Raw genomic sequence first — 56,873 nt, 5'->3', positions numbered from 1 at the left:
GAGGCGCCGCCACCGGTCGAGATGTGTCCGAACGCGTTCTCGTCGAAGCCGAGGATGCGCACGGCGGCTGCGGAGTCCCCGCCGCCGACGACGGTGAAGCCCTTGGACTCGACGAGGGCCTGGGCGACCGCCCGGGTGCCCGCGGCGTAGTCGGGGTGCTCGAAGACGCCCATGGGGCCGTTCCAGAAGACGGTGGCGGCGTCGGCGAGCTTCGAGGCGTACAGCTTGCTGGTCTCCGGGCCGATGTCCAGACCCATCTGGCCGGCCGGCATGGCGTCCGCGGGGACGGTGCTGGGGTTGGTCGGGGTCTTGGCCGACAGGTCCGGGAAAGCGGGAGCGACCAGGGTGTCGACGGGCAGGACGATCTCCACGCCGGTCTTCTCGGCGCGCTCCAGGTACTCGGTGACGGTGGCGAGCTGGTCCTCCTGCAGGAGGGAGCTGCCGACCTCGTACCCCTTGGCCTTGAGGAAGGTGTAGACCATGCCGCCGCCGATGAGGATGCGGTCGGCCTTGCCGAGCAGCTGGTCGATGACGGCGAGCTTGTCGGAGACCTTGGCGCCGCCGAGCACGACGACGTAGGGCCGCTGGACGTCCTCGGTGAGCTTCTTCAGGACGCCGACCTCGGTGGCGATCAGGTAGCCGGCGTAGTGCGGCAGCCGGGCCGGGAGGTCGTAGACGGAGGCGTGCTTGCGGTGCACGGCGCCGAAGCCGTCGCCGACGTAGACGTCCGCGAGGGCGGCGAGCTGGTCGGCGAACTCGCCGCGCTCGGTGTCGTCCTTCGAGGTCTCGCCGGCGTTGAAGCGCAGGTTCTCGATGACCGCGACCTGGCCGGGCTGCAGGCCGTTGACCGCGTCGTGGGCGGCGGGGCCGACGGTGTCCTGGGCGAACGCGACCGGGGCGTCCAGTAGTTCACCGAGCCGCTCGGCGGCCTGGAGCAGGGAGAACTTCGGGTCCGGGGCACCCTTGGGGCGGCCCAGGTGCGAGGCGACGACCACCTTGGCGCCCGCGTCGGCGAGGGCCTTGACGGTGGGCAGGACGGCACGGATGCGGCCGTCGTCGGTGATGAGACCGTCCGCCATCGGCACGTTGAGGTCGGCACGGACGAAGACCCGCTTGCCGTCGACCCCTTCGGCGAGGAGTTCGTCGATCGTCTTCATGGTTGGGGACTCCTACAGGAGGGCTCTTGATCGTACGAGGACTGATCGAACCGTACGTCGTCGGGTCGATCCTTACGCGCGTCAGGGCCCGGGCGGCGCGACCGTGCGCTGCCCGAGCCCTGCTACCGCATCGTGGTGTCTGTTCGGCCGATCAGAGCTGTTCGCCGACGAAGACCGTGAGGTCGACGAGGCGGTTGGAGTAGCCCCACTCGTTGTCGTACCAGCCGAGGATCTTCACCGTGTTGCCCTCCTGGACCATGGTCAGGGAGGAGTCGAAGGTGCAGGAGGCCGGGTCGCCGACGATGTCCGAGGAGACGATCTCGTCCTCGGTGTACGCCAGGTAGCCCTTCAGGTCGCCGTCCTCGGCGGCCTTCTTGAACGCGGCGTTGACCTCGTCCTTGGTGACCTCGCGCTGCAGGGTCACGACCAGGTCGGTGGCGGAGCCGGTCGGGACCGGGACGCGCATGGCGATGCCGTCCAGCTTGCCCTTGAGCTGCGGGAGGACCAGCGCGGTGGCCTTGGCGGCACCGGTGGTGGTCGGGATGATGTTCTCCGCGGCGGCACGCGCGCGACGCAGGTCCTTGTGCGGGAAGTCCAGGATGCGCTGGTCGTTGGTGTACGCGTGCACCGTCGTCATCAGGCCCTTGACGATGCCGAAGTTCTCGTCGAGGACCTTCGCCATCGGCGCCACACAGTTGGTGGTGCAGGAGGCGTTGGAGATGACGTGGTGGTTGGCCGCGTCGTACTTGTCCTGGTTGACGCCCATGACGATGGTGATGTCCTCGTTCTTGGCCGGAGCCGAGATGAGGACCTTCTTGGCGCCGCCGGCGATGTGCTTGGCGGCGTCGTCCTTGTTGGTGAAGATGCCGGTCGACTCGATGACGATGTCGACGCCCAGGTCGCCCCACGGGATGTCGGCGGGGTTGCGCTCGGACAGCACCTTGATGGTGTGGCCGTCGACGGTGATCGTGTCGGCGGTGTGCGACACCTCGGCCTTGAGACGGCCCAGGATCGTGTCGTACTTCAGCAGGTGCGCGGTGGTCGCGGTGTCACCCAGGTCATTGACAGCCACGATCTCGATGTCAGCGCCCTGCTCCAGCAGCGCGCGGAAGTAGTTGCGACCGATACGACCGAAGCCGTTGATGCCTACGCGGATCGTCACGAACCGATCTCCTCGTTGGTACGCCGGCCATGCGGTGCCGGCGAGCTGTATTTGGGATGTCCCCGACCACCCATGACCCTACCCCCCTGAGGCTTCCGTGGTGACATCCAGATGCCCCATACACGGCGAGGCGGTCCGTACCCGCCAGTAGGGGTACGGACCGTCCCGGATCGATGGTCGGATCACGCCGATTTGTACCGGAATGCCGACCCGTATTCACCGCCGTTTCACTCGTTCGTGAGCGGGTCGGCTCACTTGTCGCGTGCCGTCGGCGTCAGTTGTCGAGTGCTGTCAACGCCTTCTTCACCAGAGCGGCACGATCGGCCGCGGAACTGACCTGTTCCAGGCCGAACCCGAGCAGCACCGTGCGGTCGGTGGTGACCGCTCCGTACGTCTTGAACAGCGCCCCGGTGCGCTCCCAGTCCTTGAGGACGGCCGGGCTGCCCGCGGGCGGTCCGCTGACGTTCCAGGGGCCGAGGGAGGTCTCGAAGCCCTCGGTCTCGGTGGCCGCGCCGCCGAGCACGAGCGAGGCGTCGTCGAGGAGGACGCCGTGCCCGCCGGTGCCCGGGTCGGTGATGTAGGCGATGGAGACCTCGACGGACTTCCCCGCGTAGGCGCTCAGGTCGAAGCTCACCGGCTGCCAGCCCGCCGAGCTGCCGGTGAAGCTGTTCCAGGAGCCGCTGGTGCCGCTCGCGGTGCACTGGCCGTCAGCGATGGTCAGGTAGTGCTTGAGCCACGGGTGCTCGGCGATCAGGAAGCCGGCCCCGCACTCGCTCGGTACGGCACTGCTGGTGGCTCCGCCCTTGTCCGGCAGGGTCGTCCAGTCGTCGGTGCCGACGACGTGCGCCTCGACGACCGCGTGGTCGTAGCCGGGTTCGGTGTCCCACAACAGCCTGGCGCCGAGGGTCGGCTGCTGGGACGCGGTGACACCGGTGAGGTCGATGGTGCGGGTGAGGCGCTTGTAGGAGTCGTCGGTGTGGACGGCCGCGGCCATGTACGACCCGGAGTACGGCCCGTACGGGTTGACGGTCCCGGCGAACTGGCCCGCACCCGCGCTGGCGAACTGCGGGTACGTGCCGGGCGAGAGCTCGTCGGAGGTGACCGCGTAGGTGCCGGCCTTGTCGAGCGGGTTGGCGGAGGTGCCGGTGAGGGCCCCGCTGAAGCCGTCCAGGGTGCCGGAGCCGGTGAAGCCGGTGGCTCCGGGCGTCGAGGTACGGGAGTAGGCGCCCAGGTAGTACTGGCTGAAGTCGTCCGACGGGGTGCCATCGGCGAGGTTCACGCTGCCGCCGGCCAGTTCGCCGGCCTCGACCAGCTTGCCGCCCTCGTTGAGGTAGGCGCGCAGCTGGAGCTGGGTGTCGTTGCCGGGGCCGCTGGTGCCCGAGTAGTGGACGACGTTCCTGAAGTGCTTCAGCACGCCGAGCGCGTCGGGCGCGCCCTGGGTGGCGACGTCCCAGACGACCGCCTTGTGCCCGGCCGCCTTCAGCGCGTCGACGTAGGTCTGCGCCTGGGTGGCCTTGGCGCCCTCCTCGGCGACCACCAGGGTGTCCGCCTTGGGCCGCTCGGCGACGGTGTACGTGAAGTGCGAGCTGGAGACCTTCTTGCCGCTCTTGGTCTCACCGGTGAACCACACCTCGACCTTGTCGCCCGGGTCGCCGTTCTTCACCTTGGCCCGGTACTCGTCGAAGTAGAGGTTGTCGGCACCGCCGTAGGTCTCGCCGCCCTTCCAGGCCTTGAGCGCCTTGTCCCGGGTACGGCCGCCATTGACGCGGTACTTGAGCTCCTTGTCGCGGATCGCCTTGCGGACGACGACCGAGACCTCCTGGTCGGCGCCGCGCGAGTACGAGGTGGAGAACGTCGCCGGGGTGAAGTCGGCGGCGCTCAGGCCGACCGAGGAGACCGGCTGGTCGGGGTGGGCGGCGGTCTCGGCGACGGAGAGCGCGAAGGGGATGTTCTTCTGGAACTCGTCCTGGATCAGCTTCTCGTCGTCCGGGAAGTTGAAGACCGACTGGCAGTCGGCGGCGTTCCAGGCGTCGTTCGGGTCGATGTTCGAGGCGGTCTGGCAGGTCGACATCTCGGGGGTGAACATCGCCATGCCGTTGACGTTCGACGCGTGCCCGTCCGCCTCGCCGTTGGTGGTGTACAGCTCCGAGGAGACCTGCGAGTGGTAGCCGGGGATCGCCGGGTTGTCCGGGGTGCCGGCGAGCGCCTTGTAGAGGACGTCGTCCGGGGTCGGGGTGGCCACCTGCCAGCCGACGCCGTAGAGGAGGAGCTCGGCGGCGGAGTGGTAGTTGATGCCGTACGTGAACCCGATCCGCTTCTCGAAGCCGTCCAGCGCCCTGGTCTCGGGCTCGGACTCGGGGCTCGCGCCGCGGTAGGTCTCGCTGGTGGGGTTGGGGGACGAACCCTCGTCGTCGTAGCCCCACTTGTAGCCGAAGTTGCGGTTGAGGTCGACGCCGTCGCCGGTGGAGATGACCCCGTCGCCGTTGACGTCCCGCAGGTTCTTGCGCCACAGGCGGGTGCCGGAGTTCTTGAAGGTGTAGTCGTAGCCGTCGGGGTTGGCGGACAGCACGAACCACAGCTCGGTCGAGTCGACGATCTTCTTGATGCGCTGGTTCGTGCTGTAGTTGTCCAGGTAGTAGTGCATCAGCCGGCGGGTCATCTCCGGTGTGATCCACTCGCGCGCGTGCTGGTTGGAGACGTACAGCACGGAGGGCTTGGAGCCGTCCTTCGACTTCTTCGCGCCCTTGGTCAGTTTGAGCGCGAGGATGTCCTGCCCGTTCACCGTCTTGCCGATGGACTCGACCTTGGTGAGGCCGGGGTTGGCCTGGGCGGTCGCGAGGATCTCCTGTTCGAGGCCGCCGGTGCCGCTGTACGGGCGGAACACGCCCTGGGAGGCGTCCTCGACCCGCAGCTCGGCCTTGGCCGACACCTTGTGCTCGGTGAGGTCGACGCCCTGCTCGGCCAGCTTCTTCGCCTGCCGGTCGGTGAGGTACAGCTCGACTTCCGTCTTACCGGATCCGGAGACCTGGTCGCCGAGTTCGTTGCCGTCCTGCCCGGCTTCGAGCAGAAGGGGAATCTGTTTCCTGGTGACGTCGGCGTGGAAGACCTTGACCTGGTCGGGGTCGGGCTTCGGGGAACTCCCGGTCTGCGCCTGCGCCATGGGTGCGAGTGCGGCCGAGCCGATCAGGAGCGCGCCGACAGCGAGGATCGATCTCGCTCTGTGTCTCATGAACCCCCCTAGCAGTGGTTCGCCACGGCGGCGAACTCCTGCCAGGCTCATGACACTTCATGATCCAGTCAAGGGCGACTCACGGACAGCTGACGGTGGCTTAAAAACCACGCAAATGGCGGTGCCGACGACCGTACGGCCGTCGGCACCGGCGAGGTGACGGATCCTCAGCCTGCAAGGTTGTCGGCCAGCTCCTCGGAGAGGTTGGCCTCGGTGCCCGGGATGCCCAGGTCGGACGCACGCTTGTCGGCCATCGCGAGCAGCCGGCGGATCCGGCCCGCGACGGCGTCCTTGGTGAGCGGCGGGTCGGCGAGCGCGCCCAGCTCCTCCAGGGAGGCCTGCTTGTGCTCCATGCGCAGCCGGCCGGCCGCCGCGAGGTGCTCGGGCACCTCCTCGCCGAGGATCTCCAGGGCCCGCTGGACCCTGGCTCCGGCCGCGACGGCGGCGCGGGCGGAGCGGCGCAGGTTGGCGTCGTCGAAGTTGGCGAGGCGGTTCGCGGTGGCGCGGACCTCGCGGCGCATCCGGCGCTCCTCCCAGGCCAGCACCGACTCGTGCGCGCCGAGGCGGGTCAGCAGGGCGCCGATCGCGTCACCGTCACGGACGACCACCCGGTCCACCCCGCGCACCTCACGGGCCTTCGCGGCGATGGACAGCCGGCGGGCGGCGCCGACCAGCGCAAGCGCGGCCTCCGGACCCGGGCAGGTCACCTCCAGGGAGGAGGAGCGGCCGGGCTCGGTCAGCGAGCCGTGCGCCAGGAAGGCGCCGCGCCAGGCCGCCTCGGCGTCACAGGTGGCCCCGGAGACGACCTGCGGGGGCAGGCCCCGGATCGGCCGGCCCCGGCCGTCCACCAGGCCGGTCTGGCGGGCCAGCTGGTCGCCGCCGGCCACCACCCGCACGACGTACCGGGAGCCGCGGCGCAGTCCGCCGGGCGCCATCACGATCAGCTCGGAGCTGTGGCCGAAGATCTCCAGGATGTCCCGCTTCAGGCGCCGGGCCGCCATCGCGGTGTCCAGCTCCGCCTCGATCACGATGCGCCCGCTCACCAGGTGGAGGCCGCCCGCGAACCGCAGAATGGCGGAGACCTCCGCCTTCCGGCAGCAGGTCCGGGTGACGGGTAGCCGGGAGATCTCGTCCTTCACCGCTGCCGTCATCGCCATGGGCCGATCCTTCCATGCATCCGAAAAATACGGTCGTACGCGGCGGCCAACAGCTCCGGGTCGTGCCGGGGTGAACCGTCGGTCCGGGCCACGGGGCTCAGCTCGACCGCGGCTCCCAGCCGCTTGGCGGCCTCGGTGAGCGAGTCGCGGTCGGGCACGGCGGCCTCGTCGGCCAGCACCACGTCCAGGGCGAGTTTAGGGGCGTGTCGCCCCAAAACCTCCAAATGACGCTGCGGTGAGAAGCCTTCGGTTTCTCCCGGCTGCGGTGCCAGGTTCAGCGAGAGGACCTTGCGGGCCTTGGTCTCGGTGAGCGCGTCCAGCAGATCGGGAACGAGCAGGTGCGGGATCACCGACGAGAACCAGGAGCCGGGGCCGAGCACCACCCAGTCCGCGTCCAGGACGGCCGCCACCGCCTCCGGCACGGCCGGCGGGTCGTGCGGCACCAGGTGCACGGACTGCACCTCGCCGGGCGTGAGCGCCACGGTGGCCTGCCCGCGGACCAGGTCCACCTCCTCGGGCCGCTCCGGATCGTGCCCCTTGACCAGGGCCTGCAGCTCCAGCGGCACGGCGGACATCGGCAGCACGCGCCCGTGCGCGCCGAGCAGCCTGCCCACCAGGTCCAGGGCCTGGACGTGGTCGCCGAGCTGCTCCCACAGGGCGACGATCAGCAGATTGCCGACCGCGTGCTCGTGCAGGTCGCCCTTGGACTGGAAGCGGTGCTGGATGACCCGGGCCCAGGTCTGCCCCCAGTCGTCGTCACCGCACAGGGCGGCCAAAGCCTTGCGAAGATCACCCGGCGGGAGCACACCCAGCTCGTCGCGCAGGCGACCGCTGGAGCCGCCGTCGTCGGCCACGGTGACGACGGCGGTGAGGTCCCCGGTGATCCGCCGCAGGGCGGCGAGCGAGGCGGACAGGCCCATGCCGCCGCCCAGGGCGACCACCTTGGGCTGGGCACCGCGGCGGCGTGGCCGGGCACCGCGGGCCTCGACGGGACGGCCCGCGCGGGACTCGGGCACCATCCGGCGCAGCCTGCTCAGCCGTGGACTGCGCTCGGTCACTCGCGCCCCATGTCCCGGTGCACGACTACGGTCTCCACTCCCTCGGCGGCCAGGCGGGCGGCGAGCTTCTCGGACACGGCGACCGAGCGGTGCTTGCCGCCCGTGCAGCCGATGGCGATCGTCACGTACCGCTTGCCCTCGCGCCGGTACCCTGCCGCGATCAGCCGCAGCAGCTCGGCGTACCGGTCGAGGAACTCCTTGGCGCCCGGCTGGTTGAAGACGTACGCCGAGACCTCCTCGTTGAGGCCGGTGTACGGGCGCAGCTCCGGCACCCAGTGCGGGTTGGGCAGGAACCGCATGTCGGCGACCAGGTCGGCGTCGACCGGCAGGCCGTACTTGAAGCCGAACGACATCACGGTTGCCCGCAGCTCGGGCTCCTCCTCGCCGGCGAACTGGGCGTCCATCTTGGCGCGCAGCTCGTGCACGTTGAGGCTGGAGGTGTCGATCACCAGGTCGGCGTCGCCGCGCAGCTCGCGCAGCAGCTCCCGCTCGGCGGCGATGCCGTCCACGATCCGGCCGTCGCCCTGGAGGGGGTGCGGACGGCGCACCGACTCGAAGCGGCGGACCAGCGCGTCGTCGGAGGACTCCAGGAAGACGATCCGCCGGGTCACGCCCCGGCTGTCGAGGTCGGCGAGGGACTCGCGCAGGTTGTCGAAGAAGCGCCGGCCGCGCACGTCGACCACGACCGCGATCCGCGCCACGTTGCCCTGGGAGCGGGCGCCCAGCTCGACCATGGTGGGGATGAGGGCCGGCGGGAGGTTGTCCACGACGAACCAGCCGAGGTCCTCCAGGCACTTGGCCGCCGTGGAACGGCCGGCTCCCGACATCCCGGAGATGATCACCAGCTCGGGAATGGCCGCCTCGGGCACCCCGGTGGCGGTGGCGTCCGTACTCACTTCTGCTCCGTTTTCCTGGCCCGCTTCGGCTTGCGCTTCCTGCGGCTGATCCTGGCGCGCCTCGCTGTGCGTTTCCTGGGGCTCGCCCTGCGTTTCGCTGAACGCCGGATCTCGCTGTGCTGTGGGCTGTGCGTCGCGCTCGGTCATCTCTCCTGGCCCCGTCGATCGTCCGGGGCGCCCGCGGGTACGGGCTCCCCCGAGGCGTCCGCCGTCGTCTCGGGCGCCTCGTCTTCCCTGTCATCCATGATCTCTCCGGTCGCCGTGTTCACGGCGGGTGCGGCCGGGGCCGCCTGGGCGAGGGCCACGGCGATGGTCTCGGCCGTCTTGCGGCCTATCCCGGGCACTTCCTGGATCTGCTCGATTGTGGCGGACCGCAGCTTCTTCACCGAGCCGAAATGCTTGATCAACGCCTGTTTTCGGGTCTCGCCCAGCCCCGGTACGTCGTCCAGAGGGCTGGAACGGAAGCGCTTGGCCCGTTTGGTGCGCTGGTAGGTGATGGCGAAGCGGTGCGCCTCGTCCCGCATGCGCTGGAGCAGGTAGAGGCCCTCGCTGGTGCGGGGCAGGACCACCGGGTCCTCGTCCTCGGGCAGCCAGACCTCTTCGAGCCGCTTGGCGAGGCCGCAGACGGCGATGTCGTCGATACCGAGCTCGTCGAGCGCCCGCTTGGCAGCGGCGACCTGCGGCCGGCCGCCGTCGACGACCACGAGCTGGGGCGGGTAGGCGAACTTCCTGGGACGGCCGTCCTCGTCCTTGAAACCGTTGACGGGGGCGGCGTCGCGGCCGGGTGCGGTGCCGGGGGGTGCGGGGGTGCCGGGGGGTGTGGGGGTACCGGGGGCCGTCGCCGCGGTGTCGCCGGACTCCGTGAGGGCGCCCTCGGCTTCGTCCTCCACCCACTCGCCGGTCCGCTCCTTGTCCGCGAGGTAGCGGCGGAAGCGGCGGGTGATCACCTCGTGCATGGAACGCACGTCGTCCTGGCCGGCGAAACCCTTGATCTGGAAGCGGCGGTACTCGCTCTTGCGCTGCAGGCCGTCCTCGAAGACGACCATGGAGGCCACGACGTCGTCGCCCTGCAGGTGCGAGATGTCGTAGCACTCGATGCGCAGCGGGGCGCTGTCCAGGTCCAGGGCGTCGGCGATCTCCTCCAGCGCGCGCGAACGCGTGGTGAGGTCGGAGGCGCGCTTGGTCTTGTGCAGGGCGAGCGACTGCTGGGCGTTGCGCTGCACGGTCTCCATCAGGGCCTTCTTGTCGCCGCGCTGCGGGATGCGCAGCGAGACGTTCGACCCGCGACGGTCGGTGAGCCATTCCTGGACCGGCTCGAACGGCTCGGGCAGGGCCGGGACCAGCACCTCCTTGGGGACGGCGTCTCCGGTCTCCTCGCCGTAGAGCTGCTGGAGGGCGTGCTCGACGAGGGCCCCGGTGGTGACGTCCTCCACCTTGTCCGTCACCCAGCCACGCTGGCCGCGCACGCGGCCCCCGCGCACGTGGAAGATCTGGACGGCCGCCTCCAGCTCGTCCTCCGCGACCGCGATGAGGTCGGCGTCGGTCGCGTCGGCGAGCACGACCGCGCTCTTCTCCATGGCCTTCTTCAGCGCCTCGATGTCGTCGCGCAGCCGGGCGGCCCGCTCGTACTCCATCTCCTCTGCGGCCTCCGTCATCTGCTGCTCCAGACGGCGGAGGTAGGTGCCGGTGCGGCCGGCCATGAAGTCGCAGAACTCCTCGGCCAGTTCGCGGTGCTCCTCCGGCGCGATCCGGCCGACGCAGGGGGCCGAGCACTTGCCGATGTAGCCGAGCAGGCAGGGGCGGCCGGTGCGGGCGGCGTTCTTGAACACCCCGGCCGAGCAGGTGCGCACCGGGAACACGCGCAGCAGCAGGTCGACGGTGTCCCGGATCGCCCACGCGTGGCCGTACGGCCCGAAGTAGCGCACGCCCTTCTTCTTGTGACCGCGCATCACCTGGACCCGCGGAAACTCCTCGTTCATCGTCACCGCGAGGTAGGGGTAGCTCTTGTCGTCGCGGTACTTCACGTTGAACCGGGGGTCGTACTCCTTGATCCAGGAGTACTCCAGCTGGAGCGCCTCGACCTCCGTGGACACCACGGTCCACTCCACGGACGCCGCGGTGGTGACCATCGTCCGGGTGCGGGGGTGCAGGCTCGCCAGGTCCTGGAAGTAGTTCGCCAGGCGCTGGCGCAGGCTCTTCGCCTTTCCGACGTAGATCACCCGGCGGTGCTCGTCACGGAACCTGTACACCCCGGGAGTGTCCGGGATCTGTCCCGACTTGGGGCGGTAGCTGGAGGGGTCGGCCATGTCTCACACCCTACTGGCGAGCACCGACACCGCGACGAGCCTGTGGACAACCGCCGGCAGGGCAGGCGGGGCGGCCGGGGGGGCGCCTGGGACACCGGAGACAGGGCCGACGGGAGAGGGAGGCCGAGCCTACGGGCCACGGAGGGGCAGCAGGCCTGCCAGGGCTTTCGGACGCCCGGCCGGGAGGACGCCGGGGATTCCGCGACCGGGGCGCGCAGGGGCCCACCGGCGGGAGGTGGGATCGCGGAGGAACGGCGACGCACTACCGGAGGCCGGTGCGGGGCTCCGCGCCTCCGGGTGAACGCAGCGGGCAGCCGGCCCCCGCGGCCTCCCGCTCGCTGCCTCTGCCCACCCGGCGGGCGGATCGCGGAATCGGACACCTCGGCGACCTCGCGAGTGGTTCCGGCGTGCCGCGGACAAAGACCCGGCGCGCGACCGGTCCGGCGCGGCTCGGCCGCTCGTGGCGGATCTTGCTCCGCTTCCTCCCCAAATCGACCCCTCATCCACGAACGATCTCCGGCCTCCTGGCCGAGAGCGGCCCGGCCACGCCCGCACCCTCCCGCCGGTGGAAGGGGTCGCGCCCCGGCCAGGTGGGCGCCCCGGACCGGCCGAAGGTGTTGTCGGGGATTGGTCAACACGCTTCAATGCGGGGGAACTCGGGGCCGTGAGCGACGGCCTGCGGATGCGGCCTGCCCAGGTGCGGCCGCCCCGGCGCCGACGGGGTGGCCCCGAGTCGCGCCAACGGCCTGACCAGCCGTTGAACCCCCCGACAGAAAGGCCCCCTGCATGCGGCACGGCACACAGCACGCGGACGTCGCGACCGCGGAACTGGACTCGGCCCTGCGCGGCGGCCCCTTCCACGTGGCTCTGCGCGCCGCGATCGCCGCCCGCGGGCTGCCGCTCCAGCGCGTGCAGCACCACCTGTCCCGCTACGGCGTCAAAGTGGGCGTCACCAGCCTGAGTTACTGGCAGCAGGGGGCCCGCCGCCCGCAGCGCCCGGAGTCGCTGCGGGCCGTCCGCGCGCTGGAGGAGATACTCCAGCTCCCGGACGAGTCCCTGATCCGGCTGCTCGCCGAGACCACCGACCAGGAGCCCGCCGCGCGCCGCCCCGCCACCCGCTCCTACCGCTCACTGATCGAGGCCTGCGACGTCCTCGACCGGCTGCAGGCCGAACTCGGCTGGTCCCTCGACGGCGGCCTGCACACCCTGGGACACCACGAGCGGGTGCGGATCGGCACCCACCGTGAACTGGCGGTCCGCGAGTCGCAGCACATCGTGCGCGCCCACCGGGACGGCGTCGACCGCTTCGTGGCCGTCCACCACGGCGACCCCGGCTGCGCCCCGCAGCACATGACCGTGCGCGCACTGGAGAACTGCCGCGCGGGACGCGTCCGTGCGGACGAGGAGACGGGCCTCCTCGTCGCCGAACTCCTCTTCGACACGCGTCTGCGCTCCGGCGAGACCTTCCTCTTCCGCTACGCCGTCGAGGACGGCACGGCCGGCGTCTCACGCGAGTACGTCCGCGGCTTCGGCTTTCCGGGCGGCCAGTACACCCTTCAGGTGCGTTTCCCGGCCGACGCAGTGCCGACCCGCTGCCACCGGTTCGCCCAGCACTCGGCGGCGGCCCCCCGCACCGGCCGCCAGACCCTGCCGCTCAGCGGGCTGCACCGCTCCGTCCACCTGGTCGAGCCCCGGGTGCGGCCGGGACTGCTGGGGATCGGCTGGGACTGGGAATGAACCGGCGCTGACGACCGGTCCCCGGCTCAGGCGCCGGGTCCCGCCACGATCCGGCCGTTCGACTCCTTGACCGGCAGTCCGTTCAGCGGCTCGGTGGCCGGTGACCGCACCACCTTCCCGGTCACGGCGTCGAACTCGCTGCCGTGGCAGGGACAGACCAGCGTCGTGCCCTGGAGTCTGTCGATCGGGCACCCCGCGTGCGTGCAGATCGTGCTGTACGCCTTCAGCACACCGTCCGCGGACCGGCTGACGACCACGTTGTGCTCCCGGTAGAGCCGGGCGCCGCCCTCGGCGACCTCGCTGCCGGCTCCGAGGTCGACGGGCACGGTCGGCGTGGCGTCCGCCGTCGCCGCACCGCCGGGTGCCTGGCAGGCGGCCGCCCCCAGTCCGGCGACCGATGTGACGGCCGCTCCGCGCAGGAGGGTACGGCGACTCGTGAAGGGGCGGGCGGGCACGGGGGCTCCAGTGGCTCGGGGCGGGGTGGGGCGGGGCTCCGGGAGACAGGCGGCCGGAACCGCGCGGGATGACAGTACCTGGGCGGATCGTCCCGCTTCGGAGCGGGGGGCGGAGCGGGGGCGAGTCTCTCTCGAGAGCGCGTAAACGCTTGCGTAAGCGTTTACGCATACGTGGCGGATGGGGTAGCTTCCGGCCGGAGGTCTCGCGCGGCGGCCCGAGCGGGAACCGACGTACCGATCACCTACCGAGCCGGCACCGGCGGCCCGAGCCTTGACCACACAGCCCTTGCCCGGGGCGGGAACCGACAAGGGAGCCTCATGCCCACCATGGCCGACGTCGCCCGCAGCGCGGGTGTCTCCGTGGCGACCGTCTCCCATGTGCTGAACGAGACCCGCCCGGTGCTGCCCCACACACGTCAGGCCGTGCTCGACGCCATCGAGGAACTGGGCTACACACCCAACACCCTCGCCCGCTCCCTGGTCACGTCCCGCACCCGTTCCATCGGGCTCGCGGTGTCGGCGATCAGCAACCCCTACTTCACGGAGATCCTCCAGGGCGTCGAGGCAGCCGTCCTGGAGCACGGCTACAGCCTGCTCATCGCCGACCCGCACGACGACCCCGAGCACGAACGCAAGGTCGTCCAGCTCCTCCACGAGCGCCGCGTCGACGGCCTGATCGTCGCTCCCTCCGCCGACCCGCGTGCGCTCCTCGCCTACCTCGGCCGTCATGCCGTACCGACCGTCCTCCTCGACCGGATCGTCGACGGCCACGCGGACACCGCCTCGCCCTTCGACCAGGTCTGCGCCGAGAACACCGGGCCGACGGCCCGGCTCGTCACCCACCTCGCGGGTCTCGGGCACCGCCGGATCGGCCTGGTCGCCGGGCTGCCCGGGCTGAGCACCACCGGCGAGCGGGTCGCCGGCTACCGGCAGGGGCTGGCCGCGGCCGGGCTGCCGCTCGACGAGGACCTGATCGTCCCGGGCAACTCGGAGGCCTCGGGTGCCGAGCAGGCCACCGCCGCCCTGCTGTCGCTCGCCGCCCCGCCCACGGCACTGGTCACCGCCAACAACGCGATGACCATCGGCGCCCTGCGTGCCCTGCGCACGCGGGGCCTCTCCGTACCGGAGGGCATCGCCCTGTGCTGCTTCGACGACTTCGCCTGGGCCGACCTCTTCTCGCCCCGGCTCACCGCCGTCGCCCAGCCCAGCAGGGAACTCGGCGCCGAGGCGGTCCGGGTGCTCCTGGAACGGCTGGCCTCGCCCGGCCGGCCCGCCCGGACCGTACGGCTCCCCTGCGCCTTCGTGCACCGGACGTCCTGCGGGTGCTGGGAGGAGGACACCGCCGAGGACCCCCCTCGTACCCGCAACACCCCCAGCACGTCCAGCGCCCTTCAGTACCCCGGGAAAGGAACCCTCTCGTGATCGTCGTCGCCGGTGAAGCACTGATCGACCTGGTACCGCAGGGCACGGGCGCCCTCGCGGCCCTGCAGCCGGCGCTCGGCGGCGGCCCGTACAACACGGCCGTGGCCCTCGGCCGCCTGGGCTCCGCCACCGCGTTCTGCTCCCGCGCCTCCGGCGACGCCTTCGGCGAGGCCCTGCTGGACGGGCTGCGGCGGGCCGGCGTGGACGTCTCCCTGGTGGAGCGCGGCCCGGAACCGACCACCCTCGCGGCCGCCACGATCGACCCACGGGGCTCCGCCTCCTACTCCTTCTACGTCGAAGGCACGGCCGACCGCCTGTTCACCACGCCCGTCGGCCTCCCCGCAACGACCCGGGCCGTCTCTTTCGGCACACTCTCGCTCGTCCTGGAACCGGGGGCGAGTGCCTACGAGGAGCTGATGCGCGACGCGGCCGGGCAGGGCCTGTTCACCGCACTCGACCCGAACATCCGGGCTGGTCTGATCGCGGATCCGGACGCCTACCGGGCCCGCTTCAAGAGCTGGCTGCCCTCGGTGACCCTCCTCAAGCTCTCGGAGGAGGACGCCCTGTGGCTGGGTGGCACCCCGCACGAATGGCTGGCGGCGGGGCCCTCGGCCGTGGTGATCACCCACGGCGGTGACGGTCTCAGCGCCTTCACCCGTGACGGCACCGTGTACTCCGTTCCCGGTGAGGAGGTCGCCGTCGTGGACACGATCGGCGCCGGTGACACCGTCAACGCGGCTCTGCTGCATGGTCTGGCAGCCCAGGACGCCCTGTCCGCCGAGGCGCTCCTGGGACTGGGTGCCGACGGGTGGACGAGGCTGCTGCGATTCGCGGCGCGGGCGGCCGCGATCACGTGCTCCCGGGCGGGTGCCGAACCGCCGTACGCCTCCGAACTCGAAGGCTTCGCTCTCTGACTCGCTGTTGAGGGGTCAAGGTCCGTCGTGGCCGCGGAGATCCGACGGCTGATCGTGGAACGAGCGGCGCCCCACGGGGAGTTCCCGTGGGGCGCCGCACTTTTCTGGATTTTTCCGAACCTCTCGCCCGGCGGCCTCAGGCCTTGCCGGCCCGCGTCGCCTTCTTCGCGGGAGTCGCCTTCTTGGTGACTCCGGCCGCCCTCTTCGTGGCCGTGTTGTCGGCGGTCGTGGCGGTCGCCGTCCTTCTCGCCGTCGACTTGGCCGCGACGGTCTTCTTCGCCGGGGCCGTCTTCTTCGCGGCCGTCCTGCGCGGTGCCTTCACCGAGCTGGCGTCGCTGATGCGGTCGGCGCCGAGGATCTCGCGCAGGAACTTGCCGGTGTGGCTGGCCGGGACCCCTGCGACCTCCTCGGGCGTGCCCTCGGCGACGACGAGTCCGCCGCCGGCGCCGCCCTCGGGACCCATGTCGACGACCCAGTCGGCGGTCTTGATCACGTCGAGGTTGTGCTCGATGACGATGACCGTGTTGCCCTTGTCGACCAGGCCCCCGAGGACCTTCAGCAGCTTGCTGATGTCCTCGAAGTGCAGACCGGTGGTCGGCTCGTCCAGGACGTAGACCGTGCGGCCGGTGGAGCGCTTCTGCAGTTCACTGGCGAGCTTCACACGCTGCGCCTCGCCGCCGGACAGGGTGGTCGCGGACTGGCCGAGGCGGACGTAGCCGAGGCCGACGTCCTTCAGCGTGTTCAGGTGGCGGGCGATCGACGGGACGGCCTCGAAGAATGCCGTGGCCTCCTCGATCGGCATGTTCAGGACCTCGGAGATGGACTTGCCCTTGTAGTGGACCTCCAGGGTCTCCCGGTTGTACCGGGCACCGTGGCAGACCTCACACGGGACGTAGACGTCCGGGAGGAAGTTCATCTCGATCTTGATGGTGCCGTCGCCCGCGCAGTTCTCGCAGCGGCCGCCCTTGACGTTGAAGGAGAACCGGCCCGGCAGGTAGCCGCGGACCTTCGCCTCGGTGGTCTCGGCGAACAGCTTGCGGATGTGGTCGAAGACGCCGGTGTACGTCGCCGGGTTCGACCGCGGGGTGCGGCCGATGGGCGACTGGTCGACGTGCACGACCTTGTCGACGAGGTCGTCGCCGTCCACGCGCGTGTGCCGGCCGGGAACGTTCCGCGCGCCGTTCAGCTCGCGGGCCAGGTGCGTGTACAGGATGTCGTTGACCAGCGTCGACTTGCCGGATCCCGACACGCCCGTGACGGCCGTGAACACGCCCAGCGGGAAGGACACGTCGATGTCCTGGAGGTTGTTCTCGCGGGCGCCGTGCACGGTGAGCCGGCGGGACGGATCCTGCGGGCGGCGGATGTCGGGCAGCGGGATCGCCTTCCTGCCCGACAGGTACTGGCCGGTCTGCGACTCCTCGTTCACCAGCAGCTCCTTCAGGGAGCCGCTGTGCACGACCTTGCCGCCGTGCTCGCCCGCGCCGGGGCCGATGTCGACGACCCAGTCCGCGACCTTGATGGTGTCCTCGTCGTGCTCGACGACGATGAGCGTGTTGCCCATGTCACGCAGCCGGACGAGGGTCTCGATCAGCCGGTGGTTGTCGCGCTGGTGCAGGCCGATCGACGGCTCGTCGAGGACGTACAGGACGCCGACGAGGCCGGAGCCGATCTGGGTGGCCAGGCGGATGCGCTGGGCCTCGCCGCCGGAGAGGGTGCCGGCCGCGCGGTTCAGCGAGAGGTAGTCCAGGCCGACGTCGACCAGGAACTTCAGGCGTTCGTTGACCTCCTTGAGCACGCGCTCGGCGATCTTCTTGTCGCGCGCGTTGAGCCTGAGCTCGCCCAGGAATTCGGCGCAGTCGCTGATGGACATCGCCGAGACCTCGGCGATCGACCTGTCCATGATCGTGACCGCGAGAACGATCGGCTTCAGGCGCGTGCCCTGGCACGTCGGGCAGGGCACCTCGCGCATGTAGCCCTCGAAGCGCTCGCGGCTGGCGTCGCTCTCGGCCTCGCTGTGCCGGCGCTTGACGAACGGCACGGCGCCCTCGAAGGGCGTAGTGTACACGCGCTCGCGGCCGTACCGGTTGCGGTAGCGGACCTCGATCTGGGTCTTGTGGCCGTAGAGCAGGGCCTTCTTGGCACGCTGCGGCAGCCCCGCGAAGGGGATGTCGGTGCGGAAGCCCAGCGCGTCCGCGAGGGCGCCGATCAGGCGGCCGAAGTAGTCCTTGGTGTGCCCGTGCGACCAGGGGTGGATGGCACCCTCGTCGAGCGACTTGTCCTCGTCCGGGACGATCAGCTCCGGGTCGACCTCCATGCGCGTGCCGATGCCCGTGCACTCGGGGCAGGCGCCGAAGGGCGAGTTGAAGGAGAAGGAGCGGGGCTCCAGCTCCTCGAAGGACAGGTCGTCGTACGGGCAGTAGAGGTGCTCCGAGTACATGCGCTCGCGCTCCGGGTCGTCCTCGGGGAGGTCGACGAAGTCGAGCACGACCATGCCGCCGGACAGGCCGAGCGCGGTCTCCACGGAGTCGGTGAGGCGGCGCTTGGCGGTGCCCTTCACCGTGAGGCGGTCGACGACCACCTCGATGGTGTGCTTCTCCTGCTTCTTCAGGGTCGGCGGCTCGGAGAGCTGGATGGTCTCGCCGTCCACGCGCGCGCGGGAGTAGCCCTTGGTCTGGAGGTCGGCGAAGAGGTCGACGAACTCGCCCTTGCGCTCGCGCACCAGCGGCGAGAGCACCTGGAAGCGGCTCCCCTCCGGCAGCTCCAGGACCTTGTCCACGATGGCCTGCGGCGACTGGCGGGAGATCGGGCGGCCGCACTCGGGGCAGTGCGGCTTGCCGATGCGCGCGAAGAGCAGCCGGAGGTAGTCGTAGACCTCGGTGATGGTGCCGACCGTCGAGCGCGGGTTGCGCGAGGTCGACTTCTGGTCGATGGACACCGCGGGGGACAGGCCTTCGATGAAGTCCACGTCCGGCTTGTCCATCTGCCCGAGGAACTGGCGGGCGTACGAGGAGAGCGACTCCACGTAGCGGCGCTGGCCCTCGGCGAAGATCGTGTCGAAGGCCAGGGAGGACTTGCCCGACCCGGACAGACCCGTGAAGACGATGAGCGAGTCACGAGGCAGGTCGAGCGAGACGTTCTTCAGGTTGTGCTCGCGCGCGCCACGGACGATGAGACGGTCGGCCACAGCCGGTCCGCACCTTTCTTGAGAGAAGTGACAGGGGCAGGGCCCCGTGCTTCTTCAGACTAGGGGGAGCCACTGACAACGCCGGTCGGATTCCTGGATGCGTAAACAATCCCGGACCATCCAGCATGCCCGACGCCGCTATCGACGATATAGCACGCGCATTCGATTTACGGAGCTCGTGCGAAACCTTCACCCGAAGGTGTGGCGGGGCTACTGTCAGCCCCATGATTGATCACGCTCATGACCTGGCGTCTGTACACGAAGCGACCGAACGGCTCCTCACCGCAGTCGCCGCACTGGACAACGCGGCGGGCGCGCGGCCGTCACGGCTGCCGGGCTGGACGGTCGGCCACATCCTCGCCCACCTCGCCCGGAACGCGGACGCGCTCGCCAACGTCCTGGACGGACGTCCCATGTACGACTCCGCCGAGGCACGGGACACCGACATCGAACGTGACGCGCCGCGTGCGCTCGGTGTACAGCTCGACGACCTGCGCGAGAGCCACGCCCGATTCCGGGCCCGAGCGGCCGAGCCCGCCGACTGGACGCGCACGGTGGAGCTGCGCAACGGGGTCACCGACGCCGCCGCCCGGGTGCCGTTCCGCCGCTGGGCCGAGGTCGAGCTGCACCATGTCGACCTCGGGATCGGGTACGAGCTGGAGGACCTGCCGAAGGAGTTCACCGAGCGGGAGATCGACTTTCTCGCGGAACGCTTCGGCGGCCACCCGGCGGTCCCGTCGACAGGCCTGCGCAGCGACAGCGGCCAGGTCTGGACGACGGGCGGTGGCGCACCAGGAGATCCGGTGGCCGTCGAGGGCTCCGCCGCCGACCTGCTGGGCTGGCTCGCCGGCCGCCGCGACGGCTCGGCCCTGGCCGTGAAGGGCGGCGCCCTGCCCGCGCTTCCGCCGCTTTAGCGCGCGAGCGGCGCGCGGCACATCGGCACGCGCTCCCCGCTATAGGCTGATCGCCATGACGTACAGCGGAGAGGTGACGGTCGGCGGACCGGCGGACGTGCACGAGCTCAAGGACCTGATGATCACCAAGATCGCGGTCGGGCCGATGGACAACAACGCCTATCTGCTGCGCTGCCGCGCCACCGACGAGCAACTGCTGATCGACGCGGCCAACGACGCGGAGACGCTCCTCGGCATGATCGGTGACGACGGCATCGCGTCCGTCGTCACCACGCATCAGCACGGCGACCACTGGCAGGCGCTGGCCGAGGTCGTCGCCGCGACCGGCGCCCGGACGTACGCGGGCCGCGAGGACGCCCCTGGCATCCCGGTCACCACCGACGTCCTGGTCGGCGACGGCGACGTGATCCGGGTCGGCCGCGTCGAACTGACCGCCCGCCACCTGGTCGGCCACACCCCGGGCTCCATCGCCCTGGTCTACGACGACCCGCACGGCCATCCGCACGTCTTCACCGGGGACTGCCTCTTCCCCGGGGGCGTCGGCAACACGCGCAAGGATCCCAAGGCGTTCGCCAGCCTGATCCACGACGTCGAGACGAAGATCTTCGGCGAGCTGCCGGACGAGACCTGGGTCTACCCGGGGCACGGCAACGACACCACGCTGGGCACCGAACGCCCGCACCTGCCGGAGTGGCACGCACGCGGGTGGTGAGTGCAGGGCGCGACGGTGGTGAGCACGGGGCGCGCAGGCCCGTCGCGCGCCCCGTGTGAAGAGTTCGCACGCACCGGCCTCCGGCGCACGCTCCCCGCGCGCGCCGTCGCGCGGTCAACTGGTGACAGCCCCGCACAGGATGACGGCTCCTGCGCGGTACGGGCCGCCGGTCATCATTCCCCGCCCTCGGCCGGCGGCCCCGGCGCGTCCGCTCCCCCACGCGCAGCGTTCACAAGACCGCAACACCCGTTCCCACTATGCGGACAAACACCCGCTTGACGTGGACAAACGCTGCGTTCGCTGTCACTCTCCCGCCATGCACCCTGCCCCGAGCGCACTGCGCCGCGCTGCCGCCGCTGCCACCATAGCCCTGCTCGCCACCGCCGTCGGCTGCGCTCCGCAGCCGGCCGACAAGGCGTCCGGCGGGTCCTCCTCGTCGGCCGGAACCACCTGTGCCAAGGGCAAGTTGGCCACCCAGACCTCCGGCAAACTGACCATCGCGACGGACGAACCGGCCTACGAGCCGTGGTTCAAGGACGACAAGCCGGCCAACGGCGAGGGCTTCGAGTCGGCGGTCGCCTACGCCGTGGCGAAGCAGCTGGGGTACGACAAGAGCGCGGTCGTCTGGCAGAGCGTGCCGTTCAACAAGGCGTTCGCCCCCGGTGTGAAGACCTTCGACTTCGACATCAACCAGGTGTCCATCAGTGCCGAGCGCAAGAAGGCCGTGGACTTCTCGTCCGGCTACTACGACGTGCGCCAGGCGGTCGTCGCGCTCAAGGGCAGCAAGGCCGCGAAGGCGACCGGCATCGCAGACCTGAAGAGCCTCAAGCTGGGCGCCCAGGTCGGCACGACCAGCCTGAACTACATCAGCGACGTGGTGAAGCCGTCGCAGGAGGCGGCCGCGTTCTCCAAGAACGACCAGGCCATCTCGGCGCTCAAGAACGGCCAGGTGGACGCGATCGTCGTCGACCTGCCGACCGCCTTCTACGTCACCGCGGCCCAGGTGACGAACGCCAAGATCGTCGGTCAGTTCGAGAACCAGAGCGGTACCCCCGAGCAGTTCGGGCTCGTACTCGACAAGGGCAGCGGCCTCACGTCCTGCGTGACGTCGGCCGTGGACGCCCTGCGCAAGGACGGCACCCTGGCGAAGCTGGAGAAGCAGTGGCTGTCCGACGCCGTCGACGCTCCGGTGCTCAAGTGACGGTCACCAAGGAAGAGTCCGGCCAGGAGGGCGCGGACGACAAGGGCGACATGCCCGCGGGTGCCCCCGGCGGCGCCGACGGCTACGCCCCCTCCGAACGGCGGCTGGAGCGGGAGCGCTACAAGCGTGCCCGCGCCCGCCGCGCGACCGCGATCGCCGCGCTGTCGACCCTGGCCACGGCCGTCGTCCTCTACCTGGTCGTGGTCAGCGCGCCGGGCTGGGAACGCACCAAGGAGACATTCTTCGACGGGCAGTACGCGCGCGAGGCGTTCCCCAAGGTCCTCGAAGGCCTGTGGCTGAACGTCCGGCTGCTGCTGATCTGCGGCGTACTGGTGCTCGTCCTGGGCATGCTGATCGCCATCGCCCGTACGCTGCCGGGGCCCGTCTTCTTCCCCCTGCGCGCGCTGGCGGCGGCCTACACGGACTTCTTCCGCGGTCTGCCGCTGATCATCAACCTGATGATCGTGGTCTTCGGGGTGCCCGCACTGCGCCTCCAGGGCGTGACCGTCGATCCCGTGCTGCTGGGCGGTACGGCGCTGACGCTGACGTACTCCGCCTATGTCGCCGAGGTCTTCCGCGCGGGCATCGAGTCCGTGCACCCCTCGCAGCGCGCCGCGGCCCGCTCGCTGGGGCTGACCAACCGGCAGGCGCTGCGGTACGTGGTGCTCCCCCAGGCCGTGCGCCGTCAGGTGCCGCCCCTGCTCAACGACCTGGTGTCACTGCAGAAGGACACGGGGCTCGTCTCCATCGGCGGCGCCATCGACGCCGTACGGGCGTCCGACATCATCGCCCAGCGCAGCCTCAACTACACGCCGTACATCGTCGCCGGGCTGGTCTTCGTGGCGCTGACCATCCCGATGACCCGTTTCACGGACTGGGTGACGGCCCGGATGGACCGGCGGCGGGCCCAGGGAGGATCCATATGAGCGACGCGCCTGTGCTGCGCATGGAGTCCGTCCGTAAGACGTTCGGGGACTCGGTCGTGCTGCGGGACGTAGACCTGGAGGTCGCCCCGCACACGGTGACGGCGCTGATCGGCGCCTCGGGGTCCGGCAAGTCGACGTTGCTGCGCTGCGCCAACCTGCTGGAGGAGATCGACGACGGCGCGATCTGGCTGGACGACGAGGAGATCACCGACCCGCGTGCCGACCAGGACGCGGTGCGCCGCCGTATCGGCGTGGTCTTCCAGGCCTACAACCTCTTCCCGCACATGACCGTGCTGGACAACATCACCCTGGCGCCGCGCCGGGTGCACGGCGTCTCCCGCGCGGAGGCCGAGGAGCGGGCCGGGGAGCTGCTCGACCGCCTCGGGCTGGGCGACAAGGCGGGTGCCTATCCCGACCGGCTGAGCGGCGGCCAGCAGCAGCGGGTGGCGATCGTGCGCGCCCTGGCGGTGCGACCCCGGCTGCTGCTGCTCGACGAGATCACCGCCGCCCTCGACCCGGAGCTGGTGGGCGAGGTGCTCACCGTGGTCCGTGACCTCAAGGGCGAGGGGATGACCATGGTGCTCGCCACGCACGAGATGGGCTTCGCGCGGGACGTGGCCGACCAGGTCTGCTTCCTCGACGGCGGTGTCGTACTCGAACGCGGCACCGCCGAGCAGGTGTTCGGCGACCCGCAGCAGGAGCGCACCCGGCGCTTCCTGCGGCGGATCGTGGAGGCCGGCCGGCTCTGAGGCCGGCTCCGAGGCGCGCTACGCCTCCGCGGTGGCGGCGCCGACCAGTGCCGCCACCCGCTCCACGCCGAACACATAGCCCTGCACGCCGCATCCGGCGATCACCCCGTCGGCGCGCAGGGAGACGTAGGAGTGGTGCCGGAACGACTCGCGCTTGTGGATGTTGGAGATGTGGACCTCGAGCACCGGCAGGCCGTCGCAGGTGTTGAGGGCGTCCAGGATCGCGACCGAGGTGTGCGAGTAGGCACCCGGGTTGATGACGATGCCGCAGTGGCTGAGGCGTGCCTCGTGGATCCAGTCGACCAGTTCGCCCTCGTGGTTGGACTGCCGGAAGTCCACCGTGCCGCCGTGCGCGGCTGCCGCCTTGGCACACAGGGCCTCGATGTCCGCGAGGGTGTCGGAGCCGTAGATCTCGGGCTGGCGCTGGCCGAGCAGGTTCAGGTTGGGCCCGTTGAGGATCATGATCGGGGCGTTGGCCAGGGTGCGGGGCACGATTCCTCCGGTCCGTGGGACAAACTCGGTGCGACAGCCATGGGAACGACGAACGGCCCGGGAGGACCGCTGCTCGGTCCGGTCTATCACGGTGCGCGGCGGCTCCTGTGAGGGGCGCCTCACCACCGCGCGCCCCCGTAACCCGCGATCACCCTGGGTAGTTGACGGAGCATGCTTGATACACGCACCGTAAGGGTCCCCTCGATGTTGCGACTGGCGGCCGCCTCGCTCACCGGGACCGCGATCGAGTTCTACGACTTCTTCGTCTACGGGACGGCCGCGGCACTCGTCCTGGGGCCGCTGTTCTTCCCGACGTTCTCCCCGCTCGCGGGGACGCTGGCGGCGTTCGGAACGTTCGGTGTGGGGTTCGTGGCCCGGCCGCTGGGCTCGGTGCTGTTCGGGCACCTCGGGGACCGGCGCGGCCGGCGCCCGGTGCTGGTCGCGTCGCTGCTGCTGACGGGCGCGTCGACGGTCTCGGTCGGGTTCGTGCCGGCGTACGACACGATCGGCATGGCCGCCCCCGTGCTGCTGCTGGTGCTGCGCTTCTTGCAGGGGCTGGGGCTCGGCGGGGAGTGGGGCGGGGCGGTACTGCTGACCGCGGAGCACGCGCCCGCCGGACGGCGCGCCCTGTGGTCGAGCTTTCCGCAGATCGGCCCGGCCTTCGGCTTCCTTCTCGCCAACGGCGTGATGCTGGTCCTGTCGGCGTCCCTGACGGACACCCAGTTCGCTCAGTGGGGGTGGCGGGTGCCGTTCTGGGCGGCCGGGGTGCTGGCACTGAGCGGCCTGTGGCTGCGTTCGTCGCTCCCCGAGAGTCCGCAGTTCCTGGAGATCGAGGAGCCCGCGCGCATGCCGTTCGCCGAGGTCGTACGGCACCACCGGCGGCTGGTGCTGCTGACGGCGGGGGCGCTCGCGGTCGGGTACGCGGTGTTCTACGCGGTGACGACCTGGTCGCTGGCGTACGGGACTGAGCGGCTCGGGGTGAGCCGTACCGTCATGCTGACGTGCGTCATGGCCGCCGTCGTCGTGAAGGGGGCGCTCACGCCGGTGATGGCCCTGCTGGGCGACCGCTACGGGCGCCGGGCGCTGTGCCTGGTGGGGTGCACGGCCTCGGCGCTGTGGATGTTCCCGATGGTCGCGCTGCTCGCGACCGGGCAGCCGCTGCTGATGTTCATCGGGTTCACCGGTGCCCTGGTCGCCTTCATCACGATGTTCGCGGTCGTCGCCGCCTATCTGCCGGAGCTGTACGAGCCCCGGGTGCGCTGCACCGGTGCCGCCGTCGGCTACAACCTCGGCGGGGTCCTCGGCGGCGCGCTGACGCCGATCGTCGCGACGGCACTGGCGGAGCACAGCGGGCGCGTGCCGTGGGCCGTGGGGACGTATCTGACGGCGATCGCGCTGCTGAGCCTGGGCTGCTTCGCGCTGCTGCCCGAGACCCGTCCGGTGCCGGTGCCGGTGGCGGAGGTCGAGCCGGTCGCCGGGTGAGGCCCCCCCGATCCGCTACGGGTTGATCGCCAGCTCCAGATAGGCGGCGAACAGCACCAGGTGGACGCCGCCCTGCAGCGGTGTGGCCCGGCCCGGGACCACTGTCAGGGAGCTGACCACCACGGTCAGCGCGAGCAGCAGCATGTGGGTGGCGCTCAGACCGAGGACCAGGGGGCCGGAGAGCCAGACGGAGGCCAGGGCCACGGCGGGGATGGTCAGGCCGATGCTGGCCATGGCCGAACCGAGCGCCAGGTTGAGACTGGTCTGCACCCGGTCACGGCGGGCCGAGCGCAGTGCGGCGATGGTCTCGGGGAGCAGGACCAGCAGCGCGATGACCACGCCGACCACGGCCTGGTGCAGGCCGGCCGCCGCCACGCCGGACTCGATCGTCGGCGACACGCCCTTGGCCAGTCCGACGACTCCGACGAGAGCGAGGCCGAGCAGACCGAGGCTGGTCCAGGCGGCCCGTGCGGACGGGGCCGCCGCGTGGTCGTCGGCGGTGATCGGGTCGCCCTGCCGGGTGATCGGCAGGAAGTAGTCGCGGTGGCGCACGGTCTGGGTGGCGACGAACAGTCCGTACAGGATCAGCGACGACAGCGCCGCGAACGTCAGTTGCACCCCGGAGAACTCCGGGCCCGGCTTGCTGGTGGTGAAAGTCGGCAGCACCAGGCTGAGCGTGGCCAGGGTGGCCACGGTCGCCAGGGCGGCGCCGGTGCCCTCGGGGTTGAAGACCGCGGTGCCGTGGCGGAGTGAGGCGACGAGGAGGCAGAGGCCGACGATGCCGTTGCAGGTGATCATCACGGCCGCGAAGACGGTGTCCCGGGCCAGGGTGGCGCTCTTGGCACCGCCGTCGGCCATGAGGGTGACGATCAGGGCGACCTCGATGATCGTGACGGCGATGGCGAGGACCAGGGAGCCGAAGGGTTCGCCGACCCGGTGGGCCACGACCTCGGCGTGATGGACCGCGGCGAGGACCGATCCGGCGAGGACCACGGTGACCAGCGCGACGACCGCGCCGGGCAGGCTCCGGCCCCAGGTGAACAGGAGCAGGACGACCGCGAGCACCGGCACGAGGAGCGTCCACTGGGTGGTGAGCGACCTGAGCCGAGTGATCATGCAGCGATCGTGACAGAGGCGTACGGGCTTCGCATTCCGGTCCTTTCGGGCTCCCGGGGGCCTGTCGCCGGCGCGGCGCGGCCCCCGGGGCGGTCGGGTGCGGTCGGTCGGAGGATTACGTGAAGTCGGTCAGGTCCACGACGTCACAGTCGGTGAAGGACGGCGGCCGGGTGCACAGGGCGGCCATCTGCTCGGCGAACTTGCTCGTCTCGGGGTCGTCGCTGTTCTGCATGGCCTCCTCGTAGGAGTTGAACTCGATCACGCCGAGGTAGCGTCCCGGCCGGTTCCGGTCCCGGAGGATCAGGCGGCGGGTGGGGCTGTTCTCGCGGCCGGCGAGCCGGGTGCCCATCTCGTCGGCGAGGGCCTTCAGCTCGTCGATGCGGTCGGTCTCGAACTCGATGATCTGGACGAATGTCACGGTTGCCTCCACCGGGCGGCGGCGCCCCCGGACCGGGGACGTTCCGCCACCCAACGAAGCATCCGGGGCGGTGGGTCGGCAATGCGCTTCGCACCGCTGCGCGGGGTGGTTGTTCCTACGTCCGACGTGGTCAGACGTCGATGCTGTCCTTCGGAGCGCTTTCGCTCCGGGCCTGCGCCGCCTCGGCCGCCGCCTGCTTCCCGGACGCCCTGAGACTGGTGATCGTGGTGACGGCCAGGACCGCGCAGATCACGCCGAGCGAGACCGGGATGCTGATCTCCGGGACGTGGACGCCGGACTCGTGCAGCGCGTGCAGCACCAGCTTGACGCCGATGAAGCCGAGGATGACGGACAGGCCGTAGGAGAGGTGGACCAGCTTCTTCAGCAGTCCGCCGATGAGGAAGTACAGCTGCCGCAGGCCCATGAGCGCGAAGGCGTTGGCCGTGAAGACGATGTACGGGTCCTGCGTCAGGCCGAAGATCGCGGGGATGGAGTCCAGCGCGAACAGGACGTCGGTCGTACCGATCGCGAGCATCACGACCAGCATCGGGGTCATGACCCGCCTGCCGTTCTGCTGGATCCACAGCTTGGTGCCGTGGTAGCGGTCGGCCACGCCGAACCTGCGCTCGGCGGCCCTGAGCAGTTTGTTCTCCTCGAACTCCTCTTCCTCCTGATCGGCCCGGGCCTCCTGGATCAGCTTCCAGGCGGTCCAGATCAGGAAGGCGCCGAAGAGGTAGAAGACCCACGAGAAGCTGGCGAGGATCGCGGCGCCCGCGGCGATGAAGACGGCCCGCAGCACCAGGGCTATGAGGACACCGACGAGCAGCACCCGCTGCTGGTACCGCGAGGGCACGGCGAACTTCGCCATGATCAGGACGAAGACGAAGAGGTTGTCGACGCTCAGCGACTTCTCGGTGATGAAGCCCGCGAAGAACTCGCCGGCGGGCCGGCCGCCACCGAAGACGAGCAGGCCGAGGCCGAAGAGCCCGGCCAGGGCGATCCAGACGACGGTCCAGATACCGGCTTCCTTGACGGACACGTCATGCGGCTTGCGGCCGATGAAGAAGTCCACCGCGATCAGGGCGGCGAGCCCCAGGATGGTGAGGACCCACAGGGTCACGGATACATCCACTGTTGCCTCCGGTTAGTGAACGGCAAAGATTCGGCGTTGCGCTACCGGAGGTCTCTTCCACCCGGGACGGGCCGGCGCCCCGGGATCCGACCGGATCCGTATTGACGGGTACGCCGCAGCAGACAGGGAGTACTCCCCTCCGTACGGAAAACAGTACCCCAATCACCAAGGAAAGGTAAAGTAATTGACAAAAGAAAGGTCAAGTTTGCTGGTCAGAGCCCTTTACATGTGCTTGGTGCGGGCTGTCGCGACTCTGGCGAGCACCTGCTGAAGCACCTGACTGCCGGGCGGCACGAGGCCGGGCTCGTACGTCCAGGCATGCCCCACCCACGGGTCGGCCAGGTGGTCGTCGGGTACCGGGGTGAGTCGCATCAGTGAACGCCAGAGCGGATCGAGCAACGGGCCGTAGGCGGCGGCGTCCTCGCGATCGGCGACCAGCAGGAGATGGACGCCGACGTCGGGGCCCTCGTCCGCGAGATAGCGCAGCTGGGTGACGGCCCGGTCGTCGAAGCCGTGCGGGAAGTCGTGCACGATCAGCAGCTGCCGAGAGGTGTCCAGACCGGGCGGAAGCGCGTCGGACGCACCACCGCGCACCGCCATCTGCACCAGGTCGACGCGCTCCGTGAGCCGCCCCAGCACACCCGCCACACCGGCGGCGCCCGCCGCGGGCGGCGCGTCCAGCACACCGGCCCCCGTCAGCGGTGCGAACGCGGACGCACCGGCACCCGCCGGATCGACGACCTGCACGCCGAACTCCCCCGCCGGGTGGACGGCGAGCAGCCGGGCCGCGAGCGCCACCGCCGTCTGCAGGGCGAGGTGCCGCAACTCACCCGCCTCCTCGAACAGGGATGCATCGGGCACACCGCTGTCGATCCAGAGGCCCCGCTCCAGGGGCAGCCGGACCAGCATCGGGATGCGCAGCGGGGCGCTCTCCGGAAGGTGGAGGTCACCCAGCCGGACGGCCATCGGTGACTCCGTCGGCACCCGGTATCCGTGCCAGACCGGGTTGTCCCAGCGCGCGTACGCGGGTGGCAGCGCGGGCTCGACGACCTCGGACTCGGCGGTGAGCTGGGCGAGGTCCCGGTCGAGCGCGGCTCGCGCCTGATCGACCAGCCGGGCCTGCCGGGCCTGGACCGCCTCGCGTGCGGCGTCGCCCGCCGAGCCCAGCCGGCTGCGCGGGTCGGAGAGGACCTGGTCGAGTTCCTTCTCCATGCGCGACTCGGCGAAGTCGACAGCGCTGCGGTAGGCGGCGGTGGAGCGGGCGAGGTCCTCGAACATGCCCCAGACCTGGTTGTAGAGCCGCTCGTCCATGGACCAGCCGGCGGCGTCACCGGCGACGGGCGGCGCGGGCCCGTCCGCCGGGGCCGGAGTCTCGGGGGCCGGGGGCCGGGACGCCTGGCGGCGCTTCGGATGCGTGTAGTCGATGGGGCCGCCGGTGCCACCGGAGGAAGTGGCGGTCGCCGGGGCGCCGGGTCCGCCGGAAGCCGGGAGCCTGCCGGCGTCGCCGGGCGCCGGTTCGGACTCGGCGGGCCCGTCGGAGGTCGCACGTCGGCCGGCCGTGCCGTCGGGTGTCTGGGCATCGTAGGGAGATCCGGCTGCGGAAGCGGTGTCCGGCAGGTCGGCGCCGGTGACGGGGGCGGCCGTACACCGGGAGCGGTCGGTGTCCGCGGTGCGGGCCGGGACCGCGCGGGCCACGCCGCGCGCCACCGCCTGCTCGATCCCGCGGGCGAGTTCGGCGGCGCCGGGCAGGCCCTGATCAGCGAGGAGCCCCGTCAGGCCCTCCGCGTAGCCCTGGCCCACCGCGCGGATCTTCCAGGCGCCCTGGCGTCGGTACAGCTCCAGGGCGACGACCGCCGACTCGGCGTCCAGCCCGATGAGGGTATAGCCGGCGACCTCGGTGCCGTCGAGGCCGGTGACCGCGGCACGCGGTGCGGCGAGGGCGCCGAAACGGGGCGGAGCGCCGGGCGTGGCGGGCAGGGCGATCAGGACGCTGACCCGGTGCACCGCCGCGGGCATGGCGTCGAGGTCGACGGCGAGCCGGTGTTCGGCTGCCGCCTGCCGGGAGACCTCGATCCCGGGCAGGGTGGGCGCGCCAGGATGGGCCACCCCGTCGGTGCCCCGTACCCGGCCGCTCTCGTCGGCGAGGGAGGCCCCGGCCACGACCGGTACGTCAGCCGAGATCCGGATCTCGATCCGGTTCTGCCAGAGCGGGTGGTTCTGCCCGCGCACCAGCTCGGCCGCCATTGCCCACGTCCCCCTGTTTGTCGTGTCCTCGTGTGCCGGGACTGAGTGCTCCGCCGGGAGTGCCCGGTATGCCGTCGGTCCACCGCGGCGCCGTCGGGGGCGTCGCGCAGTTCCTCGCGCCCCTTCGGGGCGCTGACGGACCGCGGCCGGACAGCCCCCGCGCCCCCTTTTTACGGCGAAGCGCTCAGAGGATCGGCAGGATCGCCGGTACCAGGTCCTGGAAGGTGCGGCCCCTGGCCGGGACGCCCAGGGCCGTCATCGTCCAGCCGGATCCCGACCGGTGCACCTTCGCCATGATCTGGGCGGTGTACTCGCCGCCGCCGTCGAGCGTGTAACGGGCGAGTTCCTGGCCGGTGGTCTCGTCGACGAGCCGGCAGAAGGCGTTCTGCACTTCCTGGAAGGTCTGGCCGGTGAAGGAGTTGACGGTGAAGATGATCTGGTCGACGTGGACCGGCACGCGGGCGAGGTCGACGAGGATGGCCTCGTCGTCGCCGCCCTGGCCCGCGCCGCCGACGAGGTTGTCGCCCGTGTGGCGGACCGAGCCGTCGTCACTCACCAGGTGCCGGAAGAACACCACGTCGACGGGCTGCTTGTCGGCGAACAGCACCGCCGAGGCGTCCAGGTCGATCTCCCGGGTGCGCGAGCCGAACAGCCCGCGGCGGGGCGCCGCCTTCCAGCCAAGGCCCATGCGGACCGCGCTCAGGGAGCCGCCGTCCTTCTTCTCCAGGCTGATGGCCTGACCCTTGGTCATGTTGACGGTCACGGCTGTTTCCCCTCGTCGGTTGTCCCCTGCCGCCGCGGAGTCCGCGGTTGACCAAAACCCTATGCAGCGCCGCTGACAGTGCCGAACCCCGGCCCGTGCTTTGTGTCGGTCTTGCAACACTTCGCGTACTTGCCGGGGTTCGGCAGGGGATCAGAGGTCAGGCCAGGCCCGCCTCCCTCATCTGGCGCAGTTCCTTCTTCATCTCGGAGACCTCGTCACGCAGCCGGGCGGCGATCTCGAACTGCAGATCGGCGGCGGCGGCACGCATGCGCTCCGTCATCTCCTCGATCTGCTCCGCGAGTTCGGCAGCCGGGCGGTCCGTGGGCACCGCTTCCCTGGCCTTGCCCTTGGCCGCCTTGCCGGCCTTCGCACCCTTGGCCGCCTTGTCGCCCAGCGACGGCACCGGAGCCTTGGCCCCCTTGCCGTCCTTCTGCTTGCGGTAGCCCGAGCCGAGCAGCTGTTCGGTGTCGACCTCTTCGCGGGCGATCTGCGCGACGATGTCGTTGATCTTCTTCCGGAGCGGCTGCGGGTCGATGCCGTTGGCCTTGTTGTACGCGACCTGCTTCTCCCGGCGCCGGTTGGTCTCGTCGATGGCCTTCTCCATCGCCGGGGTGATCTTGTCGGCGTACATGTGGACCTCGCCGGAGACATTGCGCGCCGCGCGGCCGATGGTCTGGATCAGCGAGGTGCCCGAGCGCAGGAAGCCCTCCTTGTCGGCGTCGAGGATCGCCACCAGGGACACCTCGGGCAGGTCGAGGCCCTCCCGGAGGAGGTTGATGCCGACCAGGACGTCGTACTCGCCGGAGCGCAGCTCGCGCAGCAGCTCGACGCGGCGCAGGGTGTCGACGTCGCTGTGCAGGTAGCGCACCTGGATGCCGAGCTCCAGGAAGTAGTCGGTGAGGTCCTCGGCCATCTTCTTGGTGAGCGTGGTGACCAGGACGCGCTCGTCCTTCTCGGTGCGCTTGCGGATCTCGTGCACCAGGTCGTCGATCTGCCCCTCGGTGGGCTTGACGACGACCTCGGGGTCGACGAGACCGGTGGGGCGGATGATCTGCTCGACGACACCGTCCCCGCGGGAGAGCTCGTACGCGCCGGGGGTCGCCGACAGGTACACGGCCTGCCCGATCCGCTCCTGGAACTCCTCCCACTTCAGCGGGCGGTTGTCCAGGGCGGAGGGCAGCCGGAAGCCGTGGTCCACAAGAGTGCGCTTGCGGGAGGCGTCGCCCTCGTACATGGCGCCGATCTGCGGCACGGTGACGTGCGACTCGTCGATGACCAGGAGGAAGTCCTCCGGGAAGTAGTCGAGCAGGGTGTTCGGCGGGGAGCCGGGCAGGCGGCCGTCGAAGTGCATCGAGTAGTTCTCCACGCCGGAGCAGGTGCCGATCTGGCGGAGCATCTCGATGTCGTACGTGGTGCGCATGCGCAGCCGCTGGGCCTCCAGGAGCTTGCCCTGCTTCTCCAGCTCGGCCAGGCGCTCCCCCAGCTCCTTCTCGATGTCGTTGACGGCCCGCTCCATGCGCTCGGGTCCCGCGACGTAGTGGGAGGCCGGGAAGACGTACAGCTGCCGGTCGTCGCTGATGATCTCGCCCGTGAGCGGGTGCAGGGTGGACAGCGCCTCGATCTCGTCGCCGAACATCTCGATGCGGACGGCGAGCTCCTCGTAGACCGGGAAGATCTCGATGGTGTCGCCGCGGACGCGGAAGGTGCCGCGGGTGAACGCGAGGTCGTTGCGCGTGTACTGGATGTCCACGAAGCGGCGCAGCAGGTCGTCGCGGTCGATCTCGTCGCCGACCCGCAGCGGGACCATCCGGTCGACGTACTCCTGCGGGGTACCGAGGCCGTAGATGCAGGAGACCGAGGCGACCACGATCACGTCGCGGCGCGTGAGCAGCGAGTTGGTGGCGGAGTGACGCAGCCGCTCGACCTCCTCGTTGATCGAGGAGTCCTTCTCGATGTAGGTGTCCGACTGCGGGACGTACGCCTCGGGCTGGTAGTAGTCGTAGTACGAGACGAAGTATTCGACCGCGTTGTTCGGGAGAAGCTCGCGGAACTCGTTGGCCAGCTGGGCGGCCAGCGTCTTGTTCGGCGCCATCACCAGGGTGGGGCGCTGGAGCTTCTCGATCATCCACGCGGTGGTGGCGGACTTTCCGGTGCCGGTCGCGCCGAGGAGGACGACGTCCTTCTCCCCGGCCTCGATGCGCCTGGCCAGGTCGGCGATGGCCGCCGGCTGGTCGCCGCTGGGCTGGTACGGGCTGACGACCTCGAAGGGCGCCACCGTGCGTTCGATGTGGGAAACGGGCCGCATGGGTTCAACCGTACGACCCCGCACTGACAACCGGCTCTGATCAGCGGTTTTACGGTGTACGCGCGCTGTGGTGGCTCTGCTGACGGCCGACGCGGAGCTGAGGGCGGCGGCTCGGGTGGTGGCTGACCTCGTCGGCCGGGACGCCCGGCTTGTGCTCCACGCGGACCTGGTCGGGCTTGCCCGTGACCATCAGCGGGTCGAAGATCACGACGACGGCGGCCAGGCAGAGGAAGGCCAGCGGGCCGATCAGCATGGGGGCGAGCAGGGAGGCGGGGGAGTCGCCCGGCGGCGTCACACCGGCGCCGTGCAGGTGGACGGTGAGGGCGGCCATGCCGATGTAGTGCATGCCGCTGACGGCGAGCCCCATGACGAGGCTCGCGCCGACGCTCCACAGGAAACCGCGGACCTGCCCGGCAGCCCACAGTGCCGAGGTGGCGGCGACGACCCCTGTCACGACCGATGCGGCGACCATGACCGTGTCGTACTGCAGGGTTCCGTTGAGGCGCAGCCCGGCCATGCCCAGGTAGTGCATCGAGGCGATGCCCAGACCGGTGATCGTGCCGCCCGTGAAGAGCGCGGTTCCGGTGGCGCCCCGGTAGCCGACTATGAAGATCCCGACGCCCACCATGACGATGGCGAGGCCGAGGCTCGCGTACGTGAGGGGCTTGTCGTAGTGGATCGGCGTCTCCTCGACGCTGAACCCCATCATGGCGACGAAGTGCATGGTCCATATGCCGGAGCCGATCGCCGCCGAGCCCAGGGCGAGCCAGGCGGGGCGCCAGGAGTGGGCCACCAGCATCGCCCGGGTCGTGCAGCGCAGCCCGAGGGCGCCACCGAGGCAGGCCATCAGATAGGCCACCAGCGGGGTGACGAGCCCGTAGCTGAATCCGTCGACCGTGCCCTGCATGCGCGGCTGCCCTTCACCCTTTGCGTCCCGGAATGTGTGCCATACGCCCCCGTCCCAGGACCGCCCGAGCGGTCAGGGTTGACGCAGAGAGTATGACCCGCACCGGAATGGTCGAACGATTTTCCGGCAAAGAAACACGCCCTTGCCTCAGTTGTGCGGCAACGGTGAGCGGGCTTGGGCGACTCCATTCGATCTGTGGTCATCCCGCACCCGCGACCTGTTGACTCCCTGCTGTCACTCTTGTGCTGTCCGTATTCGTTCCACGTGAGGAGTGCGCATGCACGCGCGCGCAGTCGCCGCCACGGCCACCGCGCTGCTGGGAACGGCAGCCCTGCTGAGCCCCGTCCCCGCCGCCCGGGCGGGCGACGCCGCCGAACCCACGGTGCTCGCGCACCGGGGCGCCGCCGCCTACGCCCCGGAGAACACGCTGGCCGCCATCGACAAGGCCGCCGCACTGGGCTTCACCTGGGTCGAGAACGACGTCCAGCGCACCAAGGACGGCCGGCTCGTCGTCATCCACGACGACAGCCTCCGGCGCACCACCGACGCCGCAAAGGTCTTCCCCGGCCGGGCGCCCTGGAAGGTGAGGGACTTCACCGCGGCCGAGGTCGCCCGGCTGGACGCGGGCAGCTGGTTCTCCCCGTCGTACCGGGGCACGAGGGTTCCGACGCTGGCGCAGTACATGCGCCGGGTCGAGCACAACCACGAGAAGCTGCTCCTGGAGATCAAGAACCCCGAGCTGTATCCCGGCATCGAGCAGCAGGTCCTCCAGCTGCTGGGCAGCGAGGGCTGGCTGGACCACCGGCATCTGGACCGGCTCGTCGTGCAGAGTTTCAGCGCGGACAGCCTGCGCACCGTGCACACTCTCCGGCCGGCCGTGACGACCGGCTACCTCGGCACACCGGCCGTGGGCTCCCTGCGGCGGTACGCGGGCTTCGTGGACCTGATCAACCCCTCGGTGGAGTCGGTCTCCGCCGGCTACGTACGGAACGTGCACGCGCTCAAGGGGCCGCACGGCCGGCCGCTGCGGGTCTTCACCTGGACGGTGGACGACGCGGTCACCACCTGGAAGGCCGTCGGCTACGGGGTGGACGGGATCATCACCAACAAGCCGGACGTGGTGCGGGCCGCACTGTGCGCGAGCTGACCCGGGCCGGGGCGACGGGCATTGTCAGTGGCGGGCCGTACGGTGGGTCGCATGGACAGCGAAGGGCAGTACGGGCAGCGGGTGGTGTGGGCCGTCGTGGGCACCGACATCGGTCCGCTGCTGCTCGCGGCGACCGGCAGCGGCCTGGTCAACGTGGTGTTCCACGCCACCGAGGCGGTACGGGAGCGGACGGTGGAGCGGCTGGCGGCCCGGCTGGGCGCCGAGCCCGTCGAGGATCCCACGGAGCCGGTGCTGGCCGAGGCGATATCCCAGCTTCGGGCGTACTTCGCGGGCCGGCGGCAGGACTTCGACCTGCCGCTGGACTGGTCGCTGATCTCCGGCTTCAACCGCCAGGTGCTGCGCGAACTGGCCGCCGGTGTGCCGTACGGCACGGTGGTCGGGTACGGCGACCTGGCGGGTCGCGTCGGGCAGCCCGGCGGGGCGCAGGCGGTGGGCGCGGCGATGGGCGCCAATCCGCTGCCGGTCGTCGTGCCCTGTCACCGGGTGGTGGAGAGCGACGGCGGGATCGGCGGGTTCGGGGGCGGTCTGGAGACCAAGCGGAAGCTGCTCGCCCTGGAGGGCGTGCTGCCCGAGCCGCTGTTCTGAGGCGCGGTCCCCGGACTCCGGCCGTGCGGCCCCGCCGGCGCGGTCAGCCGTAGTGCCGTGCCTCGACGGCGTTGCCGTCGGGGTCCCTGAAGTAGAAGGTGCGCGGGGCCGTGCCGCGGGCGCCGAAGGAGTCGTGTCCGATGTCGGTCATGGGGACGGCGTGCTCGGCGAGGCGGGCGCGCAGGGCGTCGAAGGCGTCGGACGGCAGGGACAGACAGACGTGGTTGACGGGGTGGCCCGCGCTGCCGTCGGCGCCGGGAAGGACCGGCATGCGCTCGGCGAGGGTGCGCGGCGCGAGGTCGATGATGGTCTCCTCGGTGACACGTACGGAGGGGAAGGGCACCTCGCCGGCGATGAACTCGGCGACCCGTAGCGGCTCCAGGCCGAGCATCCGCTCGTAGAACCCGGCCGCGGCGGCCGGGTCGGCGACCCAGAGGACGACGTGGTCCAGACGTACCGGGTGATTCGTCATGCCGCCCAGGCTGGTGGCATCCCCCACATGCCCCAAGCGTTTATCCGGGTACGGCCCCCGCCAGGGATGAGGGAGGACCGACGGACAGGAGGCAGGCGTGGTGCTGGTGGTGTCGGAAGAGGTCGGGGAAGCACTCGGCGCGGGCCGCGCGGTGGTGGCCCTGGAGTCCACGATCATCGCGCACGGGCTGCCGCGCCCGCGCAACCTCCAGGTGGCACTGGAGCTGGAGGACACGGTACGGCGGGCGGGTGCGGTGCCCGCAACCATCGCCGTGCTGGACGGGCGGCCCCATGTCGGTCTGGACAAGGACCAGTTGGAGCGGATCGCCAACGAGGACGGGATCCGCAAGCTCGGCCACCGCGACCTGCCGCTCGCCGTGGCCGCGGGGGCGAGCGGGGCTACCACCGTGTCGGCGACGGCGCAGCTGGCGGCGCTGGCCGGCCTCCGGGTGTTCGCGACGGGCGGCCTCGGCGGAGTGCACCGTGAGTGGACGGCCACCCAGGACGAGTCCGCCGACCTGGGGCTGCTGGCACGCACCCGGATCACGGTGGTGTGCGCGGGTGTGAAGTCGATCCTCGACGTGCCGGCGACCCTCCAGCGTCTGGAGACCCTGGGTGTGGCCGTCGCGGGCTACGGCACGGACCGCTTCCCCGGCTTCTACCTGTCCGACTCCGGGCATCCGGTCGACTGGACGCTTCGGACTCCGGAGCAGGTCGCGGACGTGATGCGGGCGCAGGACGCGCTGGACGCGGCGGACTCGGCGCTGATCGTCGCCAACCCCGTCCCGGAGGCGGAGCAGCTCGACCCCGCGCTGCACGCGCGCGTGCTCGCCGACGCGCTGCACGCGTGCGAGGCGGAAGGGATCACCGGCCAGGCGGTGACGCCGTTCCTGCTCGACTATCTGGTGCGGCACACGGACGGCGCCTCGCTGGAGGCCAACCTGGCGGCCGTGCGCGGCAATGTCGGGCTGGCGGCGCGGATCGCCTCTGCGTGGGCCAGGGGGTGACGACCGGGCGGGCGCCGGCGCCGGGAGGGGCGGCTGCACCCGCGGCACCCGGTGCGGTGGTGACGCCGCCCAGGGACGGGCCGACTCGCGGAGAGGCGATGCCTCGCGGGGAGGCGATGGCTCGCGGGGAGGCGGCGGGTGGGGCGCTGCTGGTCGTCGGGGACGTCGTCACCGATGTGGTCGCGCGGTACCGGGGGCCGCTCGCGGTCGGCACGGACACGGCGGCCGTGATCCGGACCCTGCCGGGCGGGGCGGGCGCGAATGTGGCCTGCTGGGCAGCGCACACGGGCTGTGCGGACGTGCGGCTGCTGGGCCGGGTGGGTGCGGACTCGGCGCGGTGGCACGAGCGGGAACTGGCCGCCGCCGGGGTGCGGTCCCGGCTCGTGGTGGACCCCGAGGCCGCGACGGGGACGGTGATCTGCCTGGTCGACAACGGTGCCTCGGCCGAGCGGACCTTTCTCACGGACAGCGGGGCGTCCCTGCGGCTGGAGCCCGCCGACTGGTCGGACACGCTGCTCGACGGGGTGGCCCGGCTGCATCTCTCGGGCTATCTGCTGTTCTCCGAGCCGAGCCGGGCCCTGGTGGCGACGGCCCTGGCGGCGGCCCGCGCGCGTGGCGTACCGGTGAGCCTGGACCCGGCGTCGGCCGGGTTCCTCGTGGCACTGGGCGTGGACCGCTTTCTGGCGCTCGTCGAGGGGGTCGACGTCCTGCTGCCGAGCCGGGACGAGGCCTGTCTGCTGACGGGGCTGCCCGATCCGGCGGACGCCGCGGCCAAGCTGAGCCGCCAGGTGCCGCTGGTGGTGGCCAAGGCGGGGGCCGACGGCGCGCTGGTGGCCCAGGCGGGCGGCGTCCTCGCACGCGTCCCGGCCGCGTCGGCGACGCCCCGGGACACCACGGGCGCCGGTGACGCCTTCACCGGGGCGTTCCTCGCCGCGCTGGTCGCCGGCGCGGACGCCCGGGAGGCGGCGGCGCTGGGCTGCCGGGCGGGCGCGCGGGCGGTGGAACGCGTGGGTGCGAGACCGCCCGCCCGCGACTGACCCGGGCGCTGCGCTCGCGCCCGCGACTGACCCAGGCGCGGCGCTCCCGCCCCGAGCGGCGGGCCTACGCCTTGCGGCCCCACGCGGAGATCATCGGGGCGGTGGCGAGGTCCATGCTGCCCGTCGCCACGTTGGCCAGGTGCTGGTCGATGTCCTCGTCGGTGGCGAGGCCGGCCGCGACGAGCCGGTCCCGGATCTGCTGGACGGTGGCGGTCTCCAGGGCGGTGCAGGCGGGCGAGGCCACGGGGAAGTAGGCGTCGGCCGCCACGTCGTGCAGCCCGGCCTCGCGGAGCAGCCGTGGAAGTTTGCGGCCGTACGACAGGTCGGCGCCGCGTTCGGCGAGGAGCTTGCGGAAGCCCTGGCGCAGGCGGTTGGCGAGCTGCTGCTCGGGGCCGTACTCGTAGGGGCAGGTGAGGGGCTGGAGGGCCGGGTCGGCGTCCTCGATCAGCAGTCGGCCGCCGGGACGCAGGGCCTTGATCATGGAACGCAACGCCCGTTCTCGGTCCGGCACATGGACCAGGACGAGCCGGGCGTGCACCAGGTCGAAGCCCTCCCCCGGCGGCTCCTCGGCGCCCACGTCGTGGGTGCGGACCTCGACGGGCGGGTGGGCGGCCGTGGCGAGCAGTGAGGTGTCGATGTCGGTGGCGACGACGCGTCCCGTCGGTCCCACCTTCCCGGCGAGCCAGGACACCACGGAGGTGCCGCCGGCACCGACCTCCCAGCAGCGCCAGCCCGGTCCGGGGCCGAACGCGTCGAGGTGGCGGAAGGTGGTCGGATCGAAGAGGTCCGCGAAGGCGTCGAAGCGCTGTCCGGCCTCGTTCTGGCGGTTGTCGAGGAGATATCCGTCGGCCTGCGTCATGAAGCGATGATTTCAGTTGCCAGGCTCATGGCTCGGGAACACGGGCCGGGAGCACGGGCGGCCGGTATTCCGGCTCGGGACCACAGGCCGGGAACAGGGCCGGGAGTCCGGTTGTCCACAGGCGGGAACCAACCGGAACTCGCCGTTCCCACAGGCTTACCCGTGTCTCACACCGGGCTGGCAGACTGGCCGGGCAGGGCGGGAAGCGTTGCGCGAGTGGATCCATGCAAGGAGATCCGGATGACGATGGCAGGGAATCTGCGGAAGGTCACGGGGCTGGGCAGGACCGGCGGCCTGCGCAGGGTGGCGCGGCTGGCCCGGCGGCGGCCCCGCGTCGACCTGAACCATCACGCACGGTCCCCGCTGGGCTCCTCGGTGGTCAACTGCGTGACGTACGAGGACGGGGTGCGGGTTCCGGAGTGCAGCGACCTGTTCTCCGCGGTGGAGCGGGTGCGCAAGCGGGGCGACGGGTTCGTCTGGCTAGGGCTGCACGAGCCGACGGACAGCGAGTTCGCGGGCATCGCCGAGCTTTTCGACCTGCACCCGCTGGCCGTGGAGGACGCCGTCGAGGCCCATCAGCGCCCGAAGGTGGAGCGGTACGGCGAGACGCTGTTCGCGGTGTTCAAGACGGTCTGCTACGTGGAGCATGAGCAGCTGACCGCGACCAGCGAGGTGGTCGACACCGGCGAGATCATGGTGTTCGTCGGCGAGGACTTCGTGATCACGGTGCGGCACGGCCGGCACGGCTCGCTGGGGCCGCTGCGTGAGGAGCTGGAGGCCACGCCGAGCCAGCTCGCCAAGGGGCCTGCGGCGGTGCTGCACGCCATCGCGGACCACGTGGTCGACGACTACCTGAGTGTCACGGACGCTGTGCAGGGCGACATCGACCAGGTCGAGGCGGCCGTCTTCGCGGAGAACGGCGCGCGGACCGACCCGGGCCGGATCTACCAGATGAAGCGTGAGCTCCTGGAGCTGAAGCGGGCGGTGGTGCCGCTCGGCCGGCCGATGGAGGAGCTGACCACCCGGCCGATACGGGTGATCTCCCCGGAGATACAGGCCTACTTCAGGGATGTGTTCGACCATCTGATGCGGGCGAAGGAGCAGATCGCGGCTTTCGACGAGTTGCTCAACTCCATCCTCCAGGCGCATCTGGCGCAGGTGACGGTCGCGCAGAACGAGGACATGCGGAAGATCACGGCCTGGGCCGCGGTGATCGCCGTGCCGACGATGGTGTGCGGTGTGTACGGCATGAACTTCGATCACATGCCGGAGCTGCACTGGCGGTTCGGCTATCCGCTCGTCATCGGCGTCATATCCGTGGCGTGCCTGGTGCTGTACCGCGGCTTCAGGCGCAACGGCTGGCTCTGAGCCGCCCGGCCGCACCCGTCCTGAGCGGGGTGGTCCGGTCCCGCCGCGGGGTCGCTCAGCCGTTCCACGCCGGATGCCGCGGGTCGTCGGCGCGGACCAGGACGTCGGCCGTGCCGGCGGGGTCGGTCTCGGCCGCGTAGCGCTCGAAGGCGGGGAGTGTCCAGTGATCGGCCTCGGGGGTACGGCGGTGCAGGGCGCCAGGAGTGAGGAGGAGGTGGACGGTCAGGTCGAACGGGAACCAGTGCCGCAGCAGGAGCGGTCCGTGCAGCAGCAGGAGGCCGCCGGGCGGGAGTTGGACATAGGGGCTGCGGGTGGCGCGGTCGGTGGCCGGGTCCCACAGATCGGGCAGCACGCGGCCGGTCCCGCCGGGGTCGAGAGGGCCGAAGACCTCCCGCCACAGGGCGTTGGTGTCGAACCAGCCGCCGTAGTACGACTCCGCGTCGCGCCTGCCGTGCTCCAGGCGCAGCGAGGCGGGGCGCAGGAAGCCCTCGGCGCCCACGACGAGTGACGGCCGGCCCCGTACGCGCAGCGCCTCGCCGACGCGCTCCGCCAGGTCGCCGGGCCGGGCGGCCGGGGCGCCGTCGAAGGCGACGCGTGGCCAGGCGCTCCCGTCGGCGGGCTTCAGTTCGGCCAGCCGCTCGGCGAGACGCTCGGCGAGCCGGTCCCAGGTGATCGCTTCGAGTCGCACAGGATCATGATGCCGGGTCGGCCGTTCGGGAGGCCGTGGGTGGTTGCGGAGCGGGACACCGGTGACGGTCGGCGGGACGGGCCGCGAGCCGGGCGGGAGGCTGCCGGCGCCGGGCCGGCCGGGGCGCGAACGACGTGAGATCAGTCCTCGGGGAGGGGAAAGTACCGCATATGACACGCCTCGCAACTCCCCCACACCACGGCGGACTTCTGGTTGTTCAGCCGCTGCGGCGCAAACGGTGTGCGGCATGCAGGCGGGGGCCGTTGTCGCTGCTCGTGGTGGAGGACGGCGTGCCGCGGTGCCTCGAGTGCGCCGATCTCGGGCATCTGGTGTTCCTGCCCCGGGGCGACACGGCACTGACCCGGCGGTCGCGGGAGGAGAGCACGCTGTCGGCGGTGGTGGTCCGGTTCAACCGGCGCAGGAGCCGGTACGAGCGACAGGGCGTCCTGGTCGAGGAGGCCGCGCTGGCCCGGGCCGAGTCGCGGTGCCTGGCCGACGCAGAGGCACGGCGGCGGCGCCGGGCGCGGGACGCGAAGCGGCGGGCGGCCGAGGACGTGCGGTTCACGGAGGCGTTCGCGGCGGAGATCCTGCGTCTGTTCCCGGGCTGCCCGGTGGAGCGGGCGAGGGCGATCGCGGCCCACGCGTCGGTACGGGGCAGCGGGCGGGTCGGGCGGACCGCGGCCGGACGGGCGCTGACGCAGGGAGCGGTGGTCTCGGCGGTGGTGGCGGGGGTACGACACGTGGACACGCCGTACGACCAGCTGCTGATGAGCGGGGTGCCGCGGTACGAGGCGCGGCGGCGGATCGCGCGGACGGTGGAGGCGGTGCTGCGGGAGTGGGAGGCCGGGGTGACGGTCCGCCTGACCGGGTGACGGCGGGCAGGGACCCGGCCGCGGTGGCGGGCAGGAACCGGGGCGTGGTGGCCGGCAGGAGCGGGGACGGAGGTGGAGGTGAATCTGGTCGGATGTGGATGTGGACGGGCTTCACAGTCATGGGAAGGGGTGGCCCGTGGGCATTGATCCAAGAGGCGGAGACGTCCAGGGGCGAGAGTGGGTGTGGTGGTCGTGATCGACGGGCCGTATTACGTGCTGGTCCTGTTGGGGGTGCTGGGCGCCGGACTGATGGCGGGGGTGTTCTGCGGGTTCTCGACCTTCGTGATGCGCGGGCTGGCCTCGTTGCCGCCGGCGCAGGGGGTCGGCGCGATGAACGCGATCAACCGGGCGGCCCTGACCCCGGTGTTCATGCTGGTGTTCGCGGGATCGGCGGTGGTGTGCGCGATGATCGCGGTGGTGACGTTCGTGGTCTGGCCGGATGACGGGAAGGTGGCGCTGCTGCTGGGGAGCGGACTGTATCTGTTCGGTTCCTTCGGACTGACCGTGGTGGCCAACGTGCCGCGGAACGAGGCGCTGGCCAAACTGGAGCCGGGCGCCCCGGAGGCCGTCTCCTACTGGCCGGTGTACGTGCGTGAGTGGACGTTCTGGAACCACGTGCGCACGGTCGCGGCGGCCGCGGCGGCGGTCGTCTACGTACTGGCCCTGTCCTGAGCCTGTCCTGAGGGTGCCGTGGGAGCCCGTCGGCCCCCCCGCCCGGACACAGGCTGGACAGGGGCTGGATCCCGCCTGGCAGCCGGCTGGCTCCCCGCTGAGGAAACCCCCGCCAGAAAGCGCTCTCGGCCACTCTGCGGGCGTACCCGAGGGGACGTATCGTGGCCGAAAGAGTGCCGCCCGATGGCGCACGGCCTGGGGTACCGCATGCGAGGAAGACGACCATGGCCGATCCCAAGGGGTTCATGACCACGCCGCGCGAGGAGTGGCCGCGGCGGCCCGTCGAGGAGCGGGTCCGGGACTGGGACGAGGTGTACGTCCCCGGCGCGCTGCTGCCGATCATCAGCAAGCAGGCGGACCGGTGCATGGACTGCGGGGTGCCGTTCTGTCACGACGCGTGTCCGCTGGGCAACCTCATCCCGGAGTGGAACGATCTGGTGTCGCGGGAGGACTGGCGGGCGGCGAGCGACCGGCTGCACGCCACGAACAACTTCCCCGAGTTCACCGGACGGTTGTGCCCGGCGCCGTGCGAGGCGGGGTGCGTGCTCGCGATCAACCAGCCCGCGGTCACGATCAAGAACGTCGAGTGCGCCATCGCGGACCGTGCCTGGGCGGAGGGCTTCACCTCGCCGCGGCCGCCGGAGCGGCTGTCCGGGCGGACCGTGGCGGTGATCGGGTCCGGGCCGACGGGGCTCGCGGCGGCGCAGCAGCTGACGCGGGCCGGGCACACGGTTGCTGTGTACGAGAAGGACGACCGGCTCGGCGGGCTGATGCGGTACGGCATCCCGGAGTTCAAGATGGAGAAGCGCCATCTGGAGCGGCGGCTCGGCCAGATGCGGGCCGAGGGGACGAAGTTCCGTACGTCGGTGGCGGTCGGTCGGGACCTGCGGGCGGCGGAGCTGCGGTCCAGGTACGACGCGGTGGTGATAGCGACCGGGGCGACGGCGTGGCGGGAACTTTCGGTGCCAGGCCGGGAGTTGGACGGAATACACCAGGCGATGGAGTATCTGCCGCTGTCCAACCGGGTGTGCGAGGGCGATCTGGCCGAGTCGCCGATGTCGGCGGCCGGGAAGCATGTGGTCATCGTGGGCGGGGGTGACACGGGGGCGGACTGTCTGGGGACGGCGTTGCGGGAGCGGGCCGCGTCGGTGACCCAGCTGGACATCTACGCGCAGCCGGGCGCGGAGCGGGACGAGGACATCGAGCCGTGGCCGACGTATCCGAAGATCTACCGGCTGTCTGCGGCGCACGAGGAGGCGCGGGACCTGGAGACGGCGCCCTCGGCGGACGCGGACGCCCGGTTGTTCGCGGCCTCGACGCTCCGTTTCACGGGTGACGGCAGCGGGCACGTGCGGTCGCTGCATCTGGTGGAGGTGGACCAGGCGCGGCTGCCGGTGCCGGGGACCGGGCGGACGCTCCCGGCCGACCTGGTGCTGCTGGCGCTCGGTTTCTCCGGGCCCGACCGGGAGGACGGGCTCATCGACCAGCTGGGGGTGGCGACGGAGCCGCGCGGCACCATCTCCCGGGACGCGGGGTTCGCCACGAACGTACCGGGGGTGTTCGCCGCCGGGGACGCGGCTCGCGGGCAGTCGCTGATCGTGTGGGCGATCGCCGAGGGGCGGGCGGTGGCGGCTGCCGTCGACCACTACCTGACGGGGAGTTCGCGACTGCCCTGGCCGATATCGCCGCACGACCGGCCGATGACCGTGTAGCCGCCGAGGGAGGCACCGGAGCAGGGAGGCGCGGTGCGGGTTCTCGGCCCTGGGGAGGAGGTGGGGCGTACTACTGCGGCGCCAGGGCCGGGCGTATCGGCCGGCCGGTGGACGCGCCGAGGCGGATGCGGTCCTGGCTGTGACGCCCGTGACCCGGGGGGCCTACGGTTTGCGCGCCACCGCCCCGTAGCCCGGGATCACCCCGTCGTCCTGTCCCGGTACCGGCTCGCCCAGCTCCGGGTGCCAGTGGTGGACGACCGACACGCCTGGTTCGACGAGTTCGAGGCCGTCGAAGAAACGGCCGAACTCGGTGCGGGAGCGCAGCGCCAGCGTGACCCCGGCCGCCCTGAGCTTCGCGACGGCCGCGGCCGACTCCTCCGGGGTGAAGTCGGCGGTGGCGTGGGTCATCATCAGGTAGCTGCCGGACGGCAGTTCGGAGAGCAGCCGGGCGACCAGTTCGTGCGCACCGTCCTCGTCGGCGACGAAGTGCAGCAGGGCGACCAGCGACAGCGCGACCGGGCGGTCGAGGTCCAGGACCGTCCGCGCGCCGGCGACGACCGCCGCCGGGTCGCGCACGTCGGCCTGGAGGTACTCCGTCGCGCCCTCGGGCGTGCCGCGCAGCAGGGCCGCCGCGTGGGCGAGCACGATCGGGTCGTTGTCGCAGTAGACCACCCGGGCGTCGGGCGCGATGCCCTGGGCGATCTGGTGCAGGTTGGGCTCGGTCGGGATGCCCGTGCCGATGTCCAGGAACTGCCGCACGCCGTGCTCGGACAGCCACCGGGTGGCGCGGTGCATGAAGGCGCGGTTGACCCGCGCCATCACCGGTACCCGGGGATCGAGGGCAAGCATCTGCCGGCCCATCTCCTCGTCGACGGGGTAGTTGTCCTTGCCGCCGAGATACCAGTCGTACATGCGCGCCGGGTGCGGCTTGCTGGTGTCGATCACGAGGCACTCCGTAAACGTCTGACGCGGACGATGATCAATTCAGCACCATTACAAAGAACTTGAACAAGAACAAAGAGAAGACAGGAAAGGCAGACAGAAGGGGACAGGGAGGTTCAGGAGAGCAGGAAGTCGGCCTCCCCCGCCTTGGCACCCTCGATGAAGGCCGTCATCTCGTCCGTGGTGTAGATCAGCGCCGGCCCGTCCGGGTCGGTCGACTGGCGGACCGCGATGCGGCCGTCGGCCAGCTTCATCGCCTCCAGGCAGTTGCCCCCGTTGCCGCCGCTCCACGGCTTGTGCCAGCCCTCGCTGCCCAGTTCCCGGGCAGGCATGCCGTTGTAGATCCGCTCGGTGCGGTTCCGCGGCCCGGACTGGGGCTTTATGCGATCCATTCACAGCTCCTTGCGGAGATCCCGGAGGATCTCCTTCGTGCGTTGTGCCGTAGCGGCCTGCGCCGCCATGCGGTCCATGACTTCGAGGTGGGTCGCCACCTCGGTGCGCGCGTCCAGGTAGACGGCGCCGGTCAGGTACTCGCTGTAGACCATGTCCGGCAGTTCGGGCATGGCGAATCGGAACAGCACGAAGGGCCCGTACGTCCCCGGGTGCGGCCCGTTGGAGAACGGGGCGACCTGGAGCGTCACATTGGGCAGCTTCGTGACGTCGAGCAGTCGGTCGATCTGCGCGCGCATCACCTCCGGACCGCCGACCGGGCGGCGCAGGGCGGTCTCGTCCATCACCGCCCAGAAGCGGGGGGCGTCGGTACGGGTGAGCAGTTGCTGGCGTTGCATGCGCAGGGCGACGTGGCGTTCGATCTCCTCCGGCTCGGTCTGGCCGACGGCGCCGGACTTCAGCACCCCGCGCGCGTAGTCCTCGGTCTGCAGCAGTCCGGGCACGAAGTGCGGCTCGTAGGAGCGGATCAGGGCGGCCGCGCCCTCCAGGCTGACGTACATCGAGAACCAGCTCGGCAGGATGTCGTGGAACCGCTGCCACCAGCCGGGCCTGTTGGCATCCTCGGCGAGGCGGACGAAGAGGTCGGCCTCGTCGTCGGTCACCCCGTAGGCCTTCAGGAGCAGTTGGAGGTACGGGATCTTGAGGGCGACCTCGGCCATCTCCATCCGGCGGACCGTGGCGGGCGCCACGCGCAGCACGCGGGCGGCCTCCTCACGCTTGAGCCCCGCGCGTTCCCGCAGGTCGAGGAGGCGCCGGCCGAGGACCACCTGGCCCACCGTCGGCGCGGACCGCGGCTCGCTCACGCTCCACCTCCACGAAGTTCCCTGTTCCCGGGCCGGGTTCGCCGGCGCCCCGGCCGTCACACACATACACGGTCACGCACATACACGGTCACGCACACACGCGGTCACGCACATACAGGTGTCACCCGGCATGCTGACAGCCCAGCGGCGCCATTCGAAGACTCATTCGAAGATCCGACAGGATGACCGGAACGACCAAGAGGACCGAGTGGGCCGGAACAGCCGGAACATCCTGTTCGGTCGCATCGATCGCATTGGCCGGATCGGTCCGTCGGATCCTCACTGATCCCAACTGGCGCCGCTCGACATGCTGTTGCGAGCAGTGTGCCACGGCCCTTCACCGCGTCACACAGCACTCTGCATTTTCCAGAGTGACACTTGCCAAGTGTTCACGGCGGGGAGATAGTGGCAAGCGTGATTCCGTCCGCGCCCTTAGGAACAGACGCCGCCGCAGACCGGTCCGGTCTCGGCGCCGATGGGGGTCCTCCCGTGCGAACTCGTTCGAGCGCGGAGGAGGCAGTCGACCCCGGTGAGGGCACTGCCAGGCGCCGGTTCCGGTTCGAACTGGCCGCTCATCCGGGTTCCCCCGCCCAGGCGAGACGCCTGGTGCGTGCCCGGCTGACCGGCTGGTCGGTCTGCGCGGACACCTGTGACACCGCCGTCCTCGTCATATCCGAGCTGGTCACCAACGCGATCGTGCACACCGCGAGCAGTCGCGTCGTGTGCGAGTTGCACGACCACGACGACACGGTGCGCATCGCCGTGCAGGACGAGGGCTGTGCACCCGACGAGCCCCACCCGTCCCCGCAGCGCCCGGAGGAGGAGCACGGGAGGGGGTTGCTCCTCGTCGAGGCGCTGTGCCAGGCCTGGGGGGCTCAGGAGCACGGGTCCGGGCTGCTGGTCTGGGCGGAGCTGCCGCGCCGGACCGACGCGGCCCGGACCCATGCCGCCCATACCCATGCCGCCTGGACGGCTGCCGTCCAGGACGCCACCGAGCCGTGCAACGACCTGGGCTGGGGCGCGCGCCCCGAGCCGGGTCCGTCGCGCGGCTCGTCCCACGAACCGGCGCACACACCGGCGCCCCGGCCGTCGCCGGACTCCGGCGCGGCGGGGCGGGCCGAGGCGCTGCCGGCGCCCCGGCGGAGGCAGCCGTGAACGGCGCGTCCGGCTCCGGCCACGCGCTGGGTCTCGACACACTGATCCGCCTGAAGCGGGGCCGGCGGCCGTCGTCCACGGGTGGCGCCGGCGTGTCGTTCCCGGTGCCCGAGGGCATGACGGCGCCACTGGGCTGCGACGCGGTGGCGGTACCGGCACGGCTCGGGCCCCTGGTGGTACCACGGCTGCCGCGGGTGGGATGCGTGTACGCCGATGGCACGCGCTGGTGGTGGATCGTCCCGACGGACTCCGACGACGCCCTCACCTGGCCCGCCCCGGCCCACTACGGCCAGGGCGCCCCGCTTCCCGGCACCGCCCGCCTGATCCACCGCCCCGAGGGCACGGTGCCGTACACCCCGCCGATCCCGCTGTACCTCGCGCTGTGCCGGGTGACCGGCACGACACCGGAGTGGTCCCGCCCCCTGAGCGCGTGACACTGCGCGGCCTCGGCCGACAGGGGAGCGGGACCCGCCGCTCGGAGCATGGCCGGGGCGAGCCCGCCGACGACGGCGTGGCGTCAGCGGGTGGACATGTGGCCCCGGCAGGCCGCGGGGCCGGGCCGCCGATCGCGCCGGTTCCGCCCTCGGGCCGTCAGGCGGCTCGGGGTTGCCGCGGTCCACGCGTCCCTCACTCCCTCCACGCCCTTCACGCCCTCCACGCCCTCGCGGAACGGGGATGTCCCGGTCCGCACACCCACGTGCACTCCCCGCGGCTCGGGCCTGCCTCGGGCCGTACCCCTCGCGCACTCCCCCGCGCCCCGCGAGCCTCGTCACGCGCCCTGCCCGGTGGCGGCTGCGCCCGCGATAGTGGCCGTTCGTCCACGGACACGGCCACTGCCACGGACGGACACGGACGGGTACGGACGGGTAACAGGCATGGCCATGGCCACGGTCTCGGCTCCGGGGAGGATCGCGGTGAGGAAGAGGCGGGACACGGCGGCGCCCGAGACGTCGGAGTCCGAGCAACTGCTGTTCGGCGGGCCGCTCCGCTACGACATGGGCTGGAGCCAGCACGGCAACGCCTTCCTGGAGCTGGACTTCCGCGCCATGATGACCCGGCTGCCCGGCATGCTCGCGTCCAGTCTGCGGCTGGCCCGGCAGGCGGACGCCGGGGCCACGCGGATCGTGCTGGCCGCGCAGGTGGGCGTCGGGGTGGCCCAGGCCGTGAGCCTGCTCGCCGTGAACAGCGTGCTCGGCCGGCTGATCGGCACCGGCACCATCGAGGAACGGCTGCGCAGCGCCGCCCCCGCCCTGGTGGCCATGGCCGCCGTCATGTTCGTGGCCGCCCTGCTGCGCGCCGCGTCCACGTACGCCACCGGCCGCCTGGAGCCCAAGGTCGAGCGGGTGGCGACCGAGACGTACCTGGAGCGGGCCGCGGCCGTCGAACTCGCCGCCATCGAGGACCACGCCTTCCACAAACTGCTGGACACCGCGCAGTACGGCGCCTCCTCGGCGCGCCGCATGATCATGTACGGCACGCGCGTGGTGAACGCGATGATCTCGCTGATCACCGCGGCCGGGGTGCTGACGGTGCTGCACCCGGCCCTGCTCCCGCTGCTGATCACGATGACGATCCCGAGCGCCTGGGGCGCCCTGACCAACGCCAGGCGCCGCTACGAGTCGTTCCACACCTGGGTGCAGCACGCCCGCGCCGGCCACCTGATCAGCGCCCTGCTCACCGAGCCGGAGGCGGCACCGGAGATCCGGGTGCACGGGGTCGGCCCGTTCCTGCTGCGGCACTACCGGGCGATGTCGGAGACGGCGGAGGCGGAACAGGCCCGGCTGGCCCGGCTCGCGGCCCGTACCGGCCTGATCGCGGCGGCCTGGACCGGCCTCGCCACCGTCGCCACCTACGCGACGCTCGGCGGGCTGCTGCTGAGCGGGGCGATGGCCCTGTCGGTGGCCGGTACGGCGGTGATCGCGATCCGCAGCGGCTCGGCGAGCCTCAACACCCTCGTGCTGGAGATCAACACGCTGCACGAGGAGGCCCTGTTCGTGGGCGACCTGGAGCGGCTGTACGTCGAGGCGGCGCAGCGGGCGATCCCGCTCGGCGGTGACCCGCTGCCCGAGGATCCCCAGGAGATCCGCTTCGAGAACGTCACCTTCACCTATCCGAGTGATCATCCGGACGAGACCGTCCGCCCCGCCCTGGACGACGTCACGCTCAGCATCCCCCTCGGCCGGATCATCGCCCTGGTCGGCGAGAACGGTTCCGGCAAGACCACCCTGGTCAAGCTGCTGGCCGGGCTGTACCAGCCGGACCGCGGCCGCATCCTGTGGGACGGCGTCGACGCGGCCCGGGCCGACCGGCAGCGGCTCGCCGAACGGATCGCCATGGTCGCCCAGAACTTCAAGCGCTGGCCGTTCACCGCCAAGGTCAACGTGGCCGTCGGCCGCTCGTCGGCGCCGCTCACCGACGAGCGGCTGGCCGCGTCGGTCGCGGAGGCGGGCGCACAGGAGGTGGTCGAGGACCTGCCGCGCGGTCTGGACACCCTGCTGGCCCGCCACTTCAGCGGCGGGCACGAGCTGTCCGGCGGCCAGTGGCAGCGGCTGGGCATCGCGCGGGCCGCGTACCGGCGCGGTCACATCCTGATCGTGGACGAGCCGACCGCCGCCCTGGACGCCCGGGCCGAGCTGGAGGTCTTCGAGAAGATCCGCGCGCTGGCGGGCAACGGGCAGACCGTCGTGCTGATCACCCATCGGCTGGCGTCGGTCCGCCACGCGGATCTGGTGCACGTCCTCGACCAGGGCCGGCTGGTGGAGTCGGGAACCCCCGACGAACTCCTGGCCAACGGCGGGGTCTACGCGGAGCTGTACGCGCTCCAGGCGGACCAGTTCACAGCGAAACTACCGGCCCGCAAAGCGGGTTAGCGGTCCAGGGCCGGTCAGCCGTCGACGGCCGGTCAGCTCTCGACACCGCCGGCGCCGCGCACGATGACCAGGAACGTGTCCGTGGCCAGATCCATCACGACCTCGGCGGGCAGCCCTTCGAGCCGCCGGGCCTGCGCGAACTCCTCCGCAGGCCATGATCCTCGCGGTCCGCCTGCGGGAAAGCGTTCGAGCACGGTTCGCCCGTTCACCATCCTGCACCTCCAGAAATGCGTCGTACCTGTAGGAGTTAACGCTCTGGAGAACGCGAACGGCTCGCCCGGTGACGCTACTGAGACGTACCCGACACACGGTCGGCGCGGACGGTGAGGGTCCGTTGACTTTCGGTTTGCTTTCGGCCACTTCCGTGACCGGCTGTGTCAGTCCTCGTACTCGTCGTGATAACGGACGCGGTCACCGCCCCCCGGTAGCCGGCCGAGGGCCGTCAGGTCGAGCAGGGAGGTGGTCGGGCCGAGTCCGTCGAGGCCGCGGTCGTACACCGAGTAGGTGTGGAAGACCCGGTCGTGCTCCCGCAGGAAGCAGCTGATGCCGGCCCGTTCGACCGGCTCGTCGTCCACGACGATCGTTGCCTCGAAGTCCCGGTTGAAGTCGCGGTCGAAGTCGGTGTGGCCGGACGAGTACCAGGGCAGCGTCCAGCCCATCCGCGCCTTGAACGGCAGGATCCTGGTGAACGGCGCCCGGGAGACCGCCGCGAACGAGGTGCCGCGCGCCCGCAGATGCGCGAGGTGGCCGACCTGGTCGAGGAAGGCGGCGCAGCAGGGGCAGCCGGTCTCCCACTCGGGGGCGAACATGAAGTGGTGGACGACGAGTTGGGCCCGCCCGTCGAAGAGGTCCAGCAGGGTCGCCTTGCCGTCGCCGCCCTCGAAGACGTACTCGGGGTCCACCTCGACCATGGGCAGCCGGCGCCGCTCGGCGCTCAGCGCGTCCCGCGCCCGCGTGAGTGCCTCCTCCTTGCGCAGTAACTCCGCACGCGCGGCACGCCACCGCTCACGCGAGACGATCTCCGGAAGCGACATGGGCCCTCCTGTACGACGGTCGGTTCCGGGTGGTGACCGCGGGAGGGGAGAGAACTCATCGGCGCGGCCGCGGTTTTTTCCGTACCTTCCTCGCTCCCCCTGCCGACGCAGCCGCGTGCCCGTCAGGTGTCGTACTCCGGGATGCGAGGCGTACGGCGCGGCCGCGGTCGCCTACGCCGCGACCGGCATCCGCGGCACCGCGACCCCGAGCCGCCGCCCACCGCGCTCCAGCTCCGCTGCCAGAGCTTCGAGTTGCCGGGTGTGCCGGGCGGTCAGCCGTCCCGTCTCGTCGAGGTGCACGGCGCATGCGGTGGCCGTGTCCACGAGCCGTTCGAGTACGGCGGCCACCGCGTCCGTGCCCTCGGTGTGCCGGGCGAGGGCGGGGAGTTCGGCGGCGGCGAGCGTGATGGCGGCGCGGGCCTCGGCGAGGGTGCGGTAGGCCTCACGGCGCAGGGCCCAGCGTTCGCCGCGGTCGCCGGAGCCGCTCAGGACGTGGTCGAGGTAGGCGTGCGCGGCCCGTCCGGCCGAGGCGAGGCGGGCCCGTACGCCGCCGCCACGCCGTCCCGCCATCGGCAGGTGGCCGACGATCAGCACGAGCGCGCAGGCCAGCAGCGTCTCGCCGATCCGGCTGACGGAGGCCGGGGGTTCGCCGCCGACCATGACGAGGGCGAGCACGAGGACGGTGACGACGGCGGTCTGGGCGGCGAAGTGCCGAGTGGCGACCGGGATGAGCGCCCCGCAGACGGCGACCAGCGCGATGAGCCCCTCGGGCCGGGGCAGTACGGCGGCGAAGACCGCGAAGACGAGGGCGCCGAGCACGGTTCCGGCGGCCCGGCACAGCACCCGGGAGGCGAGCGGCCCGAGGTCGGGTTTGACGAGGAAGACGGCGGTGGCGGGCAGCCAGTACCAGTGCTGGTGCGCGCCGTACCAGCGGACGTGGTGCAGGGCCTGCGCGATGGCGGCGCCGGCCCCGAAGCAGAGGGCGACGCGCAGCCCGTACTCCCGTCCACCGCTGCCGAGCGCGGCCCGCACGAGGTCGAGGGCGGGCCGGCGCCGGGCCGGCGGCCGCTGCTCGCCGCTCCCGGTCCGGTCGAAGGCCTCCGCGGCACGCAGCAGGGCGTCGTCGAGGGCGCGCAGCGCGGGCACGGACCGCGAGGGCGCGGGCAGCGGTCCGGTACCGCCGTTCTCCCGGACGGCCGCGGCGAGCCGCCGGGGCCCCTCGGCCGCCCGCGCGGACACCGGCTCCCCGGCCCAGGCGAGGGCGGTGGCCGCCTCGGCGAGGGGCAGGGCCGCGGCGTACTGGGCGTGCAGCCGGCGTTCGGCGGCGGAACTGGCGTACCGCCGCAGCCGGGGACCCGTGAGCGCGTCCTGGGCGTGGTCGAGGGCGGCGGTGAGGGCGGCGCGGTGCCGGCCCGCGGTCTCGCCGCCCACCGCGTCGAGCAGGTCGGCGACGGCGTCGTACACGGCGGCGACGGCGTCCCGCTCCCCGTCGAAGCGGAAGTCACCGGCGATCGCGCCGGGGGTGGGCAGCGCGAGGCGGAGCACGACCAGCCACCCGGCGCCCGCGAGAAAGGCGAGGGCCCGCTGCCAGCCCGCCTCGGCGACCGGCATCCCGGCGCCGATGGCGGCGGCGACCAGCAGCTGGGTCCCGGCCCCCGAGGCGACGGGTCCGACGGCGCTCATGCCGCCGGCGACCAGCCCGAGCGCGGTGAGCAGCAGGGTCAGCGGGACGGCGGTCAGGTGCTCCCCGCCGTACGTGCCGACGAGCAGCCCGAGCGCCCCGGCCGCGGCCGGCACCCCGAGCCGGCGTACGGCGGACCGGCGGCTGCCCGGCCGGTCGTTGATCCCGGCGAGCATGGCGGCGATGGCGGCGACGACGCCGAGGGAGGTGCGGTGCAGCAGGACCGCCGCGAGCAGCAGGGGCCCGGCGGCCAGCGCCCCTCTCGTCACCGCGCTCCAGGACACGGGCCCGCGCTGGGCGCGCAGGGCATGGGCGAGCCAGGGCGGCAGGGCGGTACGACGGGACACGGGGCTCCTGTCCGGACGAGGGCGGGGTGTGCCTTCGGGCGACGGTGGCCGGGCTGTTGGCTTCGGTGTCCACGGTAGATCGCGTTCCGGTGCGAAAAGGTGCGTTCGCATTTCGCGGGTGTGACAAGTGCCGCGGAGAGCCGCTTTCTTTATGAACGCAATTCCGCGCGCGTCCGGTTCGGGGCGGAACGCGAGCGGGCCCGAGGGCGTAGCCTGCCCCCGGGCCCCGGAATGCCGCCCATCGTCACACGCCGGCACGCTTGAGAACCCGGGTCAGTCGTGAGGTCGCCGCGTCCTTCCTTTGGACCACCACGCATCGAGCTGCGCGGGCAGGACTTGAACCTGCATTTCGACGTACTGGGGCCCGGGCCCGGTCGATCCGGCGATCGGCGGCGAATGCTGAGTCTGGAGCGAGAGTCTGAGATTCAACGCGGTGAGACCGCTCTTCACGACAAGGCTCAGCTTCAGCTTTGCGCTCCTCGCGCACCCCGGCCGCGGGGGCCGGGGGGTCTGGAAAGGCTATCCGAAGAGATAGCCGAAGACGGCGTCCCCGACCCGCTGGTCGACGACGTCAACGCCGTTCGCCTCCTCCCGGGCGAACTTGACGGCCTGCTGCAGCTTCTCGACCCGGTCGAGGAGTTCGTTGACCCGCCGCGCGGGCAGGGCACCGGAGAACTTCACGGTGGTCCAGTACCCCACCGGCACGTCCTCGTAGTAGACCTCGACCTGGGCCGGATGCTTCTCGGTGGCCTCGGCCTTCACGTGGTTGCGGGGCACCTTCCTGGTGCGCAGGGTCCGCACCGGCTCGGTCTTCCACGCGTCGGTGGAGGGGTCCTGCACCCACGACTCGGAGGCGTCGAGCACGGGCAGCTTCCGCACAAAGGTGTTGAGGTCGACAAGCTGCTTCTCCAGGAACAGCAGATACGCGACGGGCACGTCGGCGACCAGCACCCGCCCGTCCACCTTGACGTCGGCCCTGGCCTCGCAGTTGGCCCAGTCCTTGGTGGCGGTGACGTCGAAGAGCCGCGTCAGCGTGGCCGAGGTCTCCCGCAGCACGTCCTCGGCCTTGACCTGAACGCGCGTGGACTCGGGCGGCAACTGCTCGCCCTCCTCGTCCTTCGGCTGATACGTCCGCGAGATACCGGCGAGCAACGCGGGCTTCTGCAACCCGTGATGAGCCGAGGTCAGGTCCTGGTGCGCCTTGGACTTGATGCCCTTCTCGACCGCGATGATCTGATTGAGTTTCGCCACGTGAGGGACGGTAGCAGCGGCAACTGGCTTATTCCCAAGCATTTTTCGGGCGGCCCGAATAGGTCACGCGAAGCCGAACAGGAGCTCGGCCTCAGCCACGGCCCGGAACAACTCCCCGGATTCCGCGCGCAATCCGCCGAGGATGTCATCGACTTCCCGCAACCCGGCCCGCTCCAGCAGCCGCTTCTCGTTCGTCACCCACTCGCCGCGGGCCGCGAGCACGGCATGTCCGGCCTGGAGTGCGGCCGTGGCGACGGCGCCGGCGACCTCGGTGAGGCGGCCGTGCGGGGCGTGGTTGGCCTTCGCGTAGCCGAGGGTGGCGCGGGCTGTGCCGCGCCACCGTCCGGGCGCGGTGGCGCGCAGCCGTTCGGGGTAGGCCACCGGGCGGGGCAGCGTACCGCTGAGCACGCGGTTGACCGCCAGTTCGGCGACGACCAGGTAGCTGGGGATCCCGGCGAGGTGGAACAGCAGCGGTTCCACCCGGAACCGCCCCTCCTCCGCCTCGGCCAGCTCGTGCTCGACCACGTCGAGATCGCGGTAGTGGACGTCCACACGGCGGCCGTCGACGGTGAGCCAGGCCCCGCCGTTGAAGACACCGCCGCCCCACCCTCCGACCTCGGAGACCTCGCCTTCCCATCCGATGGCACGCAGGTCGGCGGGATCGAAGGCACCCCGGTAGTAGACGGCCAGATCCCAGTCGCTGTCGGGGCGGTGGGTGCCCTGGGCGCGCGAGCCGCCCAGGGCGACGGCACGGACCGTGGGGAGAGCAGCGAGACGGGCGGTGGCGGCCGTGAGGAAGGTCTGGTCGTCGTCGGCGTTCGTGGCGGACATGGCTCGCAGCATCTCCCGCGGCCCGTTGCCGGTGCCATGCGTTGGCAATGAAGTCGTCGGCGGCCGGGTTCGGCTGCCGTGTCTGCCGCGGTGCGAGGTGCGGGAAATTCAGGTGCGATCACCCGGCACGGGCACGGATGATCGACAGGTTGCCCGCCGTCACTTCAGGAGCCCCTGTGATCCAGCGCGTCACCTCCCCGGCTCTCTTCCCGCCGCCCGGCTACTCGCACGTCTCCGTCGTGGAGGCCGGCACGAAGCTCGCGTTCCTCGCCGGTTCCGTGCCGCTGGACGACGAGGGGAAGCTCGTCGGCGAGGGGGATCCGCCGCGCCAGGCCGAGCGGGTGATCGCCAACCTGCGGGAGCAACTCCGTTCGGTCGGCAGCGACCTGGAGCATGTGCTGGCGACCGATGTGTACGTCGTGAGCAGTGAGCCCGCGGTGCTGTCCGGCGTGTGGGAGGTCGTCGAGGCCTCCGGGCTCAGCACCGGGCCGCACTCGTCGACGCTGATCGGGGTCGCCTGTCTCGGCTACACCGGGCAACTGGTGGAGATCACGGCCACGGCCGTCGTACCCGAGGGGGCGCGGGCGTGAGCGCAGGGGTGGTACTGCGCCGGGCCGGCGGGCCGGACGCCGCCGGGGCCGCCGATGTCTGGCTGCGGTCGTTCGACGCCGCCCTGCCCACCGTCGTCCGGCCGCGTTCGGACGACGAGGTGCGTGCGTACATCCGGGACGTCGTGGTGCCGGCGCGGGAGACGTGGGTCGCGGAGGCGGGCGGGCGCGTCGTGGGCATGATGGTGCTCGCGGAGGAGCTGCTGTCCCAGCTGTATCTGGCCCCGGAGTGGCGGGGGCGCGGCATCGGTGACCGCTTCGTGGCGCTGGCCAAGGAGCGCTCGCCGTCGGGGCTGACGCTCTGGACCTTCCAGGTCAACAAGCCGGCCCACCGGTTCTACGAGCGGCACGGCTTCGTCGCCGTCGAGCACACGGACGGGAGCGGCAACGAGGAACGGGAGCCGGACGTGCGGTACGTGTGGCG

Annotated in this window: 50 protein-coding genes (2 of these 50 running past the window's edge); 22 read left to right on the top strand and 28 right to left on the bottom strand. The window is 71.4% G+C overall.

The genetic code is table 11. From position 1 onward, the window contains the following. The 7 genes from ACFY0K_RS09495 to uvrC form a co-directional block, all read right to left on the bottom strand. On the bottom strand, positions 1-1,157 hold the 5' portion of the coding sequence (locus tag ACFY0K_RS09495) for a phosphoglycerate kinase (RefSeq protein WP_390639320.1). It extends 55 nt beyond the left edge of the window; 1,157 of the gene's 1,212 nt are visible here — the first part of the coding sequence; the start codon lies at positions 1,155-1,157; its stop codon lies beyond the left edge, outside the window. A 151-nt stretch (positions 1,158-1,308) separates the two neighbouring features. After that, positions 1,309-2,319: a type I glyceraldehyde-3-phosphate dehydrogenase gene (gene gap, locus ACFY0K_RS09490; RefSeq protein ID WP_351705280.1), complete on the bottom strand. Its 1,011-nt coding sequence runs from the start codon at positions 2,317-2,319 to the stop codon at positions 1,309-1,311. A 274-nt stretch (positions 2,320-2,593) separates the two neighbouring features. Continuing rightward, a complete protein-coding gene (locus ACFY0K_RS09485; protein ID WP_390639319.1) occupies positions 2,594-5,548 on the bottom strand; it encodes a M14 family zinc carboxypeptidase in 2,955 nt (984 codons plus the stop codon). Positions 5,549-5,715: 167 nt separating this feature from the next. After that, positions 5,716-6,705 carry a DNA-binding protein WhiA gene (whiA, locus tag ACFY0K_RS09480; RefSeq protein ID WP_061919442.1) on the bottom strand — a complete coding sequence of 330 codons (990 nt, stop codon included), beginning with the start codon at positions 6,703-6,705 and terminating at the stop codon, positions 5,716-5,718. Further along, entirely contained in the window at positions 6,696-7,763 is a 1,068-nt protein-coding gene (gene yvcK / locus ACFY0K_RS09475) for a uridine diphosphate-N-acetylglucosamine-binding protein YvcK (protein ID WP_093504485.1), read from the bottom strand. Before yvcK ends, whiA begins: the two co-directional genes overlap by 10 nt. Continuing rightward, on the bottom strand, positions 7,760-8,806 hold the full coding sequence (gene rapZ, locus ACFY0K_RS09470; RefSeq protein ID WP_390639318.1) for an RNase adapter RapZ: 1,047 nt from the start codon (positions 8,804-8,806) through the stop codon (positions 7,760-7,762). Before rapZ ends, yvcK begins: the two co-directional genes overlap by 4 nt. Next, positions 8,803-10,965 (bottom strand): excinuclease ABC subunit UvrC, encoded by a 2,163-nt coding sequence (uvrC, locus tag ACFY0K_RS09465; protein ID WP_390639317.1) that lies wholly within the window; start codon positions 10,963-10,965, stop codon positions 8,803-8,805. The genes rapZ and uvrC overlap by 4 nt, the downstream gene beginning before the upstream one ends. A 786-nt stretch (positions 10,966-11,751) precedes the next feature. Between uvrC and ACFY0K_RS09460 the strand changes: the two genes are divergently transcribed. Further along, positions 11,752-12,702 (top strand): hypothetical protein, encoded by a 951-nt coding sequence (locus ACFY0K_RS09460; RefSeq protein WP_390639316.1) that lies wholly within the window; start codon positions 11,752-11,754, stop codon positions 12,700-12,702. Between the two features lie 26 nt (positions 12,703-12,728). On the opposite strand, the gene ACFY0K_RS09455 is transcribed toward ACFY0K_RS09460, so the two are convergent. Then, positions 12,729-13,157 (bottom strand): ubiquinol-cytochrome c reductase iron-sulfur subunit, encoded by a 429-nt coding sequence (locus ACFY0K_RS09455; protein WP_390639315.1) that lies wholly within the window; start codon positions 13,155-13,157, stop codon positions 12,729-12,731. 318 nt (positions 13,158-13,475) lie between these two features. Here ACFY0K_RS09455 and ACFY0K_RS09450 point away from each other — a divergent pair, with 318 nt between their 5' ends. Next, a complete protein-coding gene (locus ACFY0K_RS09450) occupies positions 13,476-14,579 on the top strand; it encodes a LacI family DNA-binding transcriptional regulator (RefSeq protein ID WP_390639314.1) in 1,104 nt (367 codons plus the stop codon). Continuing rightward, positions 14,576-15,493 (top strand): carbohydrate kinase, encoded by a 918-nt coding sequence (locus ACFY0K_RS09445; protein ID WP_390639313.1) that lies wholly within the window; start codon positions 14,576-14,578, stop codon positions 15,491-15,493. The genes ACFY0K_RS09450 and ACFY0K_RS09445 overlap by 4 nt, the downstream gene beginning before the upstream one ends. A 136-nt stretch (positions 15,494-15,629) precedes the next feature. Here ACFY0K_RS09445 and uvrA read toward each other — a convergent pair whose 3' ends face one another. Beyond that, positions 15,630-18,677: an excinuclease ABC subunit UvrA gene (uvrA, locus tag ACFY0K_RS09440; RefSeq protein WP_390639312.1), complete on the bottom strand. Its 3,048-nt coding sequence runs from the start codon at positions 18,675-18,677 to the stop codon at positions 15,630-15,632. 224 nt (positions 18,678-18,901) lie between these two features. Between uvrA and ACFY0K_RS09435 the strand changes: the two genes are divergently transcribed. The 5 genes from ACFY0K_RS09435 (at position 18,902) to ACFY0K_RS09415 (ending at position 23,179) form a co-directional block, all read left to right on the top strand. Further along, positions 18,902-19,591, top strand: coding sequence for a maleylpyruvate isomerase family mycothiol-dependent enzyme (locus tag ACFY0K_RS09435; protein ID WP_390639311.1), 690 nt, complete (start codon positions 18,902-18,904; stop codon positions 19,589-19,591). Between the two features lie 55 nt (positions 19,592-19,646). Next, entirely contained in the window at positions 19,647-20,303 is a 657-nt protein-coding gene (locus ACFY0K_RS09430) for an MBL fold metallo-hydrolase (RefSeq protein ID WP_093504467.1), read from the top strand. Positions 20,304-20,619: 316 nt separating this feature from the next. Continuing rightward, positions 20,620-21,504 carry an ABC transporter substrate-binding protein gene (locus ACFY0K_RS09425; protein WP_390639310.1) on the top strand — a complete coding sequence of 295 codons (885 nt, stop codon included), beginning with the start codon at positions 20,620-20,622 and terminating at the stop codon, positions 21,502-21,504. After that, the gene (locus ACFY0K_RS09420; RefSeq protein ID WP_390639309.1) at positions 21,501-22,430 is read left to right on the top strand and encodes an amino acid ABC transporter permease; all 930 of its coding nucleotides are present in this window, start codon (positions 21,501-21,503) and stop codon (positions 22,428-22,430) included. Before ACFY0K_RS09425 ends, ACFY0K_RS09420 begins: the two co-directional genes overlap by 4 nt. Beyond that, positions 22,427-23,179 (top strand): amino acid ABC transporter ATP-binding protein, encoded by a 753-nt coding sequence (locus tag ACFY0K_RS09415; protein WP_390639308.1) that lies wholly within the window; start codon positions 22,427-22,429, stop codon positions 23,177-23,179. Before ACFY0K_RS09420 ends, ACFY0K_RS09415 begins: the two co-directional genes overlap by 4 nt. 18 nt (positions 23,180-23,197) lie before the next feature. On the opposite strand, the gene aroQ is transcribed toward ACFY0K_RS09415, so the two are convergent. Beyond that, on the bottom strand, positions 23,198-23,671 hold the full coding sequence (gene aroQ / locus ACFY0K_RS09410; protein ID WP_352355474.1) for a type II 3-dehydroquinate dehydratase: 474 nt from the start codon (positions 23,669-23,671) through the stop codon (positions 23,198-23,200). Positions 23,672-23,875: 204 nt separating this feature from the next. Between aroQ and ACFY0K_RS09405 the strand changes: the two genes are divergently transcribed. Further along, on the top strand, positions 23,876-25,153 hold the full coding sequence (locus ACFY0K_RS09405) for an MFS transporter (protein ID WP_390639307.1): 1,278 nt from the start codon (positions 23,876-23,878) through the stop codon (positions 25,151-25,153). Positions 25,154-25,168: 15 nt separating this feature from the next. On the opposite strand, the gene ACFY0K_RS09400 is transcribed toward ACFY0K_RS09405, so the two are convergent. The 7 genes from ACFY0K_RS09400 to ACFY0K_RS09370 all read right to left on the bottom strand — a co-directional run bounded on the left by ACFY0K_RS09400 (position 25,169) and on the right by ACFY0K_RS09370 (position 34,038). Next, a complete protein-coding gene (locus ACFY0K_RS09400) occupies positions 25,169-26,269 on the bottom strand; it encodes a calcium:proton antiporter (protein ID WP_390639306.1) in 1,101 nt (366 codons plus the stop codon). Between the two features lie 115 nt (positions 26,270-26,384). Beyond that, positions 26,385-26,687 (bottom strand): hypothetical protein, encoded by a 303-nt coding sequence (locus tag ACFY0K_RS09395; RefSeq protein WP_390639305.1) that lies wholly within the window; start codon positions 26,685-26,687, stop codon positions 26,385-26,387. A gap of 130 nt (positions 26,688-26,817) precedes the next feature. Beyond that, the gene (locus ACFY0K_RS09390; protein ID WP_390639304.1) at positions 26,818-27,819 is read right to left on the bottom strand and encodes a TerC family protein; all 1,002 of its coding nucleotides are present in this window, start codon (positions 27,817-27,819) and stop codon (positions 26,818-26,820) included. Positions 27,820-28,041: 222 nt separating this feature from the next. Next, positions 28,042-30,063, bottom strand: coding sequence for a TerD family protein (locus tag ACFY0K_RS09385; protein WP_390639303.1), 2,022 nt, complete (start codon positions 30,061-30,063; stop codon positions 28,042-28,044). Positions 30,064-30,247: 184 nt separating this feature from the next. Next, positions 30,248-30,826 carry a TerD family protein gene (locus tag ACFY0K_RS09380; protein ID WP_093504447.1) on the bottom strand — a complete coding sequence of 193 codons (579 nt, stop codon included), beginning with the start codon at positions 30,824-30,826 and terminating at the stop codon, positions 30,248-30,250. Positions 30,827-30,983: 157 nt separating this feature from the next. Further along, a complete protein-coding gene (gene uvrB / locus ACFY0K_RS09375; RefSeq protein WP_390639302.1) occupies positions 30,984-33,131 on the bottom strand; it encodes an excinuclease ABC subunit UvrB in 2,148 nt (715 codons plus the stop codon). Positions 33,132-33,180: 49 nt separating this feature from the next. Beyond that, positions 33,181-34,038: an MHYT domain-containing protein gene (locus tag ACFY0K_RS09370; RefSeq protein ID WP_390639301.1), complete on the bottom strand. Its 858-nt coding sequence runs from the start codon at positions 34,036-34,038 to the stop codon at positions 33,181-33,183. A 277-nt stretch (positions 34,039-34,315) separates the two neighbouring features. Here ACFY0K_RS09370 and ACFY0K_RS09365 point away from each other — a divergent pair, with 277 nt between their 5' ends. Together ACFY0K_RS09365 and ACFY0K_RS09360 are read left to right on the top strand one after the other, a co-directional pair. After that, a complete protein-coding gene (locus ACFY0K_RS09365; protein ID WP_390639300.1) occupies positions 34,316-35,185 on the top strand; it encodes a glycerophosphodiester phosphodiesterase in 870 nt (289 codons plus the stop codon). 51 nt (positions 35,186-35,236) lie between these two features. After that, on the top strand, positions 35,237-35,791 hold the full coding sequence (locus tag ACFY0K_RS09360) for a methylated-DNA--[protein]-cysteine S-methyltransferase (protein ID WP_390639299.1): 555 nt from the start codon (positions 35,237-35,239) through the stop codon (positions 35,789-35,791). A gap of 43 nt (positions 35,792-35,834) precedes the next feature. Here the strand turns inward: ACFY0K_RS09360 and ACFY0K_RS09355 are convergent, their stop codons facing one another. After that, positions 35,835-36,263, bottom strand: coding sequence for a VOC family protein (locus ACFY0K_RS09355; RefSeq protein WP_390639298.1), 429 nt, complete (start codon positions 36,261-36,263; stop codon positions 35,835-35,837). A gap of 97 nt (positions 36,264-36,360) precedes the next feature. Here ACFY0K_RS09355 and ACFY0K_RS09350 point away from each other — a divergent pair, with 97 nt between their 5' ends. Together ACFY0K_RS09350 and ACFY0K_RS09345 are read left to right on the top strand one after the other, a co-directional pair. Next, positions 36,361-37,269: a pseudouridine-5'-phosphate glycosidase gene (locus ACFY0K_RS09350; RefSeq protein ID WP_390639297.1), complete on the top strand. Its 909-nt coding sequence runs from the start codon at positions 36,361-36,363 to the stop codon at positions 37,267-37,269. A gap of 116 nt (positions 37,270-37,385) precedes the next feature. Next, positions 37,386-38,306: a carbohydrate kinase family protein gene (locus ACFY0K_RS09345; protein WP_390639296.1), complete on the top strand. Its 921-nt coding sequence runs from the start codon at positions 37,386-37,388 to the stop codon at positions 38,304-38,306. A 64-nt stretch (positions 38,307-38,370) separates the two neighbouring features. Here ACFY0K_RS09345 and ACFY0K_RS09340 read toward each other — a convergent pair whose 3' ends face one another. Then, positions 38,371-39,165: a methyltransferase domain-containing protein gene (locus tag ACFY0K_RS09340; RefSeq protein ID WP_390639295.1), complete on the bottom strand. Its 795-nt coding sequence runs from the start codon at positions 39,163-39,165 to the stop codon at positions 38,371-38,373. 240 nt (positions 39,166-39,405) lie between these two features. Between ACFY0K_RS09340 and corA the strand changes: the two genes are divergently transcribed. Beyond that, positions 39,406-40,533 (top strand): magnesium/cobalt transporter CorA, encoded by a 1,128-nt coding sequence (gene corA, locus ACFY0K_RS09335; protein WP_351958371.1) that lies wholly within the window; start codon positions 39,406-39,408, stop codon positions 40,531-40,533. Between the two features lie 55 nt (positions 40,534-40,588). Here the strand turns inward: corA and ACFY0K_RS09330 are convergent, their stop codons facing one another. Next, positions 40,589-41,221 carry a uridine kinase gene (locus ACFY0K_RS09330; protein ID WP_390639294.1) on the bottom strand — a complete coding sequence of 211 codons (633 nt, stop codon included), beginning with the start codon at positions 41,219-41,221 and terminating at the stop codon, positions 40,589-40,591. 170 nt (positions 41,222-41,391) lie between these two features. On the opposite strand from ACFY0K_RS09330, the gene ACFY0K_RS09325 reads away from it, so the two are divergent. From ACFY0K_RS09325 to ACFY0K_RS09315, 3 genes are all read left to right on the top strand, one after another. Further along, positions 41,392-42,093 carry a DUF2293 domain-containing protein gene (locus ACFY0K_RS09325; protein ID WP_390639293.1) on the top strand — a complete coding sequence of 234 codons (702 nt, stop codon included), beginning with the start codon at positions 41,392-41,394 and terminating at the stop codon, positions 42,091-42,093. 192 nt (positions 42,094-42,285) lie between these two features. Beyond that, positions 42,286-42,765, top strand: a complete 480-nt coding sequence (locus ACFY0K_RS09320; protein WP_390639478.1) for a DUF1772 domain-containing protein — start codon at positions 42,286-42,288, stop codon at positions 42,763-42,765. A 224-nt stretch (positions 42,766-42,989) separates the two neighbouring features. Beyond that, a complete protein-coding gene (locus ACFY0K_RS09315; protein WP_390639292.1) occupies positions 42,990-44,477 on the top strand; it encodes a glutamate synthase subunit beta in 1,488 nt (495 codons plus the stop codon). Positions 44,478-44,639: 162 nt separating this feature from the next. On the opposite strand, the gene ACFY0K_RS09310 is transcribed toward ACFY0K_RS09315, so the two are convergent. From ACFY0K_RS09310 to ACFY0K_RS09300, 3 genes are all read right to left on the bottom strand, one after another. Continuing rightward, positions 44,640-45,422, bottom strand: coding sequence for an SAM-dependent methyltransferase (locus tag ACFY0K_RS09310; protein ID WP_390639291.1), 783 nt, complete (start codon positions 45,420-45,422; stop codon positions 44,640-44,642). Between the two features lie 113 nt (positions 45,423-45,535). Beyond that, entirely contained in the window at positions 45,536-45,811 is a 276-nt protein-coding gene (locus ACFY0K_RS09305) for a DUF397 domain-containing protein (RefSeq protein WP_089100964.1), read from the bottom strand. Next, positions 45,812-46,672 (bottom strand): helix-turn-helix transcriptional regulator, encoded by an 861-nt coding sequence (locus ACFY0K_RS09300; RefSeq protein WP_352355441.1) that lies wholly within the window; start codon positions 46,670-46,672, stop codon positions 45,812-45,814. A 405-nt stretch (positions 46,673-47,077) separates the two neighbouring features. Between ACFY0K_RS09300 and ACFY0K_RS09295 the strand changes: the two genes are divergently transcribed. The 3 genes from ACFY0K_RS09295 to ACFY0K_RS09285 all read left to right on the top strand — a co-directional run bounded on the left by ACFY0K_RS09295 (position 47,078) and on the right by ACFY0K_RS09285 (position 50,697). Beyond that, a complete protein-coding gene (locus tag ACFY0K_RS09295; protein WP_390639290.1) occupies positions 47,078-47,827 on the top strand; it encodes an ATP-binding protein in 750 nt (249 codons plus the stop codon). Further along, on the top strand, positions 47,824-48,261 hold the full coding sequence (locus ACFY0K_RS09290) for a hypothetical protein (RefSeq protein WP_390639289.1): 438 nt from the start codon (positions 47,824-47,826) through the stop codon (positions 48,259-48,261). Before ACFY0K_RS09295 ends, ACFY0K_RS09290 begins: the two co-directional genes overlap by 4 nt. A 447-nt stretch (positions 48,262-48,708) precedes the next feature. Then, the gene (locus ACFY0K_RS09285; RefSeq protein ID WP_390639477.1) at positions 48,709-50,697 is read left to right on the top strand and encodes an ABC transporter ATP-binding protein; all 1,989 of its coding nucleotides are present in this window, start codon (positions 48,709-48,711) and stop codon (positions 50,695-50,697) included. Between the two features lie 32 nt (positions 50,698-50,729). Here the strand turns inward: ACFY0K_RS09285 and ACFY0K_RS09280 are convergent, their stop codons facing one another. The 5 genes from ACFY0K_RS09280 to ACFY0K_RS09260 all read right to left on the bottom strand — a co-directional run bounded on the left by ACFY0K_RS09280 (position 50,730) and on the right by ACFY0K_RS09260 (position 55,841). Continuing rightward, complete coding sequence (locus ACFY0K_RS09280) at positions 50,730-50,909, bottom strand: hypothetical protein (RefSeq protein ID WP_390639288.1); 180 nt, start codon at positions 50,907-50,909, stop codon at positions 50,730-50,732. Positions 50,910-51,074: 165 nt separating this feature from the next. Next, positions 51,075-51,731 (bottom strand): DUF899 domain-containing protein, encoded by a 657-nt coding sequence (locus tag ACFY0K_RS09275; protein WP_390639287.1) that lies wholly within the window; start codon positions 51,729-51,731, stop codon positions 51,075-51,077. Positions 51,732-51,902: 171 nt separating this feature from the next. Beyond that, positions 51,903-53,759: an FUSC family protein gene (locus ACFY0K_RS09270; protein WP_390639286.1), complete on the bottom strand. Its 1,857-nt coding sequence runs from the start codon at positions 53,757-53,759 to the stop codon at positions 51,903-51,905. Between the two features lie 519 nt (positions 53,760-54,278). Beyond that, positions 54,279-55,010: a hypothetical protein gene (locus ACFY0K_RS09265; protein WP_390639285.1), complete on the bottom strand. Its 732-nt coding sequence runs from the start codon at positions 55,008-55,010 to the stop codon at positions 54,279-54,281. A gap of 63 nt (positions 55,011-55,073) precedes the next feature. Further along, positions 55,074-55,841, bottom strand: a complete 768-nt coding sequence (locus tag ACFY0K_RS09260; protein WP_390639284.1) for a nucleotidyltransferase domain-containing protein — start codon at positions 55,839-55,841, stop codon at positions 55,074-55,076. Between the two features lie 176 nt (positions 55,842-56,017). Between ACFY0K_RS09260 and ACFY0K_RS09255 the strand changes: the two genes are divergently transcribed. Further along, positions 56,018-56,431, top strand: a complete 414-nt coding sequence (locus ACFY0K_RS09255) for a RidA family protein (RefSeq protein WP_351958359.1) — start codon at positions 56,018-56,020, stop codon at positions 56,429-56,431. Beyond that, a protein-coding gene (locus tag ACFY0K_RS09250) for a GNAT family N-acetyltransferase (protein WP_390639283.1) crosses the window boundary here: on the top strand, positions 56,428-56,873 show its 5' portion. Its footprint extends 7 nt past the window's final position; the window shows 446 of its 453 coding nt (coding positions 1-446); it begins with the start codon at positions 56,428-56,430; its stop codon lies off the right edge, out of view. The genes ACFY0K_RS09255 and ACFY0K_RS09250 overlap by 4 nt, the downstream gene beginning before the upstream one ends.

It is taken from the genome of Streptomyces sp. NPDC001507 (assembly GCF_042894765.1).
In the GTDB taxonomy this organism is placed as follows: Bacteria; Actinomycetota; Actinomycetes; order Streptomycetales; family Streptomycetaceae; genus Streptomyces.
The sequence above is the reverse complement of the archived record's forward strand: the minus strand, read 5'-3'. Positions and strand labels throughout refer to the sequence as shown.

Excerpts from the sequence above, each read along its gene's own strand:
- ACFY0K_RS09485 (WP_390639319.1), bottom strand. The coding sequence starts at position 5,548 with ATGAGACACAGAGCGAGATCGATCCTCGCTGTCGGCGCGCTCCTGATC.
- whiA (WP_061919442.1), bottom strand. The coding sequence starts at position 6,705 with ATGGCGATGACGGCAGCGGTGAAGGACGAGATCTCCCGGCTACCCGTC.
- rapZ (WP_390639318.1), bottom strand. The coding sequence starts at position 8,806 with ATGACCGAGCGCGACGCACAGCCCACAGCACAGCGAGATCCGGCGTTC.
- uvrC (WP_390639317.1), bottom strand. The coding sequence starts at position 10,965 with ATGGCCGACCCCTCCAGCTACCGCCCCAAGTCGGGACAGATCCCGGAC.
- ACFY0K_RS09460 (WP_390639316.1), top strand. The coding sequence starts at position 11,752 with ATGCGGCACGGCACACAGCACGCGGACGTCGCGACCGCGGAACTGGAC.
- ACFY0K_RS09450 (WP_390639314.1), top strand. The coding sequence starts at position 13,476 with ATGCCCACCATGGCCGACGTCGCCCGCAGCGCGGGTGTCTCCGTGGCG.
- ACFY0K_RS09435 (WP_390639311.1), top strand. The coding sequence starts at position 18,902 with ATGATTGATCACGCTCATGACCTGGCGTCTGTACACGAAGCGACCGAA.
- ACFY0K_RS09430 (WP_093504467.1), top strand. The coding sequence starts at position 19,647 with ATGACGTACAGCGGAGAGGTGACGGTCGGCGGACCGGCGGACGTGCAC.
- ACFY0K_RS09425 (WP_390639310.1), top strand. The coding sequence starts at position 20,620 with ATGCACCCTGCCCCGAGCGCACTGCGCCGCGCTGCCGCCGCTGCCACC.
- ACFY0K_RS09415 (WP_390639308.1), top strand. The coding sequence starts at position 22,427 with ATGAGCGACGCGCCTGTGCTGCGCATGGAGTCCGTCCGTAAGACGTTC.
- ACFY0K_RS09405 (WP_390639307.1), top strand. The coding sequence starts at position 23,876 with ATGTTGCGACTGGCGGCCGCCTCGCTCACCGGGACCGCGATCGAGTTC.
- ACFY0K_RS09400 (WP_390639306.1), bottom strand. The coding sequence starts at position 26,269 with ATGATCACTCGGCTCAGGTCGCTCACCACCCAGTGGACGCTCCTCGTG.
- ACFY0K_RS09385 (WP_390639303.1), bottom strand. The coding sequence starts at position 30,063 with ATGGCGGCCGAGCTGGTGCGCGGGCAGAACCACCCGCTCTGGCAGAAC.
- uvrB (WP_390639302.1), bottom strand. The coding sequence starts at position 33,131 with ATGCGGCCCGTTTCCCACATCGAACGCACGGTGGCGCCCTTCGAGGTC.
- ACFY0K_RS09370 (WP_390639301.1), bottom strand. The coding sequence starts at position 34,038 with ATGCAGGGCACGGTCGACGGATTCAGCTACGGGCTCGTCACCCCGCTG.
- ACFY0K_RS09365 (WP_390639300.1), top strand. The coding sequence starts at position 34,316 with ATGCACGCGCGCGCAGTCGCCGCCACGGCCACCGCGCTGCTGGGAACG.
- ACFY0K_RS09360 (WP_390639299.1), top strand. The coding sequence starts at position 35,237 with ATGGACAGCGAAGGGCAGTACGGGCAGCGGGTGGTGTGGGCCGTCGTG.
- ACFY0K_RS09355 (WP_390639298.1), bottom strand. The coding sequence starts at position 36,263 with ATGACGAATCACCCGGTACGTCTGGACCACGTCGTCCTCTGGGTCGCC.
- ACFY0K_RS09345 (WP_390639296.1), top strand. The coding sequence starts at position 37,386 with ATGGCTCGCGGGGAGGCGGCGGGTGGGGCGCTGCTGGTCGTCGGGGAC.
- ACFY0K_RS09340 (WP_390639295.1), bottom strand. The coding sequence starts at position 39,165 with ATGACGCAGGCCGACGGATATCTCCTCGACAACCGCCAGAACGAGGCC.
- corA (WP_351958371.1), top strand. The coding sequence starts at position 39,406 with ATGACGATGGCAGGGAATCTGCGGAAGGTCACGGGGCTGGGCAGGACC.
- ACFY0K_RS09325 (WP_390639293.1), top strand. The coding sequence starts at position 41,392 with ATGACACGCCTCGCAACTCCCCCACACCACGGCGGACTTCTGGTTGTT.
- ACFY0K_RS09315 (WP_390639292.1), top strand. The coding sequence starts at position 42,990 with ATGGCCGATCCCAAGGGGTTCATGACCACGCCGCGCGAGGAGTGGCCG.
- ACFY0K_RS09305 (WP_089100964.1), bottom strand. The coding sequence starts at position 45,811 with ATGGATCGCATAAAGCCCCAGTCCGGGCCGCGGAACCGCACCGAGCGG.
- ACFY0K_RS09285 (WP_390639477.1), top strand. The coding sequence starts at position 48,709 with ATGGCCACGGTCTCGGCTCCGGGGAGGATCGCGGTGAGGAAGAGGCGG.
- ACFY0K_RS09280 (WP_390639288.1), bottom strand. The coding sequence starts at position 50,909 with ATGGTGAACGGGCGAACCGTGCTCGAACGCTTTCCCGCAGGCGGACCG.
- ACFY0K_RS09275 (WP_390639287.1), bottom strand. The coding sequence starts at position 51,731 with ATGTCGCTTCCGGAGATCGTCTCGCGTGAGCGGTGGCGTGCCGCGCGT.
- ACFY0K_RS09260 (WP_390639284.1), bottom strand. The coding sequence starts at position 55,841 with ATGTCCGCCACGAACGCCGACGACGACCAGACCTTCCTCACGGCCGCC.